Genomic DNA, 57,671 nt, shown 5'->3' with positions numbered 1-57,671 from the left:
CTCCAGGTTCGAGGAGTTCATGGACACCCTCACGTTCTCGATCATGGCGAAGGTGGTGCCCCTGGCCTTCGCCTCGGTGGTGCTGTGGCGGTATGACCCGCTGCTGGTGCTCGTCCTCGTGGGCCTCATCGTCGTCACCGGTGTTCTCGTCGCTCCGCTCATCCGCCATCGGCAGGCCCTGGTCGACGCGCGTGAGGCGGCCAAGGTGCTGGTGTCGGGTCACGTCGCCGACGTGCTGTCCAACATGGAGACGGTCCGCGCGTTCGCCGCCGAGACGCGCGAGGCCGTCGAGCATCGGGCCAGGATCGCCGAGCAGCGCCGGCTGTCCATCCGGTCCTGGGACTACAACAACCTCAGGGTGGACATGGTCGTCGCCCCGTTGTCGGTGCTCACCAGTGCCACGGGCCTGCTCCTCGCCGCGGCGCTCCGCGGCGGCCTCGGTGTGGAGGCCATCGTCGTGACGTTCACCTACTACACGAACGCGATCAACATCATGTTCGAGTTCAACCAGGTGTACCGGCGTATGGAGAGCACGCTCACCGAGGCCGCCCAGTTCACCGAGCTGCTCCTCACGCCGCCGACCGTGGTGGACCCGGCCGACCCGCAGCCCCTGCGCCCGGCCGACGCGAGCGTCCGCTTCGAGCGGGTGCGATTCGGGTACGCCGGCGGCGCGCCGCTGTTCGACGGCCTGAACCTGGACATCCCCGGCGGCACCAAGATCGGGCTGGTCGGGCGGTCCGGTGGCGGCAAGAGCACCCTCACCCGGTTGCTGCTGCGTCTCATGGACGTGGACGGAGGCAGGATCCTGATCGGCGGTCAGGACATCGCCCGGCTGCGGCAAGCAGACCTGCGCGGTCTCATCGCCTACGTCCCGCAGGAACCCGCCATGTTCCACCGGTCCGTGCGGGAGAACCTCGCGTTCGCCCGGCCGGGCGCGACCGACGCCGAGATCCTCCGGGCCGCGCGGGCGGCCCACGTCACGGAGTTCGTCGAGTCTCTGCCGCACGGCTTCGACACCCTGATCGGCGAGCGCGGCGTCAAGCTCTCCGGCGGCCAGCGGCAGCGCATCGCGCTCGCGCGCGCCATCCTGCGCGACGCCCCCGTCCTGCTGCTGGACGAGGCGACCAGTGCCCTGGACTCCGAGAGCGAGATCCTCATCCAGGAGGCCCTGTGGCGCCTGATGCAGGACCGTACGGCACTCGTGGTGGCGCACCGGCTCAGCACCGTCGTCCGCATGGACCGCCTGGTCGTGCTCGACCGGGGACGCGTCGTCGAGCAGGGCACCCACGGCGAGCTGCTCCAGGCCCAGGGGTCCTACGCCCGGCTCTGGCACCACCAGTCCGGGGGCTTCCTCGTCGAGGACGACGCCCCCGACGCGCTCCACCTGTGACACACCGGCTTCACGCGGGCGGCCCGCGGGGTGGTCCCGACCCGGTTCAGCGCGTCGCGGCGTGCCGGAGCCCGGCCTCCCGGGGGGTTCCCTGGCGCAGGGAGCGTTCGGTCAGGCCGCCGAACAGGAGGCCGATGGCTCCCCACAGGACGAACTGGATGCCGAACGACGCCACTCTGAACCACCACAGCGTGTCGGCGGAGAAGTCGTCGGGAACCTCGTCGATCGGAGGCATCACGGCGTACGCGACACCGACGAGGACGGCGTAGACGACGATGCCCGACAGGGCGGCGTTCCAGGCGCCCAGGCGGGACGACAGGGAACGGCCCGCGTACGCGGCGACCGCCGCCGCCAGGAGGGCGACGAGGATCATCGCGAAGTACAGCGCGGTCCGGCGGCCGATCGAATCGGGGTTGCCGACGGCCGGGGGATTGGCCGGGTACTTCAGGATGGGGGTCACGTACACGACGACGAACCCGGCGGCGGCGACGGTGAGCGCCGTGGCGCGGGCGCCGAGAGCGCCGAGGCGGCCGTGGGCGAAGGCGTACGCGATGGAGTAGAAGCCGCCGAGGGCGGCGCCGTAGACGAGCAGGGCGGTCAGCAGGCCGGCGGTCTCCTGGACGGTCCGGCTGACGAGTTCCGGTTCGGCGGCCTCTCCGCCGGCCGCCGCCCTGGCCTCCTCGATGGAGATGGCGGCGGCGACCTGGGGTTCTCCGGCGAACCAGGCGACGACGTACGCGAGCAGCGCGGCGGCGAGGCCGACGAGCATGCCGCGCACCAGCAGGGAGCGCATGGTGGGCATCGGGCGGGCCTCAGTGGCAGGGGAAGCCGAGGAGGTGCCGGCCGTCGTGCACGAACTCGTGCACGGTGTGCCCGCTGATGAGGTGGGTGGCGCCCTGCTCCGCGCCGACGAAGTAGAGCAGGACGAGCCCGGCCACGGCGGCGAAGACCGCCCAGGGCAGGATCTCGCGTACGGGGATGGTGACCGGCAGGGGCCGGGAGACGGGGACGGCCGGCTGAGCCATGTGATTCTCCTCACGGGGTCGCTCGCCCCGGTGATGGAGGACAACGGGTCAGTGTCCTGACTCCCGGGTCATCGTGTCGCCCGAACCTTCCAGCCGTCGCGGCCGTGGTGACGAGCGGGAGACACTCCCCGGTCACAGTGGCGGGACCGTCCTGGATTCACACCAGGTTCCTGCGCACCGTCGCCTCTGTCTTCTTTTGTCGCCTTGAGCGTGCACCGTCCGCATAAGTACGTCAAGCCGGGGTCCATACTCGTGACCTATGAAGCGAGTCCTGATCATCGGCATCGGCGCCGGGGACCCCGCCCACCTGACCTTCCAGGCCGCCGCGGCAATCGCGGAGACCGACGTGTTCTTCCTGCTCGACAAGGGAGCCGTGAAGGACGGCCTGGTGCGGCTGCGGCGCGAGCTGATCGCGGCCCACGCGCGGGAGCCGTACCGGACGGTCGAGGCGCGCGACCCGGAGCGCGACCGCACGAGCGGCGCGTACGTGGAGGCGGTGGCCGACTGGCGGGCCCGCCGGGCCGACGTCTACGCCCGGCTCATCGCCGAGGAGGTGCCGGAGGACGGCGTCGGCGCGTTCCTCGTCTGGGGCGACCCCGCCCTGTACGACAGCACGATCGCGATCGTCGAGGACGTCCTGGCCAGGGGCGCGGAGCCGTTCGGCTACGAGGTCATTCCGGGGATCAGCAGCGTGTCGGCGCTGGCCGCGCGGCACCGCGTCAGCCTGACCAGGGTCGCCAGCCCGGTGCACATCACGACCGGCCGCCGCCTGCCCACCGACGTCGAGGCCGCCGGCGACATCGTGGTGATGCTCGACGCGGGCTGCGCGTTCGCGGACCTGCCGGAGGCCGCCGACGCCGACGTCTACTGGGGCGCGTACGTCGGGACCGAGGACGAGATCCTCGTCGCCGGGCCGGTGCGCGAGGTCGCCGGCGAGATCCGGCGGCTCAGGGCGGAGGCGCGCGAGGCGCACGGCTGGGTCATGGACACCTACCTGCTCAGGAAGCCCTCCCGATGAGGCCCGTGTCGGTCGTCGGGATCGGCGCGGACGGCTGGGCCGGTCTCACCGACGCGGCGCGTGCCGAGCTGGTCGCCGCGGACGTCGTGGTCGGGTCGGCCAGGCAGCTCGCCCTGCTGCCCGCCTCGGTGGCCAGCGAGCGGGTGCCGTACCCGTCGCCGCTGGTCGCGGGGCTGCCGGGGCTGCTCGACGCGCACGCGGGACGCGCGGTCGCGGTGCTCGCCAGCGGCGACCCCATGTTCTTCGGCGTCGGCGCGACGCTCGCCCGGCTGCTCGGGCCGGACCGGCTGCGGGTGCTGCCGCACGTGTCGTCGGCCGCCCTGGCCTGCGCGCGGCTCGGCTGGGCCGCCGAGGAGGTCGAGACCGTCAGCCTGGTCGGACGGCCGCCCGCCACGCTGACCGCCGCGCTCGCGCCGGGCCGCCGCGTCCTCGTCCTCAGCGCGGGCGCGGACACGCCCGCGCTGGTCGCCGCCCTGCTGACCGAGCGGGGATACGGCGCGAGCCGCGTCACCGTCTTCGGCGATCTCGGCGCGGCGACCGAGTCCCGCCGCGACGGCACGGCCGCGGGCTGGCCGGTCGGCGAGACGCCGCCCGCGCTGAACGTCGTGGCGGTGGCCTGCGCAGACGTCCCGTCGGCGGTGCCACTGGGGAGGGTGCCTGGGCTGCCGGACGAGGCGTACGAGTCGGACGGGCAGCTCACCAAGCAGGAGGTGCGGGCGGTCACCCTGGCCAAGCTGGCGCCCCTGCCGGGCGAGCTGCTCTGGGACGTGGGGGCGGGCTCCGGGAGCGTGGCCGTCGAGTGGCTGCGCGCGCATCCGTCGTGCCGGGCCGTCGCCGTCGAGCGCGACCCCGTCCGCGCGGACCGCGTCAGGCACAACGCGGACGCGCTGGGCGTGCCGCGCCTGCGGGTCGTCACCGGAGCCGCCCCGGGCGCGCTCGGGGGGCTGCCCGCCCCGGCGGCCGTCTTCGTGGGCGGCGGCGTGACGGGGGCCGGCGTGGTCGAGACCTGCTGGGACGCCCTCGCCCCGGGCGGCAGGCTGGTCGCGAACGCCGTCACCGTGGAGTCGGAGGCGGTCCTCGCGGGGTGGCACGCGCGGCTCGGCGGGGACCTCGTGCGGTTGTCGGTGCAGCGCGCCTCGCCGGTGGGCGGCTTCACCGGGTGGCGTCCCCTGATGCCGGTGACCATCTGGACGGCGCGGAAGGAGCGCGAGCAGTGACGGTTCGATTCATCGGTGCGGGGCCCGGCGCGGCCGACCTCATCACGGTGCGCGGGCTGCGGGCCCTTCAGGCGGCCCCGGTCTGCCTGTACGCCGGGTCGCTCGTGCCGCGCGACCTGCTCGCCGACTGCCCGCCGGACGCGCGGCTCGTGGACACCGCGAACCTCACCCTCGACGAGATCGTCGCCGAGATGACGGCGGCGCACGAGGCGGGGCTCGACGTGGCGCGGCTGCACTCCGGCGACCCGTCGGTCTTCAGCGCGGTCGCCGAGCAGATGCGCAGGCTCGACGCGCACAGCGTGCCGTACGAGGTGATCCCGGGGGTGCCCGCCTTCGCGGCCGCCGCCGCGGCCCTGGGGCGGGAGCTGACGGTTCCGGGGGTGAGCCAGACGATCATCCTGACCAGGACGTCGGCGCGGGCCACCCCGATGCCGCCCGGCGAGGAACTCGCGACGCTGTCGGCGAGCCGCGCCACGATGGTGCTGCACCTGGCCGTGCAGCGGATCGCCGCCGTCGTGGCCGACCTGCTGCCCGCGTACGGCGCGGACTGCCCGGTGGCGGTGGTCGCCCGGGCCAGCCGGGACGACGAGGAGATCATCAGGGGCACCCTGGGCGACATCGCCGACCAGGTGGTCGCGGCGGGGATCAGGCGGACCGCTGTGATCGTGGTGGGCCGGGCGCTGACGGCGCACGAGTTCCCCGACAGCCACCTCTACTCGGCCGCGCGGGACCGCGCGTGCTCGTCCTGATCCTCGGCGGCACGGCCGAGGCACGGGCGCTGGCCGCCGAGCTGGCGCCGCTGCCGGGCCTGCGGGTGGTGTCGTCGCTGGCCGGCCGGGTCGCCGATCCCCGGCTGCCGGTGGGCGAGGTCAGGTCGGGCGGCTTCGGCGGCCCGGACGGGCTCGCCCGGTGGATCGCCGAGCACGGTCCGCGGGTCGTGGTGGACGCCACGCATCCCTTCGCCCAGCGGATGAGCGAGTCGGCGGCGCACGCGTGCGCGGCGACCGGGACGCCGCTGCTCGGGTTGCGGCGTCCCGGCTGGTCGGAGGGCCCGGAGGACGTCTGGCTGCGGGTGCCGTCGCTCCGGGCGGCGGCGGACGCGCTGCCCGGTCTCGGGAGCCGCGTGTTCCTGACGACGGGCCGCCGCAGCCTGCCGGTGTTCGCGCCGCTGACAGGGCTGTGGTTCCTGGCGAGGTCGGTCGACCCGCCGGAGCCGCCCGTTCCCCCGAACGTCCACGTGATCCTCGCCCGGGGGCCGTACACGGTGGCGGGAGAGCGCGCCCTGATCGGCGAGCACCGGCTCGACGTGCTGGTCACCAAGGACAGCGGCGGGGAGCAGACCCGCGCCAAGCTGGTCGCGGCGCGCGAGGCGGGGCTGCCGGTCGTCATGGTGGACCGGCCCGCGACGCCCGGCGGTGTCACCCGGGTGACGGACGTCGCCGACGCCGTCACCTGGGTACGCGATCACGCGGGATAGCGGCGCGGGGTGAAGACGACCGTCCCGTCCCCGCGCTCGACGACGCGGGTGGTGGACGAGCCGACGATCAGCAGGCAGCGCATGTCGATCGCGGCCGGGTCGAGCTCGCCCAGAGTGGTGATCACGACCGACTCCCGCTCGCCCCCGACGTCGCGGCCCACCACCACGGGCGTGCCCGGATCGCGGTGTTCGAGCAGCAGGTCGCGGGCCGCGGCGACCTGCCAGGTGCGGGTCTTCGACGCCGGGTTGTAGATCGCGAGGACGAGGTCGGCGCGGGCGGCGGCGGAGATCCGCCCGGCGACCACCTCCCACGGCTTGAGCTGGTCCGACAGCGACAGCACGCAGTAGTCGTGGCCGAGCGGCGCGCCCGCCCGGCCGGCCACGGCCTGCGCGGCGGTCAGACCGGGCACCACCCGCACCGGGACGTCCGCGTAACGCGGGTCGGCGGCGGCCTCCAGCACCGCGCTGGCCATCGCGAACACGCCCGGGTCGCCCGACGACACGACCGCGACCCGCGCCCCGGCGAGGGCCAGGTCGAGCGCGTGACGGGCGCGTTCGGCCTCGACGCGGTTGTCGGTACGGTGCCGGGTCTGGCGGGGGTTGGGCGCGACCCGGTCCACGTAGGGGCCGTATCCGACCAGGTCGGTGGCCTCGGCGAGGACCTCCTGGGCCTCCGGGGTCAGCCAGGGCCGCCCGGCGGGGCCGAGGCCGACGACCGCGACCTCGCCGGGACCGGTGCGTCCGGCGGTCTCCGGCACGAACGTGAGCTGCGCCGGGCTGGGGATCAGCGCCAGCGAGAAGTACGGCACCTGCCCCGGGTCGACGTCCTTGAGCGGGGCCACACGCTGGGCGTCGGTGGTGGCGCGTTCGACGTACCAGGCCTCGTCGAGGCGGCCTGCCTCGGCCAGCGCGTCACGCACCTTCTCGAACGTGCGGCCCAGCTTGAGCACCGCCGCCGAGTCCGTGCCGCGCAGCTTCTCGGCCAGCACGGCGGCGGGCAGCGTCCCGGGCAGGACCGTCAGCGTCTCGTCGCGTTCGACCAGCGGGCGGCCCAGCACGGCCGACGCCCCCGCGATCGAGGTGACCCCGGGGACGACCTCGGCCGGGTAGCGGTGCGCGAGCCGCTTGTGCATGTGCATGTACGACCCGTAGAAGAGGGGGTCTCCCTCGCACAGCACGACGACGTCGCGCCCGGCGTCCAGGTGCGCGGCGAGGCGGTCGGCGCATCCGGCGTAGAAGTCGTCGAGCGCGCCCTGGTAGCCGCCGGGGTGGTCGGTCGTCTCCGTCGTCAGCGGATACTGCAGGAGCTCCTCGATCTGCCCGTCGCGCATGTGGTGGGCCGCGATCGACCGGGCGATGCTGCGGCCGTGCCGCGCCGCGTGGTAGGCGATCACGTCGGCCTCGCCGATCAGGCGGGCGGCCTTCACGGTCATCAGTTCGGGGTCGCCGGGGCCGAGGCCGACGCCGTAGAGCGTTCCTGTCACGTCTCGTCACTCCTGCTCGCAGGCGATGGCGTTGACCGCCGCCGCCGTCATGGCACTGCCGCCCCGGCGGCCGTGGACAACCAGAAACTCCAGGCCGGACGCCGCGAGGGCGCGCTTCGACTCGGCCGCGCCGATGAAGCCGACCGGGACGCCCAGCACGGCGGCGGGCCGTCCCGCGCCTTCGGCGACCAGTTCGAGCAGCCGGAACAGCGCGGTCGGGGCGTTGCCGACGGCCACGACCGCGCCGTCGAGGCGGTCGAGCCACAGGTCGAGCGCGGCGGCGCTGCGGGTGGTGCCGAGCCGCTCCGCGAGGGCGGGCACGCGGGGGTCGCCGAGCGTGCAGACGACCTCGTTGCCGGCGGGCAGGCGCTTCCTGGTGATGCCGGAGGCGACCATCCGCGCGTCGCACAGCACGGGCGCACCCGCCAGCAGCGCGGTGCGCGCCTTCTCGGCCACGCCGGGGGAGTAGCCGAGGTCGCCGACGAGGTCGGTCATGCCGCACGCATGGATCATGCGGACCGCGACCCGGGCGACGTCGGCGGGCAGCCCCGACAGGTCGGCCTCGGCCCTGATGGTCGCGAACGACCGCCGGTAGATCTCCGCTCCGTCGCGGACGTAGTCGTGCTCGGGCACGGACACCTCTGTTCGTGGATGGCGGACGGTGGATGGAGCGGACGGTGGATGCACGGACTGGACGGACTGGACGGACGGTCAACGGCGGACGTCGTAGCCGCCGGTCGTGGCGACCACGTCGGTGACCCGGCCCTTCGGGCGGCCACAGCGGCGTTCGCAGCCCGCCCAGTGGATCAGGCCGGCGTCGGGCGGTTCGGCACCCGGTGGCCGGGGACCCGGAGGCCCGACAACCGGTGGTTCGGGCACGCCGGACTCCGCCCAGCGCACCGCGTCCGCCTGGACGTCGGCCAGCGCCTTCGCGCAGCCGGGCCGCCCGGTGCAGGCCGACAGTCTGGCGTACGGCGAGGCGGGATCGATCACCAGCCCCGCCCCGGCGAGCGCCTCGGTCACCGGCCCGACCGTCTCGGGCGCGAGGTCGGGCAGCACGACCGTACGCCACGGCGTCAGCCGCACCTCACCGGCGGCCAGATCGGCGAGCAGGCCGGCCTGGCCGGAGGTCAGCCTGCCGAGGGGGACGATCACGTCGAGCGCCACCCGGCCGTCCACCTGCGCGGACGGGCCGCCCCTGCGCGGCGTGGCGGGCGTCACCGGCACGGGGGGCAGGACAGCGAGCCGACGGGGGAGCCGGCCGGGGAGGCGGGCGGGGAGGCGGGCGGCGATCGTCGCTGGTCCGCCGGGGAGTTCGGCCACCCGCCAGGCGTCCCCGCGCACCTCCTGGAACTCCTCGGCCGCGGCGAGCGCGACGGAGACGGCGTCGTCGGCGGTCACCGACCCGACCGGCTCCCCCGCGAGCAGCAGGGTCAGGCCGCCGCCGGGGTGGGCGCCGGGCTGAGAGACGGGGTGCGCGGCGAGGGTCACGTCCGCCCCGAGCCCGAGGACGTCACCCGTTCCGTCGTCGAGCGCGAACAGGAACCGGCCGGGCAGCTGAGCCAGGGCGGCACGGCCGCACAGGGCCGCGTCGAGGTCCGCCACCAGGGGCCGCACGTCCAGGACGGCCGCCGCCGAACGGCCGCTGAGCGGCGAGGCGACGATGTTGCGCACGCGCTCGTGGGTAGCGGACGGCAGCAGTCCGGCGGCGGCCATCCGCGCGGCGAACGCCGGTGGGTCGGCCAGCCCGCGCACCTGCACGTTGGCCCGTGACGTCAGTTCGACGACCCCGGCGCCCAGTTCGCGGGCGCAGGCGGCCAGTTCGCGCAGGGCGCCGGCGGCCAGCCCGCCGCCGGGCACGCGGACGCGGGCCAGCGCCCCGTCCGCCGCCGCGTGCACCTGGAGCGCGCCGGGACACGCGTCCTGGGCGGCGCGCCCAGAAAAGCCACCCATGACCACGAACAGGATGCTAACGCCAGTTTTCTGACACGACCTCCGTCACGTAGGGTCTGCGGTGAGCGATGGCAAGCGGAGGAAGCCGGTGTGAATCCGGCGCGGTCCCGCCACTGTGACCGGGGAGCGAACCCCACCACACGGCCACTGTCGGAAGACGGGAAGGCCGGGGTGAGCGTCGATCCGGGAGCCAGGAGACTCCTGCCGTCGCGCCGCCACGACCCGGGGCGAGGACCCCGAGGGAGGACCTTGCCGTGCGCACAGACGCGTCCGCCGCGCAGCCCGTCGTCGTCCTGTTGTCCACGTCGGACACCGACCTGTTGAGCGCCCGCGCGAGCGGGGCCGCGTACCGGCTGGGCAACCCGGCGCGGCTGACCGTGGACGACCTGCCCGCGCTGGTCGAGGGCGCCGGCCTCGTGGTCGTCCGGCTGCTCGGCGGCCGGCGTGCCTGGGAGGACGGGCTGGACGCGCTGCTCGCGGGGCCGTGCCCGGTGGTGGTCCTCGGCGGCGAGCAGGCCCCGGACGCCGAACTGATGGAGCTGTCCACGGTGAGCGGCGGCGTCTGCGCCGAGGCCCACGCCTACCTCGCGTACGGAGGGCCCGCCAACCTGGCCGAGCTGCACGCGTTCCTGTCGGACACGGTCCTGCTGACCGGGCGCGGCTTCGCGGGCCCGGCGCCCACCCCGAGCTGGGGGGTCCTCGAACGCGAGGGCCGCCCCGGCGACGGACCGGTGATCGGGGTGCTCTACTACCGGGCGCACCACATGGCGGGCAACACGGGCTTCGTCGCCGCCCTCTGCGACGCGATCGAGGACGCGGGCGGCCGGGCGCTGCCGGTCTTCTGCTCCTCGCTGCGCACCGCGGAGCCGGATCTGCTCGACGTGCTGGGCGGCGCGGACGCCCTGGTGGTGACCGTGCTCGCGGCGGGCGGGGCACGGCCCGCGACGGCGTCGGCCGGCGGCGACGACGCGGCCTGGGACGTCGGCGCGCTCGCCGCACTCGACGTGCCGATCCTGCAGGGCCTGTGCCTGACGACGAGCCGCGCCGAGTGGGAGGACAACGACGACGGGCTGTCCCCGCTGGACGCCGCCTCGCAGGTCGCGATCCCCGAGTTCGACGGGCGGATCATCACGGTGCCGTTCTCGTTCAAGGAGATCGACGACGACGGCCTGACCGTCTACGTCGCCGACCCCGAACGCGCGGCGCGGGTCGCGGGCATCGCCGTACGCCACGGACTGCTGCGCCACGTGCCTCCGGCGGACAAGAGGCTCGTCGTGATGCTGTCGGCGTACCCGACGAAGAACTCCCGGGTCGGCAACGCCGTCGGCCTGGACACCCCGGCCAGCACGGTCGGGCTGCTGGCCCGGCTGGCCGAGGAGGGCTACGACCTCGGCGGCGGCTTCCCGGGCCAGGCCGAGCAGGACGGCGACGCGCTGATCCACGCCCTGATCGCCGCGGGCGGCCAGGACCAGGACTGGCTCACCGAGGAACAGCTCGCCGCCAACCCGGTGCGCATCCCCGCCGCCGCCTACCGCGCCTGGTACGACACCCTTCCCGCCGGCCTGCGCGCCGACATGGAACGCCACTGGGGCGCGCCGCCCGGCGAGCTGTTCGTCCACGAGGGCGACATCGTGCTCGCCGCGCTGCGGTCGGGCAACGTCGTGGTGATGGTCCAGCCTCCACGCGGCTTCGGGGAGAACCCGATCGCGATCTACCACGACCCCGACCTGCCGCCGAGCCACCACTACCTGGCGGCCTACCGGTGGTTGTCGGCCGAATTCGGCGCGCACGCCATGGTCCACGTCGGCAAGCACGGCAACCTGGAGTGGCTGCCCGGCAAGTCGGCCGGCATGTCGGCCTCCTGCGGCACCGACGCGGCGATCGGCGACCTGCCGCTGGTCTATCCGTTCCTGGTGAACGACCCCGGCGAGGGCACCCAGGCCAAGCGCCGCGCGCATGCGGTTCTCGTGGACCACCTGGTGCCGCCGATGGCGAGGGCCGAGACGTACGGCGACATCGCCCGCCTTGAGCAGCTGCTCGACGAGCACGCGACGATCGCGGCCATGGACCCGGCGAAGCTGCCCGCGATCCGCGCCCAGATCTGGACCCTCATCCAGGCCGCCCGCCTCGACCACGACCTCGGCCTGTCCGAGCGCCCGCACGACGCGGAGTTCGACGAGTTCATCCTGCACGTGGACGGCTGGCTGTGCGAGGTCAAGGACGCGCAGATCCGCGACGGCCTGCACGTCCTCGGCGCGGCCCCAACCGGTGAGGCCCGGGTGAACCTGGTGCTGGCCATGCTGCGCGCCCGCCAGATGTGGGCGGGCCGCGAGACCCTGCCCGGCCTGCGCGAGGCGCTCGGCCTGACCGAGGACGGCAGCGCCGCGACCGCGTCCGTGGACCGCGTCGAGGCCGAGGCCCGCGCCCTCGTCACCGCGATGGAGGAACGCGGCTGGGATCCGGCCGCGGTCGCCGGGGTGACGGCCGATCCGGAGGTCGGGCGGGTGCTGACGTTCGCGGCGACCGAGGTGGTGCCGCGGCTCGCGCGTACCACCGACGAGCTCGACCACGTGCTGCACGCGCTGGAAGGGGGCTACGTCCCCGCCGGGCCGTCGGGGTCGCCGCTGCGCGGGCTGATCAACGTGCTGCCGACCGGCCGCAACTTCTACTCCGTCGACCCGCGTGCCGTGCCGAGCCGCCTCGCCTGGGAGACCGGGCAGGCCATGGCCGACTCGCTGCTCGCCCGCTACCGCGCGGAGACCGGCGAGTGGCCGCGCTCGGTCGGGCTGTCGGTGTGGGGGACCAGCGCCATGCGCACCGCCGGCGACGACATCGCCGAGGTGCTCGCCCTGCTCGGCGTGCGGCCCGTCTGGGACGAGGCGTCGCGGCGCGTCACCACGCTCGAACCCGTGCCACTTGACGAGCTGGGCCGCCCGCGCGTGGACGTGACGGTGCGCATCAGCGGGTTCTTCCGGGACGCGTTCCCGCACGTGGTGGCGATGCTCGACGACGCCGTCCGGCTCGTCGCCGGGCTCGGCGAGAGCCCCGAGGACAACTACGTGCGCGCCCACGTGGACGCCGACCGGGCCGCGCACGGCGACGCCAGGCGTGCGACGCTGCGCGTGTTCGGGTCGCGTCCCGGCGCGTACGGCGCGGGCCTGCTGCCGCTCATCGACAGCGGCAACTGGCGTGACGACGCCGACCTCGCCGAGGTGTACGCCGTCTGGGGCGGCTACGCCTACGGCCGCGACCTCGACGGCGCGCCCGCCCGCGAGGACATGGAGAACGCCTACCGCCGCATCGCCGTCGCCGCCAAGAACGTGGACACCCGCGAACACGACATCGCCGACTCCGACGACTACTTCCAGTACCACGGCGGCATGATCGCGACCGTACGCGCGCTGACGGGCCGCGCACCCGCCGCGTACGTGGGCGACAGCACCCGCCCCGACGCCGTCCGCACCCGGACCCTGTCGGAGGAGACCGCGCGGATCTTCCGCGCCCGGGTCGTCAACCCCAACTGGCTCGCCGCCATGCGCCGCCACGGTTACAAGGGCGCGTTCGAGCTGGCGGCGACCGTGGACTACCTGTTCGGCTACGACGCCACGACCGGCGTCGTCGCCGACTGGATGTACGACACGCTCGCCTCGACGTACGTGCTCGACCCGGTCAACCGCGACTTCATGGCGAAGTCGAACCCGTGGGCGCTGCACGGCATCGCGCAGCGCCTGCTGGAGGCCGCGGAGCGGCGCATGTGGGAGCACCCGGACCCGGAGGTGCTCGCCGGGCTGCGCGACACCTATCTCGCGATCGAGGGCGACCTTGAGGAGGGCTCGGCGTAGGCGAGCAGCCGGCGGGCGAGTTGCGGGGCGCCCGCCCAGTGCAGGTGCAGGTACGACGCGGTGAGCCGGGCGTCGCCGGCCCCGTCGGCGCCGTCACGCCACCGGAAGACCGGCTGCCCGCCGCCGGTGACCGTGGTCCGGTGGAACTCGTGGCCCCTGAACCGCTCGCCCTGCCGGGTCAGCAGCGTGTCGCGCACGGCCACCGCGTCGCGGTAGCCCAGCGTCAGCCGGCCGGTCATGTGCGCGACGCCCGGCACCCGGCCGCACATCGGAAGGCCGTCCAGCTCCTCGCACAGGTAGAGCAGCCCCGCGCACTCGGCCGCCACCGCGCCCGGGAACGCGGCGACCTCGGCGCGCAGGGGCTCGTTGGCCGACAGTTCGGCCGCGTACATCTCGGGGAAGCCGCCCCCCACGACCAGCGCGGAGGCGCCCTCGGGCAGGGACTCGTCGCGTACCGGGTCGAACACCGCGACCTGCGCTCCGGCGGCGGTGAGCATCTCGGCGTGCTCGGCGTACCCGAACGTGAACGCGGCGCCGCCCGCGACCGCCACCACCCGCCGCGCCCCGGGCTCCCGGCCGTCCGACGGGTCCCACGGCTCGCCGGTCAGTGGCGCCGCGGTTCCGGCGAGCCGTACGAGACCGTCCAGGTCGCACGAGCCCGCCACGAGCGCGCCGAGCCGGTCCACCGCCGTCACGGCGGCGGGCAGCCGCTCGGCCGCCGGGACCAGCCCGAGATGGCGGGACGGCGTCACCACGTCGTCGTCACGGTGGACCGCCCCCAGCACCGGAACGCCGGTCTCCTCCAGCGCCGCCCGGCACAGCTCCTCGTGCCGCGCCGACCCGAGGCGGTTCAGCACCACGCCCGCCACCCGCACCCGCGAGTCGAACGTCGCGAAGCCGTGGACCAGCGCCGCCACCGACCTGCTCTGCCTGCCCGCGTCCACGACGAGCACCACGGGCGCGCCCAGCAGCCGCGCCACGTGCGCGGTCGAGGCGAAGTCGCCGTCGCCGCGCCCGTCGAACAGCCCCATCACGCCCTCGACGACCGCGATGTCGCAGCCCGCGGAGCCGTGCAGGAACAGCGGCGTCACCCGCTCCTCGCCGGTCAGCCACGGGTCGAGGTTGCGCCCGGGACGCCCGGAGGCGAGCGTGTGGTAGCCCGGGTCGATGTAGTCGGGCCCCACCTTGAACGGCGCGACACGCAGTCCACGCGCCGCGAGCGCCGCCATCAGGCCCGTGGCCACGGTCGTCTTGCCGCTCCCCGAGGCCGGGGCCGCGACCACCAGTCGCGGGACGCCGGTCACCACTCGATGCCCTTCTGGCCCTTCTGCCCGGCGTCCATGGGATGGCGGACCTTGCCCATCTCCGTCACGAGGTCCGCGGCCTCCACCAGCCGGGCGGGCGCGTCGCGTCCGGTGACGACGACGTGCTGGGCCCCCGGGCGTCCGGCCAGCGCCGAGATCACGTCGTCGAGGTCGATCCACCCCCACTTGAGCGGATAGGTGAACTCGTCCAGCACGTAGAACCGGTACGTCTCGGCCGCGAGGTCGCGTTTGATCTGCTCCCAGCCCTCGCGGGCGTCGGCGGCGTGGTCGGCCTCGGTGCCCGGCCGCTGGATCCACGACCAGCCCTCGCCCATCTTGTGCCAGGCGACGGTGCCGCCCTCGCCGCTCGCGCCCAGCACGGTCAGCGCGCGTTCCTCGCCGACCCGCCATTTGGCCGACTTCACGAACTGGAACACCCCGATCGGCCACCCCTGGTTCCAGGCGCGCAACGCCATCCCGAAGGCGGCCGTCGACTTCCCCTTGCCCGGCCCCGTGTGCACCATGAGCAGCGGCCTCGTCCGGCGCTGCCGGGTGGTCAGCCCGTCGTCCGGGACGTTCTCCGGCTTCCCCTGCGGCATCTCAGCCCGCCTTCCTTCGCGTGGACACGAGATCGCCCAGCGACTCCAGCGGGAGCACCCGTGCGCCCAGCCGGAGGGCCAGCGCGCCCGCCAGGCCCAGGCGGACCGGCCCGCTCTCGCAGTCGACGACGACCGAGGTCACCCCCGCGAGCGCGGTGGCCGCGCGGGTCACGTCCCCGCCGGAGGTCGCGCGGCCGTCCGTCACGACGACCAGGAGGGGGCGGCGGTCCGGGTCACGCATCCGTTCCACGCGGAGCACCTCCGCCGCCGTCGCGAGTCCCTCGGCCAGGGGGGTGCGTCCCCCCGTCGGGAGCGCGCGGAGCCGGGCCGCGCCCGCCTCCACCGAGGAGGTCGGGGGGAGCGCCACGGTCGCGCCCCGGCCGCGGAAGACGACCAGGCCCACCTTGTCCCTGCGCTGGTAGGCGTCCAGCAGCAGGCTCAGCACGGCCGTCTTGACGGCCGTCATCCGCCTGCGCGCCCCCATCGAGCCGCTGGCGTCGACGACGAACAGCACGAGGTTGCCTTCGCGGCCCTCGCGGACGGGCTCGCGGAGGTCGTCCCGCCTGAGGATCAGGCCGGGACCGCGTCTGCCCCGGAGGACCTGACGGGGGGCGGCCGCCAGGAGGGTGGCGGGGAGATCGATCGCGCGGGGACCGGCGCCGCCGGGGAGCCGTGCGCCGATCGTGCGGCCATGGCGTCCCCGGCCGCTGGACCGCCGGCCCGCCGCGCCCTCGCCCACTCCGGCGACCCTGAGGACGGGTACGCGGAACGGGGTCCCCACCGCCGCCACGTCTTCCGGGGCGGAGCCTTGCGCGTTTTCCGACCGGGAGGCGGGTTCCCCGTCACTGGGAGAAGCGTCGGACGCGGAACCACCACCACCTTCTCCCGAAATTTCGTGAGACGGGGCAGCGGGGCCGTCGGACCGTGAATCATCAGACTGCGAACCATCGGACTGTGAACCATCGGCTGGAGGGCCTCCGGGGCCGTCGGGGTCCTCCGGCCGCCCAGGCCCCTCACGGTCATCCGGGTCATCGGGGTCGTCGGGGTCGTAGGCGCCGTCGGGCTCGGTCTGGTCCAGCAGGTCGTCGAGAAGACGTTCGTCCAGGCCGGGCGCGTCGAACGGATCGCGGCGACGGCGGTGCGGCAACGCCAGCCGGGCCGCCACCCGGACGTCCTCCCGGGTCACCACGTCCCGCCCCTGCCAGGCGGCGTGCGCCACAGCGGCGTGAGCGGTGACGAGATCGGCCCGCAGACCGTCCACCTCGAAACCCGCGCAGACGGCCGTGATCTGCCGTAGCCGCGCGTCGGGCAGCCGTACCGCCGGAAGGGCGGCCCGGGCCCGCGCGATCCGCCCGGCGAGCGCGGCCTCCTCCGGAGCCCATCGAGCCGCGAAGCCCTCGGGATCGGCGTCGAACGCGAACCGCCGCCGGACGACCTCCGCCCGTTCGCCGGGCTCCCGGGTCGCCCGCACCTCGACGGTCAGCCCGAACCGGTCGAGCAACTGCGGGCGGAGCTCCCCTTCCTCCGGATTCATGGTTCCGACGAGCAGGAACCGCGCGGCATGCCGTACCGAGACGGTCTCGCGCTCCACGTAGCAGACCCCGAGCGCCGCCGCGTCGAGCAGCAGGTCGACCAGATGGTCGTGCAGGAGGTTCACCTCGTCCACGTACAGGACGCCCCGATGGGCCGCCGCGAGCAGCCCGGGTTCGAAGGCCTTGACCCCTTCGGTCAGCGCTCGCTCCAGGTCCAGCGACCCGGCCAGCCGATCCTCCGAGGCTCCCACCGGAAGCTCCACCAGCGACGCCGGCCGCCGGACCCACGCGGCGTCCGGCTCGTGCGGCCCGTCGGGACACCCCGGATCGGGCGCCGCCGGATCGCAGTGGAACCGGCACCCCGCGACCACGGCGACCGGGGGCAACTGCGCGGCCAGCGCGCGGACGATGGTGGACTTCGCGGTGCCCTTCTCCCCGCGTACCAGGACGCCGCCGGCCCGGGGCGAGACCGCGTTCAGCACCAGCGCCAGCTTCAGGTCGTCGAGCCCGACGACGGCGCTGAAGGGATAGGCAGGGTTCACGGTGCGGCCTTCCGGTTGACGTACGTGATCCGCCAGCCGCCGTTCCCGGCGGCCAGTCCGGTGTGGGACAACGGCGCGACGTCGAAGGCCGCGGCCCGTGTCGCGGTCAGGCCGAGCGCGTGCGCGAGCGCGGCCCGGATGGGCCCGGCGTCGCAGACGGCGACCACACGGGCGGCGTCCGCGCGGAGCGACTCCATCCACGCGGCCACCCGTTCGCCCATGCCGGCGAGGCTCTCCCCGCCATGGGGGACCGCCCAAGGGTCGGTCAGCCACGCGGCGAGCCCCGCGGGGTCCGCCGCGGCCACCTCCGCGAACTGCCGGCCCGCCCAGGCCCCGTAATCGGCCTCGGCGAGCGCGCCGGCCACGACGGGTTCCCGGCCCGACGCGGCCCGGGCGGTCGCCACGGCGGCGGGCCACGGCGCGGCGAAGACGAGCGCGTCGCCGGGCACGCCCGGCACGGCGGCCTGTGCCGTGGCCTGGGCGAGTCCCGACGGATCGGGTTCCTCGGGCATGGGGAAGCAGGCGCGCCGGGCACCGGGCGTACCCGCCTGACGGATGAACAGCACGGCTCAGCCGCGCGGCTGGTGCTCGACGGGGCGAAGGTCGCTCACAAGGGCCTCCTCAGGGATGACGCGTCCCGGCAGACGAGGTCACGGTGGCCAAGCGACCTGGCTCCCGGGGTCCATGCCCCGGATACAGTGGCGCGACCGCACCGGCATCTCACCGGATTTCCCTTGGTCACCGCGAAACCTTCCGGACGGTACCCGTTCCGGACAATCAGCGTCAACAACCTCAGGCCGCGCCGGGTGGCAGGACCCGGAGTCCTGAGGGCGGCCCGCCCGCGATGAGGGCGAGCAACGCGGCGGTGTCGACGTTCCGCTCGACGAGGTCCCCGAGCGCGTCCAGCCGTGCCTCCCGCAGCGCCGCGAAGGAGACGCCCGGGCCGGCGTGGAACTCGCGTCCCGCCGCCCGCGCCACCTCACCGAGGAACGCCCGCCGGAACCCGTCGTTCTCCAGCGCTCCGTGCCAGGTGGTGCCCCACACGTTCCCCACCCGGCAGCCGTCGAGGAACTCCTCGCCCGCGTCGCGCGTCACGATCCCGTGGTGGATCTCGTACGCCTCCACGGGATGGCCGTAGGCCTCGCCGCTCGGCCGCCCGAGCGTCTTCTCGGCGGCGAACACGACGTCGGCCGGGAGCAGTCCCAGCCCGGCGACCGTGCCGGCACCCGACTCGACCTGGTCGGTGATGGTACGGGCGAGCATCTGGTAGCCCCCGCAGACGCCGAGCACCGGTCCCGTTCTCCCCGCCACGACATCGGCGATCCCGGTCTCCCGCAACCAGGCGAGGTCGCTCACGGTGGCCCGCGAACCGGGCAGGACCAGCAGGTCGGCCTCCGCGCACTCGGCCGGGGACGTGGCGAACGTGACCGCGACCCCCGGCTCGGCGGCCAGCGCGTCCACGTCGGTGAAGTTCGAGATCCGCGGATACCGCACGACCGTCACCCGCAGCGCACCACCGGCCGCCGCCGCGCCCCGTGGCCGGGTGTCGAGCGGCCGGGTGTCGAGCGACAGGGAGTCCTCGACGTCCATCCAGAGCCCGTCGAGCCAGGGAAGCACGCCGTAGACGCGGCGCCCGGTCAGCCCCTCGATCATGTCCAGCCCGGGCGCGAGCAGCTCGCGCGCGCCCCGGAACTTGTTCACGATGAAGCCGGAGATGTGCGCCTGGTCGGCGGCGTCCAGCAGCGCGACCGTGCCGTACATGTGCGCGAAGACCCCGCCGCGGTCGATGTCCCCCACCACGACCACCGGCAGCCCGGCCGCCCGGGCCAGGCCCATGTTCGCGATGTCCCCGGCCCGGAGGTTGATCTCGGCCGGAGAGCCCGCGCCTTCGCAGACCACCACGTCGAACTCGCGGGCCAGCCGCCGGTACGACTCGACGGCGACGGCCCGCAGCTCGTCCCGCCGGGCCCCGTACTCCATGGCGTCGACGTCGGCGACGGCCCGGCCGCGTACGACGACCTGGCTACGCCGATCGCTGCCCGGCTTGAGCAGGATCGGGTTCATGTCGGCCGTCGGCTCCAGCCCGCAGGCGGCCGCCTGCACGGCCTGCGCCCGCCCGATCTCCGCGCCGTCGGCGGTCACGTAGGAGTTGAGCGACATGTTCTGCGCCTTGAACGGCGCGACCCGCACGCCCCGCCGGGCCAACCACCGGCAGATCCCGGCGGTGACCACGCTCTTCCCGGCATCCGACGTGGTCCCCGCGACCAGCAGTCCACCCTTCACAAGCCGGACAGCATACGGCCGGGGGACCGTACGGGAAATTCCGGTCAGGGCACGACGAGCGCGTTCGCCCCCAGGAGGACCTTGATGTCGCCGGCGAACGCGCCGTTGTTGATGTTCACCGCGTAGTCGGGCAGCTCAACGACGTTGATCTTCCGGTTGAGCCGCTCCACGCGCAGCCGGACGGGGGTCTCGCCGGGGTGGACGGTCAGGATCCGCTTGAGCTCGTGGACGAGCTCCCTGTTGACGCGCTCCTCACGGAGGGCGATCACGATGGGTTCGCGGCCGTCGTCCTGGATGCCGGAGATGTCGAGGAAGGTGATGTCGGTGGCGTTGAAGGAGATGGTCGCCTCGTCGCCGTCGCCGCGTGAGCGGATCCGGCCGGTGACGGCGACGACCAGGTCGGGGGCGAGGTTGGTGCCGTACAGCTGGTAGGTCTGCGGGAAGCAGGGCACCTCGATGGAGCCGTCGTGGTCCTCGATCTTGAGGATGGCCCAGACGTCGCCCTTCTTGGTCACCTTCTTGTCGACGCCGGAGATGATGCCGGCGATGCGCACGTTCCCCGCCCCGGCCTGGCCGTCCAGCACCTGGGCGATGGTCAGGTCCCGGTTGCGTTCGAGGATGCGTTCGGCGCCGTTGAGCGGGTGATCGGAGACGTAGAGGCCGAGCATCTCCCGTTCGAAGGACAGCTTCGTCTTCTTGTCCCACTCCCCTTCGGGAACGGAGATGTGGAAGACGCTGCCCGCCCCGCTGTCGTCGTCGAACGCGCCGAACAGCGAGTCCTGGCCGAGGGCCTCCTTGCGCTTGACGTCGATCACGGCGTCCACGGCCTGGTCGTGGATCTGGATCAGCCCCTGGCGGGTGTGCCCGAGGCCGTCGAACGCTCCGGCCTTGATCAGGGATTCAATGGTGCGCTTGTTGCAGACGACCTGGGGGACCTTGGTCAGGAAGTCGTTGAAGTCGGTGTAGGCGCCCTTCTCGCGGCGCGCGGAGATGATGCCCTTGATGGCGTTCTCCCCGACGTTCTGGATCGCGCCCAGTCCGAAGCGGACGTCCTCCCCGACGGCGGAGAAACGCAGGCCCGACTCGTTGACGTCGGGCGGCAGGACCTTGAGCTTCATCCGGCGGCACTCGGCCAGGTAGAGCGCCATGCGGTCCTTGTTCGTGCCGACCGAGGTCAGCAGGGCGGCCATGTACTCGGCCGGGTAGTTGGCCTTGAGGTAGGCCGTCCAGTAGGAGACGAGTCCGTAGCCGGCGGTGTGGGACTTGTTGAAGCCGTAGGAGCTGAACGGCTCCAGCACGTCCCAGACGGCCTTCGCCGCTTCCTCGGTGTAGCCCTTGGCGACCATGCCGGAGGAGAAGGTGGCCCATTGCTTGTCCATCTCCTCCTTCTTCTTCTTGCCCATCGCCCGACGCAGGATGTCGGCGCCACCGAGGGTGTAGCCGGCCAGCTGCTGGGCGATGGCCATGACCTGCTCCTGGTAGACCACCAGGTGGTAGGTGGTGCCGAGGATCGGGTCGAGCACTTCCTTGAGCGAGGGGTGGATCGGGGTGATCTCCTGCTGCCCGGCCTTGCGCAGCGCGTAGTTGACGTGCGCGTTCGCCCCCATCGGGCCGGGGCGGCCCAGGGCCAGGATGGACGAGATGTCCTCGAACCGGGTCGGGGCGATCAGCTTGGTGAGGTCCCGCATCATCGAGCTGTCGAGCTGGAACACGCCGAGCGTGTCGCCGCGCGCCAGCAGCTCGTAGGTCTTCTTGTCGTCCAGCGCGAGGCTGAGCATGTCCAGGTCGAGGCCGCGGTTGTCCTTCACGTTCTGCACCGCGTCGCCGATGACGGTCAGGTTCCGCAGGCCCAGGAAGTCCATCTTCAGGGCGCCCATGGACTCGGAGCTGGGCCCGTCGAAGCCGGTGATGCGGGCGCCGTCGTCGGGGCGCATGAAGATCGGCATTACGTCGATCAGCGGCTGCGACGACAGGATGACGCCCGCCGCGTGGACGCCGGTGCCCCGGGTCAGTCCTTCGAGGCCGAGCGCGGTGTCGATGACCTGCTTGACGTCGGAGTCTTCCTCGTAGAGCTTCCGCAGCTCGGTCGCCTCGGCGAACCGGGGGTGCTTCTCGTCGAAGATGCCGGTGAGCGGGATCTCCTTGCCCATGACGGCCGGCGGGAACGCCTTGGTGATCTTCTCGCCCACCGGGAAGGGGTAGCCCAGGACGCGAGCCGCGTCCTTGACCGCCGCCTTCGATTTGATCGTCATGTACGTGATGATCAGCGAGACGTTGTCCTCGCCATACTTCTCCGTGACATAACGGATCATGTCACCGCGCCTACGCTCGTCGAAGTCGAGGTCGACGTCGGGCATGGAGATGCGTTCGGGGTTCAGGAACCGCTCGAACAGCAGGGAGTGCTCGATGGGGTCGAGCTCGGTGATCCCGGTGACGTAGGCCACCATCGACCCGGTGGCCGATCCTCGGCCCGGGCCGAGCCAGATGCCGCTCTCCCGGGCGTAGCGGCAGATGTCCGCGACGACGAGGAAGTAGCCGGGAAAGCCCATGCCCTCGATGACGCCGAGCTCGTACTCGATGCGCTCCAGCACCTCGGCCGGCACGGGGTCGCCGTAGCGTCGCACCGCGCCGCTGTGGGCCTCCTTGCGCAGCCAGCTCATCTCGGTCTCCCCTTCGGGGACCGGGAACTTGGCCGCGAGGTCGCGGTGGGCGAAGACCTCGTCGTACGGCTCGACCCGCTCGGCGATCAGCAGCGTGTTCTTGCAGCCCTCGGCCCACAGGTCGGAGCCGGGGTCGAGCGCCCACATCTCCTCGGCGGTGCGCACGTAGTAGCCGTTGCCGGAGAAGCGGAACCGGCTGGGATCGCTGAGCAGGGAGTTCGTGCCGACGCAGAGCAGCGCGTCGTGGGCCTTGGACTGGTCCTCGGTGACGTAGTGGGAGTCGTTGGTGACCAGGGGCGGGATGCCGAGGGTCTTGCCGATCCGCAGCAGGTCCTCGCGGACCCCCGTCTCGATCGGGATCCCCCCGTGGTCCATGATCTCCAGGAAGTAGTTGTCCCGCCCGAAGATCTCCTGGTACTTGGCGGCGTGTTCCAGCGCCTTGTCGTACTGCCCGAGCCGGAGCCGCGTCTGCACCGCGCCGGACGGGCAGCCCGTGGTGGCGACGATCCCCTCGTGGTACTGCTCGAACAGGTCGTCGTCCATGCGGGGGTACTTCTTCATGTGGCCTTCGAGGGAGGCCAGCGACGAGATCCTGAACAGGTTCCGCAGACCCTGGGCGTTGACCGCCCACATCGTCTTGTGCAGATAGGTGCCGCTGGCCGACACGTCACCGCCGAGGCCGGTGCGCTCGTCGGACTTGCGCTGGTGGGGCTCTCCCCAGAACACCGGCTGCTTGTAGTGGCGGGATTCGGGGCTGACGTACCCCTCGATGCCGATGATCGGCTTGACCCCGGCCGACTTCATCTTCGACTGGAACTCGTAGGCGCCGAACATGTTGCCGTGGTCGCTCATCGCGATCGCGGGCATGCCCAGCTCCGCCGCCCGCTGGGCCAGCTTGCCGATCTTCGCCGCTCCGTCCAGCATGGAGTACTCGGTGTGAACATGCAGGTGAACGAACGAATTAGCCACTGGTGATCTCTGGCCTTTCGTGGAGGGGCGAGCAGAGTTCCAACTCTATCGAGAGCCCTAAGTGGCTGTCGTGGCTCATCTCCAAACGAGTGTTTCCTGGTGCTGGAGAACCGTCAGGAGCGTCGTGCGGGGGGTACCGAGCCTCCCTTGGCGGCGTGGCCGGGGACGGATCCGAGCTTGTCGGGGTTGCTGACCACGTAGATGTCGCGCACCTGCTCCCCGTCGGCTTCGAGATCGAGCACCATCACCGCGAGGGGCGCGTCCTCGGCGAAGACCACCACCGAGGGGTCGCCGTTGACCTGGTGATACCGGACGTCCACGCCGCCGCGCGCGTTGGCCACCACCACCCGGGCGACCTTGTCGCGGCCGCGGACCGGCCGCGGCCCACCCACCGCCGACCTGCCTCCGCCGTCGGGCCACAGGACGACGTCGGGCGCGAGCATCTCCATCAGCGCGGGCAGGTCACCGCCGAACGCCGCCGCGACGAAGCGCTCGGTCACCTCCCGGTGCGTACGCCGGTCGACCCGGGCGCGCGGGCGCCGTGCCTGCACGTGCTCGCGCGCCCGGTGGGCGATCTGCCGGATCGCGGCCGGGCCGCGATCGAGCATGGCGGCGATCTCGGTGTGCCGGTAGGCGAACACCTCGTGCAGGACGAACACGGCCCGCTCCAGCGGGGTGAGCGTCTCCAGGACCACCAGCAGCGCGATCGACACCGACTCCCCGCGTACGGCGGGCTCGGCGGCGTCGGGACCGGTGACCAGCGGTTCCGGCAGCCACGGGCCCAGGTAGGTCTCCTTGCGACGGCGCAGCGCGCTCTGGTGGGCGAGGGCCTGGTTGACCGCGACCCGCACCAGGTACGCCCGGGGGTTGGCGATGCCGGTCACGTCCCGTGCCGCCCACGCCAGCCAGGTCTCCTGGAGCACGTCCTCGGTGTCGCCGACCGTGCCGAGCATGTTGTAGACGATGGAGAACAGCAACTCGCGGTGGCCGGCGAACGCCTCGGCCGCGGGGGTTTCGCCCATCATGCGACTCCTCGCCGGGACAGGTGCAGCACGAGGGCGGGATCGAGCGCCAGTGTGGCGACCGCCAGGACGAGGAACACGACCGCCAGGAAGAACTGGGGGGAGAGGTCGCGGACGCGTAGATGGGTGTAGAGGGCGCAGACGAAGTAGAGGACGAGGCCCGCGGCGGCGGCCGTGCCGACGAGGGGCACGCCGAGCAGCCCGAGCGCGAGTCCCAGCGCGCCCAGGGCCTTGAGCGCGCCGATCGGCCAGACCAGCCACGACTCCGGCACGCCGGCTCGGGCGAGCGCGGGGCCGAGGGTACGCATGATCGGCGCGAGCCGGGTCATGGCCGCGACCCCGGAGAACGTGTTGAAGGCGATGGTCACCAGAGCGGTGACGACGTAGGCGGTCGGCATCGAAGGCTCATTCGTGGCGACGAGCCGCCGGACGACGGCTCGCCCACTGTACGCGTACGGGAACGGTCATGACTCCTGAGAGGACCGGCGGGGGGCAAGTGTGACGTCCCGGCCGGAACACGGGACAGTGCTGCCTGAAGGGCCGCGAGAACGGCCCGATCCAGGGATGCCGGAAGGGCCGCGGAGAAGGCCCGATCCGCGCCGTGAACGCGGGTCAGGAAAATCTTGAAAAATCCTCTGGACGCGTGTCGAAACCGGCCCGGCTCGTTCGCAGCGTATCCAGAGGGCCGGACGGGCCGGCCCCGCCGACACGAGGTGACGACCAGCATGACCCAGATCGCCTTCTTCCGACCGGTCTCCGCCCAGCGCCTGCTCCTCGGCTGCGGCGTCGTCGCCGGTCCTTCGTACGTGACCGTCGCCATGGCCCAGGCGCTCACCCGGGAGGGATTCGACCTGGCCCGCCATCCGTGGAGCTACCTCGCCAACGGCGATCTCGGCTGGATCCAGACGGCCAACTTCGTCCTCACCGGCCTGGCCACGATCACCGCCGCCGTCGGCCTGCGCCACGCCCTGGCGCCCGGACGGGCAGCCCGGTGGGCGCCGATCCTGGTCGGCGTCTTCGGCGCGAGCATGATCGGAGCGGCGGTCTTCCCCGCCGACCCCGCCATGGGCTTCCCCGCCGGCACCCCGGAGGGGCCGGGAGCCGTCACCCTCGCGGGGACCCTGCACATGGCGGTCGGGGGCGTCGGGTTCCTGTGCATGGCGGCGGCCTGCCACGTCGTCGCCTCGCGGCAGGCCCGTGAGGGTCGCGGCGGCAGCGCCCTGCACTCCCGTGTCACGGGCACCCTGTTCCTCGGCTCGTTCGCCGGCATCGCGGCCGGCGGCGGCGCCGCCTGGACGAACCTGATGTTCGTCGCCGGCATCGTGGCGGTCTGGACCTGGCTGTCGCTGGTGTCGCTGGACCTGTCCCGCGAAGCCGCCTGACCTTCCACCCTCGATCTTCTAGAGAAAGGCAGTTCACGATGCGATACCTGGTCACCCTCAAGGTCGCCGCCCAGCCCGACGGGCCGCCGCCGGCCGACCTCATGGAGGCCATCGTCAAGCTCGGCCAGGAGGCCACCGAGGCCGGGACCCTGCTTGACACCAGCGGCCTGGCGGGCAGCGCCGAGGGGGCGAGAGTCGAGGTCGCCGGCGGCCGGCTGGTCGTCAGCGACGGGCCGTTCGCCGAGGCCAAGGAGCTGATCAGCTATGCGCTGTACGAGGTGCGGAGCAAGGAGGAGGCGGTGGAATGGGCCACCCGCTTCCTGAAGCTGCACCGCGACCTGTGGCCTGGATGGGAGGGCGAGGCCGACGTACTGCGGCTGTTCGGGCCCGAGGACTTCGCCGCACCCGCCTGAACCGTCCCTGTCCCCGCACCTGTCTCCGTACCCGGCCACGGACGTCGCTCCGCGGCCGGATGCGGTATGCAGGACGCATGACGTCACCTGATCCGCACCGGGCGGTGGAGGCGGTGTGGCGGATCGAGTCCGCCCGCGTCATCGCCGCCCTGGCCCGCATGGTGAACGACATCGGGCTGGCCGAGGAGCTGGCGCAGGACGCGCTGGTGGCCGCGCTCGAAGAGTGGCCCCGTAAGGGAGTGCCGGACAATCCGGGGGCCTGGCTGACGCTCACCGCGAAGCACCGGGCCCTCGACCGGTTCCGCCGTCGCGACATCTACCAGCGCAAGCTGCGGGAGATCGGCCGGGACCTGGAGCTCCGCCAGGAGTCGGCGGAAGCCGAGCTCGACGACGCCCTCGACGACCACATCGGCGACGACCTGCTCCGCCTGATCTTCACCGCCTGCCATCCCGCGCTCCCCGCCGAAGGCCGGCTCGCGCTCACCCTCCGCCTGCTCGGCGGCCTGTCCACCGCCGAGATCGCCCGCGCCTTCCTCGTGCCCGAGCCCACCGTCGGGCAACGCATCTCACGCGCCAAGCGCACGCTCGCCGACAAGAAGATCCCGATCGAGCTGCCGCCGCCCGCGGAGCTCCCGGCGCGGCTGGCCTCCCTTCTGGAGGTCGTCTACCTGATCTTCAACGAGGGGTACGCCGCGACCTCCGGCGACGACTGGATCCGCCCGTCGCTGTGCCAGGAGGCCATGCGCCTCGGGCGTGTCCTGGCCGGCCTCATGCCCGCCGAACCCGAGGTGCACGGCCTCCTGGCGCTCATGGAACTCCAGGCGTCGCGCATCCCGGCCAGAACCGCCCCCGACGGCGCGCCCGTCCTCCTGCTCGACCAGGACCGCGGTCGCTGGGACCGGCTCCTGGTGCGCCGCGGCCTGGAGGCGCTGCGCCGCGCCGAGGAACTGGGCACGCTCGGGCCGTACGGGCTGCAGGCGGCCATCGCCGCGTGCCACGCCCGCGCGCTCACCCCGCGGGCCACCGACTGGGAACGCATCGCCGCCCTCTACCGGCTGCTGGCCCACCTCACCCCGTCGCCCGTCGTCGAGCTGAACCGGGCGGTCGCGGTCGGCATGGCGTACGGGCCCGCGCGCGGGCTGGAGATCGCCGACGGCCTCAGGGACGAGCACGCCCTGCGCGGGTACGCGCACCTGCCCGCCGTACGCGGAGACCTGCTGGCCAGGCTCGGCCGGTCCGAGGAGGCGGCCGCCGAGTTCCGCCGCGCCGCCGAGCTGACCCGGAACGCACGCGAGCGCGACCTGTTCCTCGGCCGCGCCACCGCCCTCTCGGCCTGACCCGCTCCACAGGGAAGTTCCGGGGCCCGGTCAAGACCTGCGACGTCGTGATGGGGGCGGACTCACAGGGCGCGGTGCATGATGTGCAGACCCACGTAGCCGCGCACGGGGTGGCGGAAACCCTCCGGCAAGGTGCCCAGCACCTCGAATCCGAGCGAACGGTACAGTCCCACCGCGCGCACGTTGGTCTCCACGACCGCGTTGAACTGCATGGCCCGGAAGCCGGCCGCCCGCGCCCATCCCACCGCGTATTCGCCGAGCGCACGGCCCACTCCCCGCCCCTCGTGAGCCGGGTCGACCATGAAACTGGCACTGGCGATGTGTCCGGCGTTGCCCATGTGGTTGCGGTTCATCTTGGCCGTGCCCAGAATCGTGCCGGAGTCGTCCACGGCGACCACCGTGCGGTTCGGCTCGGGCAACAGCCACCAGTCGCGCCCCTCTTCCCTCCCCAAATCCACGGGATAAGTGAAGGTTTCCCCGGCGGCCACGATGCGGTGGAAGAAGGGCCAAATGGCAGGCCAGTCGGACGCGTGGGCCTCTCTGATCAGCATTCTCCGTGATTCCCCCTGATCGCCCTGACTGGGCACACAGCCGGTGTAAAGCCCGGCACCTCTACCGCACGGCTTCGCGGTCGCCCGCTCCCCGCCGCCGGCCGCGCCGGTCAGGGCCGGTCGCCCTGAGGGGAGGAGCGCAGTTCGACGCAGCACTCTCCCGGCCGGGGCACCAGGACGGCCTGCACCTTCGGGGCCTCCAGGCCGGTGAGCACGCCGTCGAGGAAGGCGTGGTTGATCCCGCAGACCAGTTCGGGGGCCCGCGCCGCGAGCGGATGGAACGGGCAGTTGCGCAGCCGTACGCAGGTGGCGGACTCCCGGCTGGGCTCGAAGCCGTGCCGCGACAGCAGGGCTTCGAGCAGCGTGAGGGCGCGCTCCGCGCCGAGCCGGCCGGGCTTGGCCCGGGCGCGTTCCGAGGCGCCGAGCTCTTCGCCGCGCCGGCCGGCCACCCGGACCGCCGACTGACGGGCGCTCTCACCTTCGCCCTCCGCGAGGACGGCGTCCATGAGGATGCCGGCCAGCACCTCGTGCCGCCGTTCGGGGATCGTGACGCGGATGTCGGTCTCGGCCGGCTCGTAGACCTTCGGCGTGCGGCCGACCTTGCGGATGCCGCCCACCGGCTCGTAACGGGCGCGCAGCAGCCCGGCGTCCACCAGTTTGTCCAGGTGGAAGGCGGCCAGCTTGCGGGAGATCCCGACCGAGGCGGCGGCCTCGTCACGGGTCACCGGGCGGTGCGCCCTGCGGATGTAGGCGTACATGCCCCGGCGCAGCACGTCGTCGAGCGCGGCCACCGCCGTGATCGCGGGATCGGTCGTCACCCGGTCACGATAACGCCCGCGACTGCGGTCGGAAAACCTCAAGCCCTTCAGTTCGCGGAGTCCCTTGACCACCGGAGCGAATAAGACCAACATTTGTTGGCGTAACTAGCGGACGCATGCGGAGGTCGACGATGGCCGGTGGAGCACTGCACGAGGCGAAACGACCGGTCAGCGCGGTCCTGGCCGGGCCGTACGGTCATCCGTTCCATCCGATGCTGGTCACGGTGCCCATCGGGGCCTGGGTGGCGAGCATGGTCTTCGACCTCGCCTCCAGGTTCGCGCCCGATCCGGGCTTCCTCGCCGAGGGCTCGAAGTGGCTGATCGCCATCGGCGTGCTCGGCGCGCTGGCCGCGGCGTCGGTCGGCTTCCTCGACCTGTTCGCCATCCCGGCCGGCACGCCGGCGTTCCGCACGGGTCTGCTCCACATGGGCCTGAACCTCGTGATCACCGCCGCGTACGCCGCCGGGTTCCTCTGGCGCCGGGCCGGCGAGGCGGCGGGCCCGGTCGAGCTCGGCCCGCTGCTGCTCTCGGCGGGCGGCCTGGCGCTGCTCGCGATCTCCGGCTACCTGGGCGGCAAGCTCGCCTACCGCTACGGCGTACGGGTGGCCGACGAGGTCACCCAGGCCGGCGGTTTCCGGCGCTGACCCTCATCCACCATCACAGGAGGAGAACTCATCATGGCTATCGCGGCACTCGTCACCTGGCTGCTCACCGCAGTGGGCGGCTTCGTGATGCTGGGCGTCTGGATCGCCAGAGGCGGCCGGCGTACCAGCCGCTTCTCACCAGGGCTGATCTTCGGTCACTTCGCGCTGGCCGCCGCCGGGCTGGTGGTGTGGATCGTGTACCTGTTCGCCGGCATCGACGCTCTGGCGTGGGTCGCGCTGGTCCTGCTGGTGCCGGTCGCGCTGCTGGGCTTCGCGATGTTCGCCCGGTGGATCCCCGCCTACCGCTCCCGTACGGCGGTGGCCGGCGGGCCCGGCGCCACCGGTACGGCGGGACCGGCCGAGCGGCACTTCCCGGTCGTGATCGTGGCCGGACACGGCCTGCTGGCAGTGGTCACCGTGGTCCTGGTGCTGCTGACCGCGCTCGGCATGGGCGGCGGCTGACCGCGCTCGGGTACCCGGATGATCGACGAGCCGTGTGACGGTGTGGACCTGGCCGCCGCCGAGGGGCGGCGGACCGTCATCGGACCCGAGCGGTTCGACCCCAGCCGTGCCATGGCCCTGCTGAGGGGGAGCCCCCCGGAGGCTCAGTCTCGGACGAGCACGTGCTCTCCGTTCCCGTGCACGCGCATCAGTTCTTCGAGGAGGGATCCCTTCTCAAGGCCGTGCGGCCCGGCGATCGGGCCGAGATTCGGTCCGGCCGCGCGGATCGCGGCGAGCCACCGTGGGTCCGAAACGCCGGCGGCGCTCACGGCCTCGCACCACTGATCGAACTCCAGCACGTCGGCGGCGCCGATGCCGATCGCGTGGGCCAGTCGCTCAAGGTCGTAGATGTCATCGACGATGATCTGTTTCGTCGGTTCCGGGTGCGCGAGTCCGGTGACGACCCTGTCGACCACGGTCCGGACATCGCAGACCGGCAGGCCGCCGACGAGCCGGGGCAACGCGCCGATCTTCCGCGAGTGCCGGAGCAGCTGGAAGTACTTGTCGTTGCGGAGGAAGCCCCCTTCCTGGGGGCCGTGGCCGTACACCAGCGACATCCGGTGCACGTCGACCGCGCAACCTGCCCTGGTCAGCTCGTCCAGATACATCTCGCACAGCAGTTTCGACTGCGAATACGGCTCGGGGACCGCCGCGACACGCTCCACGGTCACGGGGTCGAACAGCGCTCCGCTCGAAGCGGCGGAGAGGAACGCGAACTTGCCGGCCCCCGCGGAGGACGCCGCGAGGGCCACCTGCTTCGTCGCGGCGACGTTCGTCGCGACCTGCCGTTCCAGCGGAAGGAGGTGGTTGACCTCGTATCCGCAGTGGATGACCGCGCCGAAGTCGAGTTCTCCGTTCTCCGCCGCTCTTCCGAGCTCCTCGAACGTGACGACGTGGACGTTCCGGTAGTCCTCGCTTCCGCGCCCCCACCGCTTGGCGTGTACCGCCGGCAGCGCTTCCGGAACGCCGGTGGTGGCGACGTAGACGTGGTCGAAGACATCGAGCGCGCGGTCGAGCACACGTCCGCCCACGAAACCGGACGCGCCGGTGATCAGTACGCGTCGCCGATCGCCTTCCGCTCCGGCCCGGCGCGTGACCAACGCCACGTGCCAGGCGTCGAGCTCCTTCTCGGCGGCACGCACCACGGACGCGACGGTGCCGCTCCCCGGATCCCGGCCTCCGTTGAGCGCCGCGACGAAACCGTTGACGGTGAAGTCGTAGTCAAGCGCTTCCAACGCCGTCTGGACGACCTCCTCGCCGTAGTGCTCGCCAAGCCGCACCTGAAGGGAGACGAGCGTCAGAGACCCGCCGCCCGCGTCGTAGACGGACGCGTCGGGATCCAGTGCCTGTCCGAGCAGCTCTTCGGCGATCCCTCGGACCCGATCGAAGTCGGTCATATCCGGTTCGGTGACCGCGTCCGGGGAGAGCCTCCGGCCGTGCTCGTCACCGATCAAGCAGGTTATGGCGTTCTTGTCTGCCTTTCCACCCACTGTCAGAGGCATGGCGTCAAGCCGCACGACGAGATCGGGGAGTTCCCACATGGGCGCGAGCCGGCGCAGACGCGCCATGATCTCCGCTTCGCCGGGTCCGTCGACATGGGCGAGGACGAGGCGCCCGCCCGCGACGAGTATCGCGACACGGAAGCCGAGTCCCTGGGAGAAACGGGTCTCAAGGCCGGTCAGGTTGACCCGGTGACCCAGACGTTTGATCTGGTCGTCCGTACGGCCGATGTAGGAAAGCCGCCCGTTCGCGTAGGAGACGAGGTCTCCGGTGTGGTACGCGGGAGCGTCGTCGATGGTGCGGAACCGGCTCGCCGTCGCTTCGCCGTCCCCGTGGTAGCCGAGGGCCACGCCTGGACCGACGATGACGAGCTCTCCCGTGCCGGCATCGGCGTACCGCCCGGTCTCCGCGTCGAAGATCCGCAGGCCGTACCCGTCGATCGGGGTACCGATGTCACCGACGTGCTCGATCACTTCGGCGATGGAGAAGCACACGGTCCCCTCGGTGGGGCCGTAGGCGTTCAACACCCTGGCGTGCTTGAGCGCCCTTTCGCACTCCGGTTCGGTCAGCGCCTCGCCGGCGAAGACGACGGTGGAGAGCGTGCGGACGGCCTCGGGGGCCAACCTGGCGTACACCGAAGGGGGCAGCGTGGCGAGGTCGCACTGGCGCGCGAGCAGGCAGTCGTTCACCGCGCCCAGCCAGGAGCGATCCGTACGGTCGGGGACGACGATCGTGGCCCCCGCGTAGAGCGTGGCCACCAGTTCCGAGATCGAGGCGTCGAACGCGAGAGAGGAGAACTGGAGGACCCGCAGACCGGGGCGCAGGCCGAACGCCGCGGTCTGGGCCCGGCAGAGCGGTTCGAGCCCGCGGTGGCCGACGTCGACCAGTTTCGGTTCTCCGGTCGAGCCCGAGGTGAAGATCGAGTAGGCGATCGGTTCCCGGGTGTCCTCAAGCGTCGGCGCCATAGGCGCGTCGGCCGCGATCCGCTCCAGCGGACCCGCGACGATCACCTCGGCGTCGGTCAGCCGGCGCAGGGTGCCGGCGAGCTCCTCGTCGAAGCACACGACGACGGCCGGCTTGGCGCAGCGGATCTCCTGGCTGAGCCGGTCGACGGGGGAAAGAGCATGAACCGGTGTGTATATCAGCCCGGATCTCAATGTGGCGATCGCCCAGACGACGCTGGCGAGGCTGTGGTCTCCCACGATGACGGCCCGCTGTCCCGGCCGGGCGCTGCGGCTCAACCGGGCGATGACGCGCTGGGACAGCAGGTGCAGATCCGTGTAGTCGTAGGTCACGTTCCCGCTGGTCAGAGCAGGAAGGCCAGGATGGCGGCACAGCGCTTGCTCGATGATCTCAGACATGCGCAACATCTACTTGGCAAGCCTTTCACATGTGTGTCCGGTGATCCGAGAGATTGAGTGGCCTCGGAAGCTCCCTGTTCGAGCCGCAACCTGAGCCGGCCGTCGCCGTTGAATCGATGCGTATTCGGGCCTCGCCTCGGCCTTTCGGCAAGACCACAGGAATTCGGTCACTTCACGTGCAGAAGGGCGGTGACCAGGTTCAGCCAGGAGGAGCCGGTCGGGGTGAAGTGGAGGCGGAAGCGCGGGTGGGCCGGCCTCCAACATTGTTCGCATGGCGGTGTTGAAAACGTAGCAGGATCGGCCGATACGCGTAAGAGCTGAACGACGGGGATCCCGCGTGCGTTGACAGCTCCGAAACCGGCTGCCTAGTGTCACGTGAAGTTGTCCGGCTGGAGAATGAGGGAAGGCCAGTGGAATACGCCCTGCGCGGCGGTGCGCCTCCCACCCTTCGGGAGATTCACCGATTTTCCTCTCAGTTGAACCTCGAATGCGACATCAATCATCGCGCGGCTTACCTGGGTGATGTCCGGGGCGATCCCATGGCGCTGCGGTTGGAATTCCTCGCCATGATCAGGAAAACGGGTGTCACCCGCGCCCTCGCGTATGCACTGGATATCCCCGAGGAATCGGTGACGACAGGGTTCGAGGTCGGCCGGCACCCTTTGCCGGACGATCCGGACCTGATCGCGGAAGCTGCGACGTCCTATCACAATGCGCATCCGCTGGCCCTCAACGAGGTGCTGCGTGTCCGGCTCCAGCTCGTCGAGGGCGGAAAGTCCCTGCTCTTCTGCAAGCTGAATCATCTCTCCACCGACGCACGGGACGCGGCGGAGCTCTTCGCCGGGATACGCGGTTACTTCGGCCGCCGGGCCGCGATGTCCTCCGGAGGCTTCTCGCAGACGCCGGAATACCACCGGCGCTTCGACGACCTGCCGCGCGCCGACCTCGATGCGGTCGAGAAGGCGCTGGGCGAGGTGGCGACACCCGGGATCCGCGGGATCCCACTGATCGCCAGGGCGCGGACCCGCCAATTCGCGCTCCGGGACGGCCTGACCTTCGACGAGGTCCTGGCGTCGGTCGCCCGGGCGCTGGCGCCGTGGGCCGGAAGCCAGGTGGTGCTCCACTATCCGTACACGCACAGGACGTTCCGCGCCGCGCCGGGGCCGTTCGTGGAGATCAAACCGCTCATCGTCGACGTGGCCGCACTGGAGAGCGACGGACCGCCCGGCCTGCGCCGCCGGCGGCAGGTTCTGGAGAGTTCCGGCCGCTTCGACGCCAGCGAGCTGACCGGATTCAACGCGGAACTCAAGCGGCGCAGGGTCCCACGCGTCATCGTGTCGGACACCACGCTTTTTCGTCCGGAGGGTACGGAATGGCAGTGGGTGCCCACAAGAAGCGCGCGCACGTATGACGACCTGAAATTCTACGTGGACCGCACCCGGGGCCACGGTCTGGCTCGGGTCCAGTACAAAGAGGGGTTTCTCGGATCCGGCGTACTGGAGGACGTCGTCGCGCGGGTCCAAGCGGGAATCGGATGTGCGTCAGGAAGCGATCGGCGTCCCTAGCTCTTCGGTGACAGGTCATGCAGGAGGTGGAGTCGTGAATATCTTCCTTTCCGGGCAGGGAGGGTTCGCCACCGCGATGGCGGAGGCGCTTCAGGCCGATCGGCATCAGATCGTCGGTGTCTCCTCGCCGCCCCTGAAGGCGCGCCACGGGGACGAGGACAACCCCCTGGCCTGGGACAGGCTGCGCTCCTGGGCGTGTCCCCGGCGTGTTCCGTGGGTCCCGGCCGCGTTACTCCGTGCGCATCAGATTCCGGAGCACACGGACGTCGTTCTCGCCGCGCACTCGCACGCGTTCATCGGGCGGGCGACCCGGGCCCGGGCGAGGGTGGCCAGTCTCGGGTACCACCCGAGCCTCCTGCCGCTGCACAGAGGCAGGGATGCGATCAGGTGGACCATACGGGACGGCGACCGGGTGAGCGGTGGCACGGTCTACCACCTCACGGAACGGACGGACGCGGGCCCCATCGCGGCTCAGGAGCACGTTCTGGTGCCGAGGGGCGTCGATGCGCAGTACCTGTGGCGGGAACTGCTCGCCCCGCTCGGCATCCGGCTGGTTCTGCGAACCCTGCGCGACCTCGAACGGGGGGTGCGCATCGAGGTTCCGCAGGACGAGGCGCTCGCCACCTGGGAGCCGGCGATGGACGCCCTGCCCTTGTTCAAACCCGAACTCGGCGCTCTCACCGCCGCGTCCTCCGCCCAGGTCATCAGTGATCGCTGGGCACTGGTCGACCACGGTGCCCGCCCTGCGGACTGACGAGACGCGGAGGACGCGTCCGATCGTGTCCCCGGCCCGCATCGCCTGGCAGCGCCGCGCGGCCGTGAGGCCAGCGTAATTCTTCGGCGGAGGACCGGGAAGCTCTGTGGACGCCCGCAGGGCCCGACCGGCGGCCTCTCGTACGCACGGTGGCGGCGGGAGGCGATGAAACCGCTCTCCCCTTCGTCAAACAGGTCACTTGACGGATGGTCAACGATCTTATTACGCTTTCGACGCGGCATGATCAATATGGGAAATCTCCATATTGCTCATGCGTGCATGCAAAGACAGTATCACGTCTTGCGCGGGGGTATATCTGCTCGTGGTCACTAAAAAACAGGAAGCCCAGCAGAAACAGAGCGCCTTGGCCCGGAATCTTCTTTCCGACGCTTGTTCGACCTTCGTGGTTCCCATCTCCGCGCTTCTCCCGGCCGATTCACCCAGATTAGCCGGAGAAAGCGCCGAACACACGCGTATGCTCGCTGAATCCGAGGCTGAATTCCCCCCGATCATCGTCCACCGGCCGAGCATGCGGGTGATCGACGGTATGCACCGGCTCCAGGCGGCCGTGCTGCGGGGCTCCGAGACCATCGAAGTGCGGTTCGTCGAGGACGGGGAGGGCCACGACCTGTTCGTCCTGGCGGTGGCGGCGAACATCAAGCACGGTCTGCCGCTCACCCGGGCCGACCGTCAAGCCGCTGCCGAACGCATCGTCTGCTCCCATCCGCAGTGGTCGGACCGCGCCATCGCGCGGGCGACCGGCATAGCCACCAAGACGGTGTCCGCGATCCGGGCACGTCTCGCGGACCGGATCCCCGAAACGCGGGGCAGGATCGGACGGGACGGCAGACTGAGACCACTCGACGGGACCGAGGGACGCATCCTGGCCGGCGAGATCCTGCGCGCGGATCCGGACGCCTCGATCAGGCGGGTGGCGAAAGAGGCGGGAATCTCCGTTGGCACCGCGTTCGACGTGCGCAGACGCCTCATGAGCGGAGAGGACCCCGCGCCGGCCGCCCTGGGCGGCGAGTGCGAGGAGCCACCGGCCGGCTCGCCGGTCCAGGAGGAGGCGGCGGAGCAGGACGTGTCCCGTGGCACGTCGTCATCGCCGGCGCGGCGCCGGGCCCAGGGCAGGCGGGCGGCTCAAGAGGCGTCGGACATCCTGAAGATGCTGATGAAAGACCCCTCTCTTCGGTACACCGATTCCGGCCGCGTCCTGCTGCGCCGGTTGTCCAGCCTCGGAATCGGCATTCTCGAGTGGGAGGACAAGGTCGAGGCGGTGCCCAAGCACTGCGCACACGCCGTCGCCGACTACGCACGCCAGGTCGCCGACTCCTGGATGCAGTTCGCGGAGCAGTTGGAGTCGAGCGCGCCAGGCGCCTGAGAGTCCGAAACTTTCGGCGTTCAACCGAAAGCTGTTGCCAGTTGAACGCTCTGCCCGAGGCGGCGACCATGGCCGCGCCGGGCGTGGAACGCGTCCAGGGTGACCCGGCGCCGGCCGCCTCCTGTCCAGGAGTCCGGCCGGCGGCGGTTCCGCTCGTAGCCGTGCCCGCCGCATATCGGGACCAGTATCAATCGCATGGCCGGACCAAACAAGCCCGGCGAATTCCGAGGCTCCGACTTCGCCGTCATGGCGCACCGCCGGATTGACATTTTGATCGGATATGCGTTCACCTGGACCGGTGAAGGTTCCTGCCGCTGTTCGATCCAGGGTGCCGTCCATGTCGCGTATTTCCCGTTCGATCTTCATATTGGGGGCAGACCGTGCATAACATCACCCGTGAGTACCAGCAGGAGATATGGGCGAAGGTCTCTTTTCCGGATGGTGAACTGGAGCACAGCCGGGACCTTTACCACCGCTTCGAGCGTGATTTGAAAGAGGCCAGAGAGCATCAGCGGCGGCTGTACGCGAATTGGGTGTCCAAGGGTTTGGATCCGCAGGTCTGCGACATCGAGGCGGAGCTGACGTACCTGCGCATCCGGCAGTCGCGCCCGGAGAACGTCGTCGAGATCTCCAGCGGCAGCGGCTGGTCGACCTCGTGGATACTGCGGGCGCTCGCCGACAACGGGACGGGCCGGTTGCACTCCTACGATCTGGTCGACGACAGCGTCCGGAACGTCCCGGCGGATCTCGCGGCGGATCGCTGGCACTTCCACCAGGGGGACGTTCGCGAGTCGACGGCGGCGTTGCCCGAGTCGGCCGACTATCTGTTTCTGGACTCGGATCATTCCGCGCAGTTCGCGGAATGGTATCTGGCGGAGATTCTGCCGCGGTTTCCGCGGGCCCAGGTGAGCGTGCACGACATCGTCAAGTGGCCCGACGAGTGGGGCTGGGGCGAGGAGAGCATCGTGCTGTGCCGCTGGCTGGCGGAGCAGGGGATTCCGTGCTTCACCGCGGCACGCGCACTGCCGGATGTGGGTTTCGCCGGCTTGACGGCACTTCGGGAGAGCCTCGGCATCAACTCGTTGCACTGGGAAGACTACAACTCGATGATCTTCTTCAGCCTGTGAGACGCCGATTCCCAGCCGGGGCTGTGGAAGACGGAGGTGATGAATTGTCCCTCGAGGCGAGGGTAGATTTCGGTACAAAGCATCAGGAGATCCACGGCTTCGGTTTCTGCCAGGCTTTTCAGCGCGCCGCCGTCATCCGGGAGTTGCCCAAGTCCTCCCGTCAGGAAGTGCTCGACCTGCTCCTCAGCCCGGCGACCGGGGCCGGCCTCAGCATTCTGCGACTGTGTATCGGTTCCTCCGCGGACGGCGTCTATCCCAACCACAGGTCCATCCAGCCCGCGGATCCAGGCGGTCCGGCGGCGCCGCCGCGGTACGTCTGGGACGGCGACGACAGCGGGCAGGTGTGGCTCGCCAAGCAGGCGCAGGCCTACGGAGTCAGCCGGTTCTACGCCTCCGCGTGGAGCGCCCCGGGATACATGAAGGACAACGGTTCGGACGCCGACGGCGGCACCCTGCGTGGCCTGCCGGGGGTCCTGCCTGCGGGCGACGACTGGCGCGAGGGCTACGCCGAGTACCTCCTGCAGTATGTCCGGTTCTATGCGAGTGAGGGGATCCGGATCACCGACCTCGGCTTCGCCAACGAACCGGAGATCGCCAGGCCGTACGCCACCATGCAGCTGAACACGGAGCAGATGGTCGACCTCGCCAAGGTCGTGGGTCGTGCTGTCAACGGCCAGGGGCTGCCGCTCAACGTCGTCTGCTGCGACTCGCTCGGCTGGAACTTCCAGGCGGAGTTCACCGCCGCGATCGAGGCCGACCCGCTGGCCGCCGCCAGCGTGGCCATCCACGGCGCCCATCAGTACGGCAGCCGGGCCAACGAGCACGAACGCATGGCGCGCAGCCCGTTGCCGACGCGGCGGCCGAACTGGATGACCGAGTGGTCCCCGGACGTCCTGGGCGACGGCTGGAACGCGCGGTGGGACAGCGGCGACCCGACCGACGGCATCGCCGTCGCGCGGAACATCCACGACTGCCTGACGATGGCCGACGTCAGCGCCTACATCTACTGGTTCGGAGCGTCACCGGACGCCGACACCCGCGCGTTGATCCGCATCGACGGGGAGCGGTTCCACGTCTCCAAGCGGCTGGGGGCGGTGGCCGCGTTCAGCAGGTTCATCCGTCCGGGCGCCAGGCGGGTCTCCGCCCACGTCAGCGATGGCGCCGTCAAGGTGTCCGCCTTCGAGAACCCCGACTCGTCCCGCGTCGTCGAGTTGCTCAACGACGGCCACGAGCCCTCCGACGTGGACGTCTCAGCCGGCCCGTACGCGTCGTGGGCGGGCGCCGCCGCCTACCTCACCGATTCCTCCCACTCGCTGGACCGGACGCACACGGCTCGCCCGGCCGCGTCCGGGATCTCCGTGCGCGTTCCGCCGCGGGCGCTGCTGACGATCGTGGTACCAGGGGGACCGGGGGTGGCGGGCGTCAGATGAAGGTTCCGTTCAACGATCTGGCTCGGTCGATGCCACGGGACGAGGTCTGGTCCCGCGTGCGCGAGGTGCTGGAAGACGGCAGGTACATCTCGGGCCCCGAGGTCGCGGCCTTCGAGCGGGAGTTCGCGCGATACTGCGGCGCCGGTCACTGTGTCGGCGTCAGTTCGGGTACGACCGCGTTGCAGGCGGCGTTGCTCGCGTTCGGGGTCGGACCCGGTGACGAGGTCATCACGGTGTCCGCCACCTTCATGGCGACCACCGCCGCCATCGTCCACGTCGGCGCCGTGCCCGTGTTCGTCGACATCGATCCCCGGCACCGGACCATGCGCGCCGACGCGGTGGAGCCCGCCGTCACCTCCCGGACCCGGGCCATCGTGGCCGTGGACCTGTACGGCCATCCGTCGGACATCGGCCCGATCACGGAGGTGGCCCGGCGGCACGGGTTGACCGTCATCTGCGACGCGGCCCAGGCGCATGGGGCGTCGTACCACGGCCGGCGGGTCGGATCCCTGGCCGACGCCACGACGTTCAGCTTCTACCCGTCCAAGAACCTCGGGGCGGTGGGCGACGCGGGCGCGGTGACCACCGACCGTGCCGACATCGCCGACCGGATAAGGGAGCTGCGCGACCACGGCCGGCGCGCCGACCGGGACGACCACGTGCGCGTGGGGTACAACTGGCGGCTCGACGCCATACAGGCCGCTGTGCTGCGGGTCAGGCTCCGCCACCTGGACGGGTGCATCCGGGCACGGCGCGAGGCGGCAGCCCGGTACGGCCGGCTCCTGGCGCGGTCACACCTGGATCTGCCCACCGAGGCCACCGGCGTCGAGCACGCGTACCACCTCTACGTCGTCTCCGGCGCCGATCGCACGAGGATGCGTGCGGCGCTGCGGGCTCGGGGAATCGACACGGCGGTGCACTATCCGACTCCCGTCCACCTGCTGTCGCCGATGCGCCCCTATGCGCCGGCGGACCACAGCCGGCGGCTGGCCGTCACCGAGGCACTGGCCCGGGAGTGTCTGTCCCTGCCCATGTTTCCCGGCATCACGGCCGCCGAGCAGGCGGCGGTGGCGGACGCGGTCCACGAGGCGGAGTCGAGCGCGAGGCGCGTCCATCGATAGACGCGTCGTCTTCGGGCGCGTCGTCAGGCGCGTCCGTCGTCAGGCGAAGGCACGGAGTCCGCGGCACCGCCGACCGCCGCGGACGGTCGATCGACGGCAGGAGCAGGAGCGGGCGTTGCACAACCGCGCATTCACGAGGATCAGCCCAGGAGGTGGACGGTGCAGGCCGGTGCACGAGTCGCGGTCGTCGGTGGTGGCATCTTCGGCGTCACGTCGGCTCTCCATCTTGACCGCGCAGGCTACGACGTCGTGTTGTTCGAACGCAACAGCGACCTGCTGCTGGGTGCCAGCAGCACCAATCAGCGGCGGCTGCATCGCGGCTACCACTATCCGCGCAGCATCGACACGGCACGCTCGGTGCTGGACGGCGTCGGGTCCTTCGCCGCCGAGTTCCCGGAGAGCGTCGTGTCGTCGTGCCGGCGGTACGTGGCGATCGCGCGGGAGAAGAGCCTGGTCGACGCGGAGACGTTCCTGGGCTTCCTGGACCACATGGGCCTGGAGTATTACGAGCAGTACCCTCCCTTCCTGCGCCGCGAATCCGTCGAGATCTCCCTGCGGGTCGAGGAATCCGGCATCGACGTCGAACGGCTCAGGGGGCTGTGCTGGCGCAAACTCCGGCGGAGTCTGGTCGAGGTGCGTCTGAGAGCTCCGGTCGAGCTGTCCGACCTGGAGGATTTCGACCACGTGGTGCTGGCGACGTACGCCGCGCTCAACCACATCGAGACCACGATCCCCGGCCGTGCCATGCAGTACAAGTTCGAGGTCTGCGAGAAGCCGGTGGTCAAGCTGCCGCCGGAGTACCGGGACACCAGCCTGATCATCCTCGACGGGCCGTTCATGTGCATCGACCCCATCGCGGGCACCGACACGTTCCTCTTCGGCAACGTCGCGCACGCCATCCACGCTTCGACGGTCGGTCTGCTGCCGCTGGTACCCGAGCCGTTGATCGGCCTGGTCGACAACGGGCTGCGGCGCAACCCGTCGCCGACCAACTTCCCCCTCTTCGTGGCCGGCGCGTCCGAGTTCCTCGTCGGAATCGAGGAGGCCGATCACATGGGATCGCTGTTCACGATCCGGGCGGTGCTCCCGCACGTCGAGGACACCGACGCCAGACCGACTCTGGTCCACAGAATCAACGAGCGGGTGACGTCCGTGTTCTCCGGAAAGATATCCACATGCGTCGACGCCGCCCGTGAAGTGGTGCGAATCGTCGGGGATCCCACCGCGGCGAGCCGCCCGTTGTAGGTAATTGCCCGATTGGCAGTCAAGGCGAATAGGATGTTGACTCGATCATGAAGATAATCACTGTAGCAACCGATTTAACGCATCCATTTCTCGTCCGCCTTCTCAATCCGTCCTGCGAGGCGGTCGACCTCGAACTCGTCGTCCTGCACCCCGAACAGTCGGCGTACCAATTCGCCGACAAGCGGCGGATGCTGGCCGAACAGCTCCTCCGCGTCGCCGCCCGCGACGAACTCGTCGTCGTCACGGACGCGTACGACGCCCTTTTCATCCGTGGCCAGCGGCACATCGAAGCCGGCTACGAGCGGTACGACCAGCCCGTCGTCTTCAGCGGCGAACTGAACAGCTGGCCGCTGGGCCCGGTCGGCATGGCGCTGCACCCGGGCCCGCCGGCCGGCCGGTATCCGTACATCAACACCGGCGGACTCATCGGACCCGCCGGGGACATCCACGACCTGTGCGTCAAGTACGCGAAGGCCCCGACGGACCAGTTCGAGCTGCTCGTGCACCTGCAGGCGCACGGTTACCGGTACCACGAGCAGTTCAGCTGGAGCGACCAGTACCACTGGACCCTGGTGAGCCTCCTCGAACGGGAGATGGTCGGCATCGACCACGACGCGGCGATGTTCGAGTGCTTCGGACCGGTGATCCCCGACGTGGTCTACAGCGAAGTGATGCGTGACGTGCACGACTTCGCGGAGCGGGGGGTCGAGAGCGACGCCTACCAGAGGGAACGCGACGAGCTGCTCGCCCGTCTCGAAGTGCCGAGCGGCGCGGCGCACCTGCATTTCGCCGGCTCCATCACCAAGGCCGCGACGCTGGAGTTCCTGGACACGGAGCAGCTGCCCGAATGGCTGAGTGTCGCGCACGCGGCCGGGCCCACGCCGGTGCGCCCCGGCCAGATCGTGCGTATCTGAGCCGGTGGCCTTCGACGGCCGGACATCGTCCCGGCCGCGCACGGGAAGGCGTGGACCACGGACCTGCCCACCGTCTGACGATTTCCACTATTCCCAAGGGATTGACTGATGGACCGCGACCTGAGCTGGAAGCCGGGTGAGCCGTTGGACCCGGCCTTCGTCGACCGCGAGCTCGGCGCCAGAGCCGACCTGATGCGGGGCGATTTCTCCCGATGGCAGGGCCCCGGCGGCTGCCAGCTGCGGGAGAAATTAACCGGATATCCTGAGCGGCTTTTCCTTTTCCGGCTCGAAGGCCGCGGATGGTATGCGGGCTACAAGACCATCTCCGATTACGTCGTCGACGCGAACATGCCGGGCGTGTTCTGCAGCCGGATCTACTGGTTCAACGTGGTCGGGCTGGTCGACTCCGTGCGGGTGTCCGACGAGGACGCGCGGGTCGTCTTCCGGCCGCTCGACGTCGCCGCGCGCCGGACCGCGTTCGACCTGATCACCCCGTTGACCGAAATCGTGCATCCGTTCGGCAAGCAGCGAGATCCGGGCCGCGAGAAGACCAGCCCGCCGGACGGCTGGCTGGTCAGCGACGAACGCGCCGCGTTTCTCGCTCTGGGCGAGCAGCACATCCGGCGGTACACCAGGGAGGTCTTCGAGCCGCGGTTCGCCTGTCTGGACGCGGACGTCCTCGCCTACGACCCGGCGTGCTCCACCGGCCGGTTCCTGCGCGACTTCGCGGCCCTGAACCCGGCCCGCATCCGCACCGTCGGCCAGGATCTGAGCAGGCAGATGGTCGACTTCGCCGGCAAGCACATCGAGCGCGTGTTCCACGAGGACGCGATGCGGCCCGCGGTCGCCCCTGCCAGCGTGGACATCCTGTTCAGCCGATTCCTCAACTCCGAGGTCGTCTCCACCGCCCGGGCCCGGGAGATCCTGCCGGGACTGGTCCGCACCCTCCGGCCGGGCGGGCTGATGGTCCTGCTCGGCCACAGTCCTCTTCTGGTGGACGCCGCCGACCTGGCGGACGCCGGGCTACGGGTGACGCAGACCGTCGCGCGGGCCGACGACTACCTGTTCCAGTACTACATCTGCGAGCGCGGAGACTGACATGACGCTGTCCTTGAAGGGGAACGTGATCGCGGAGCCCGCGGTCGCCGGGTGGTACGCCTGGTCGTACCTGCTGCCGCCGCACACGCTCGCCAAGTACTGGCAGAACCACTACCGGCCGCTGGTGGAGTCGTACCTGGCCAATCCGCAGGCACACCGGACGGCGCTGAAGCAGGCCCGCTTCCGAGGCGGTCCGTTCGTCCACGAACGGGACGGCTCGTACGAGGCCATCAAGCGGTGGTACGACGCCGCGGCCGAGCGGTACGCGCCGCTGACGGAACTCGCCGCCGCCATCGACGAATTCGAGAAGACGATCCTCCCCGCGCAGACCGGTGCCTCGATGGAGGACGCCTACCAGCGGTTGCCGGAGCCGCTGGCCGGCCGTGTGGAGATGTTCTACGGACGGGACAACCGCACCCCGGACTACCGGTTCATCGAACCTCTCCTGTATTCGTCCCGCTACTTCGACAGCGGCTACCAGCAGGTCAGGTTCTCCGTCGTCCACCAGGACACCCGGGAGTTCGCGCTGACGACCCCCGTGCTGGAGTACGGCCCGGAGCAGGTGCTGGTCACCGTCCCGCTGGACTCCGAGCTGCTCGACGCGGTGTTCCGGGGCGGGCTCACCACCGAGGAGCTGGACCGGGTCGTCGCCGGGCTCGGCCTGGCAGGCGAGCGCGCCGAGGTCTTCCGCACGTTCTTCGAGCAGGACGGGGAGCCGCCGGTCCGTCCGACCGGCGACGTCATCGAGTACGTCGGCCACGCGTGCGTGTACGTCCGTCATCGAGGTGTCTCGTTCCTGGTCGACCCCGTGATCAGCTACGGCGGCTACTCGGGGGGCGCGCCGGGCCGGTTCACCTTCGACGACCTTCCCGAGCACATCGACCACGTGCTGATCACGCACAACCACCAGGACCACATGCTGCTCGAGACCCTGCTGAGGATCAGGAACCGGGTGGGCCGGGTGGTCATCGCGAAATCCTCCCATTCGAGCCTCGTCGACCCGGACCTGCGGCGGATACTGCGCGTGCTGGGTTTCCACGACGTCGTCGAGCTGGACGACCTCGAAACGCTGGAGACGCCCGGTGGGACGATCACCGCTCTGCCGTTCCTCGGCGAGCACGGCGACATCAGGATCCGCACCAAGTCCGGCTGGCTGCTGGACCTCGACGGCAGCCGGGTCCTGTTCGCCGCGGACTCCACCAACATCTCGCCGCAGCTCTATCCGCAGGTCGCCGCGGCGGTGGGCAAGGTGGACACGGTGTTCATCGGGATGGAGAGCGTCGGCGCCCCGGTCAGCTGGCTCTACGGGCCGCTGTTCCCCGAGCGGCTGGAACGCAGGATCGACGCGGGGCGGCGGTTGCGGGGCAGCAACTTCGAACAGGCGGCGGCGATAGTCGACGCGCTGGGGGCGTCCAGGGTCTACGTGTACGCCATGGGCCAGGAGCCCTGGCTGGGCGCGGTGATGTGCGTGGACTACGACGAGAGCCACCCCGCGATGGTCGACAGCGGCAAACTCGTCGACTACGTCAACGCGCTCGGTGGCACGGCCAAGCACCTCTACCTGCGCGAGTCGCTCAGGTTGCGGTCATGACCACCGGAGGACACGTCATCTGCGTCGGGTTCCACGCCGCCGAGGCGCACGCGGTGGACTTCGACCTCCACACCGTGACGGCGGTGATGTCGAGGGGGAGCGCGGCCCGCCTCCCCGCGGAGGTGGCAGGCCGGTTCGCGCGGATCGCACCGCTGGACCTGGACTCCCGGGACCTGGACGCGTACGACCGCGCCTCCGGCCGCATCTGCGAGCTCGCCCGCGAACTGGCCGGCGAGTTCGGCCCGCCCGCCGGCGTCATCGGGCTCTACGAACACACCACGCTGCCCGCGGCGCGCCTGCGCGAGCACCTCGGCGTCGGCGGCACGAGCCCGCGAACCGCGCGGCTGTGCCGGGACAAGGTGGGGATGAAGCGGGTGCTGGCCCAGGCCGGGGTGCGGGTGCCGCGCTTCCTGCCGCTCGGTCCGGACACCCCCCGCGAGGACCTCGCGCGCTTCGCCCGCCAGGTGCCCGGCCGGATCGTGGTGAAGCCGCGGAGCCAGGCCGCGAGCCTCGGCGTACGGATTCTTGAGGGCGCCGGGGAACTGCTCGCGCTCGCCGAGGCCGGCGGCATCGGCGAGCGGTACGAGGCCGAGGAGTTCGTCGAGGGCTCGGTGTTCCACCTCGACGGTGTCGTCCGCGACGGCGTGGTCCGCTGGTTGTGCCCGTCCAGGTACGTCACCACCGCCTTCGCGTTCCAGCACGAGCGCAAGCCGATGATCTCGGTGGTGCTGGACGACCGGGCGCTGGCGACGCGGATGTTCACTTTCGCCGAGACGGTCCTCCGGACCCTCGGGCTCACCGACAGCGTCTTCCATCTGGAGCTGTTCCACACCCCCGACGACGAGATCGTGTTCCTGGAGATCGGCAACCGGTTCGGCGGCGCCGGCGTCCCGGTCCACCACCGCACCAGCTACGGCGTGGACCTGCCCCGGGAGGCCGTGCTGGCGTGCACCGGCGGGCCGTCGGAGCTGGCGGGACCGGCGGAGACGCACCGCCACCCAGGCCTGCCGGCGTCCGGATGGATGTTCGTGCCGCTGGACGAGGCCCGGAGATGCCGGGTCGTCGAGGTCCGCGGACTCGGCGACCTGCCCGGCTCGGTGGCGTGGTCCGCCGTCCCCGCGGTGGGCGACGTGCTCGACGGGTCCTCGGACGTGTGGAACACCGCCGGCAGGTTCGTCGTACTCGGCGAGTCGGCCGCGGCGGTGGAGAACGACATGAAGAAGATCGCCGCGACCTACTCGGTCAGCGTGACGGGAGACTGACATGAACACCAGGCGGTTGGGAACCTATCTGGGCGTCGCCGTCGACGGGTACCGGCTGGATCCGGCCGATCCGGAACTCGGCGCCTTTGTGGACGAGCTGCTCCGGCGGCACAAGGTCGTGGTTTTCAAGCAGCAGCACCTCGACCGGCACGCCTTCGCGAAAGTGGCCAGGCGGATCGGCCGGCCGGAGGCGCATCCGTTCATCTCCGAGGACGATCCGGTGGTCCATGGGATCTCACCGTTTCAGCCCTATCACGAATATCCGGAGATCACCGGCATCTACCACGACGAGAAGCACACGGGAAATCTCAACGTCTGGCACAGCGACCTGTACTGGCGCAGGGTGCCTCCGGGCCGCCTGATCCTGCGGGCGGTGCAGATCCCGCCGTGGGGTGGCGACACCTGCTGGGCGGACATGGGCGCGGCCTACCGATCGTTGTCCGACGAGTTGCGCTCGGAACTGGACGAGTTGCGGGTGGTCCACGACTGGATGCGGATCTATTCCTCCGCCTTCGCCGACGACGAGACACGCGGCCGGATACGCCAGAAATATCCACCGCAGACGCACCCGCTCGTGTTCACGGATCCGTCCTCGGGGGAGAAGGTGCTGTTCTCCAACAAATCCTCCGCGATCCGCATCGAGGGCCTGGAGGAGCAGGAGAGCCGGCGCATTCTCGACATGGTGCATCTGCTGGCCTGGCGGCCGGAATTCCAGTGCCGCGTCCAGTGGGAGGCAGGAGACGTCGCGATCTGGGACAATCTTCGCGCCCAGCACTATGCTGTATCCGATTACCGCCCGCACATTCGAAAGATGGAGCGCATTCTCTTGGAAGGCGAACCCATCCAGTGACGACCCAGGTCATCGTGCTCAACGGTGGATCCAGCGCGGGTAAATCCACGATGGTGCGCCGCCTCAAGGAGATCCTGCCGGACCCGTGGATCAGCTTCGGCGTCGACGACCTGATCGAGCGGCTGCCGCCTTCGATGCTGGAGTCGGAGTCGGGACTGACCTTCGGGCCCAACGGCGAGGTCAACGTCGGCGACGAGTTCATGCGGCTCCAGGACGCCTGGATGCGCGGCATCGCCGCGATGGCCAAAGCCGGGGCACGGATCATCCTCGACGAGGTGTTCCTCGGGGGCGGTGTCTCCCAGGAGCGCACCCGGCGGTACCTCGAAGGCCTCGACGTGCTGTGGGTCGGCGTGCGCTGCGCCCCGGAGATCGCGGCGGAGAGGGAGATCGCACGCGGAGACCGGGTGATCGGAATGGCGGTGTCGCAGGCCGAGGTCGTACACGAGGGAGTCGTCTACGACGTGGAGGTCGACACCGGCCGTGCAGAGTCGCTGGAGTGCGCGCGGGCCGTCATGGCGTACCTGTCCGAGGCCGCGCGCGCCGGCACCGTCCGCGCATGAGACGTCACGACGAGAACGACCGCGGATTCGCCAGTGACAACTGCGCGGGCGTGCCCCCCGAGGTGATCGCCGCCGTCGTGGAGGCGAACGGAGGCCACCAGAGGGCCTACGGCAAGGACGTCTACACCGCGCACCTGATCGAGGTGATGCGTGCGCATTTCGGCGAGCAGGCCGAGGTCTTCCCGGTCTTCAACGGCACGGGCGCGAACATCACGGCTCTGACCGGCATGCTTCCCCGATGGGGAGCCGTCATCGCCGCGGACAGCGCACACCTGCACAACAGCGAGAGCGGCGCGCCGGAACGGGTCGGCGGGTTCAAGCTGCTGACCGTCGACGCGCCCGGCGGAAAGCTCACCGTCGAGGCGATCGACCGCGAGGCGTGGGGCTGGGGCAACGAACACCGTGCGCAGCCCCTGGCCGTGAGCATCGCTCAGAGCACCGAACTCGGCACGCTGTACAGCGTCGAGGAGATCCGGGAGATCGCCGACCACGCCCATGCCAAGGGCATGACCGTGCACATGGACGGTGCGCGCGTGTCCAATGCGGCGGCCGCCCTGGGTGTCCCGTTGCGGGATTTCACCACGGATGCGGGGGTCGATGTCCTCAGCTTCGGGGGCACCAAGAACGGCATGCTCTTCGGCGAGGCGGTCGTCGTGCTCAGGCCGGGGGCCGTGAGCGGGCTCGCTCACCTGCGCAAACAGCACATGCAACTGGCCTCGAAGATGCGTTTCGTCAGCGCGCAGTTCATCGCGCTGCTCGACGGCGATCTGCACCTGCGCCTGGCGAGCCGGGCCAACGAGATGGCGGCGCGGCTGCGGGCGGCGCTGGAGGAGCGCCTGGCCGCCGGCGAGATCAGCGGACTCCGCTTCAGCCAGCCGACGCAGACCAACGCCGTGTTCGCCGTCCTCCCCCGGGAGGCGGCGGACCGCATCCGTAAGAGGGTGCGTTTCTACGACTCGGGCCGCCTCCCGGGTGAGGCGCGCTGGATGACCGCGTTCGACACGACCGAGGCCGACGTGGACGCGTTCGTCGAAGTGATCCGCGAGGAGCTGGCCGGCTAGTCACCCTGTCGGGGATCTCGGTCGTGGCCCGCGGTGTCGCCGAGAGGATTGATTGACATGCCTGTGACATGGGTGTCCGCGCGGCGGCAGGTGCTGGTACGCCTGCGTCTGCTGAAGATGCTGCGAGCCGCCGGCCCGTTGCCGGTCGGGGGCCTCGTGGTGGTCACGATCGTCGAGAGCCTGTCGCCCGCGGCCGCCGCCGCGGCTCTCGGGCTCCTGGTCGGCCGCCTCGTGGCGGCCCTGGGCGAGGGTGCCGCCGGCCTCGGCGCGCTGACGCTCCCGGCCGCGGCGCTGGTCGGGGTCATGCTCGTCGGCAACCTGATCGACTCCGCGAAGGAGCCGCTGCACTACCTCGTGGCGTTTCGGCTGGACGGTGCCTACCGGTCCGAGTTGAGCCGCCGCGTCTCGACCGGCCGCACCATCGCCGCGCTGGAACGGCCGTCCGTGCAGGGCCACGTCGAACTCGCCCGTGCCGATCCGCGCAACTGGACGGAACGGACCCCAGGCGCGGGTGCCGTCGCGCTCGTGGTCATGGTCGGCCGCGCCCTCACGCTGGCCAGCACGTCCGTCGTTCTCGCCGTCTGCGCGTGGTGGCTCGTCCCGCTGCTCGTGCTTCCGGCGATCGCGGTGCAGTGGCTGAGCAGCCGTGACATCGACCGATGGTTCGTCCTGTGGCGGGGTGGTCAGACCGAGTACCACCGCCGCCGGGTGTGGAGTGACGCGAACCTCGACGCCGGGCCGGCGAAGGAAGTGCGCATCTTCGGCCTCGGCGAGCACGTCGTGCGGCGCCAGCTGCACCACACGCGCGAGCAGTACGCGCCGGTCTGGGCTCATCAGCGGGCATCGCTGACCCGGCACCGGCTGCTGGCGCCGATGGTCGTCGGTCCGCTGGCGGCCGCGATGGTCTCGGCGGCGTACCTGGCCGCGACCGGGCGTGTGTCGCTGGCGGCCGGCACCGCGGCGATATCGGCGAGCGCGGTGATCTACCGCACCTTCTGGGGTGACCCGCGGGACGTGCTCGGCGCCGTCAGCGCGCTCGACGCCTCCGACCGCCTGCGCGAGGCGCTTGACGTGCCGCCGGCCTCCGTACCCCTGGAGGCTTCCGACGCTGCAGATGCTTCGGGCGCTTCGGACGCGGGAGCGCCGGGGCGGACGGCGCAGCGGGTGGACACGGCGCCGCGGGTGGACACGGAGCCGCGGGTGGGCACGGAGGCGCAGGCTCGCACGGTGCGGTTCGAGGAGGTCAGCTTCACCTATCCCGGCAGCGACCGCGCCGTCATCGACAGGCTGGACCTGGAGATCCGGCCGGGGGAGCTGCTCGCGGTGGTCGGCCTCAACGGCGCCGGGAAGTCGACGCTCGTCAAACTCCTGGCCGGTCTCTACGAGCCGACCGGCGGCCGGATCACCTATGACGGCGCCGACATCCGCGACATCGGCCTCGACAGGTGGCGGCGACATCTGTCGGTCGTCTTCCAGGACTTCGTCCGCTACCACCTGTCGGTCGCGGACAACGTGGCGCTGGGCAGTTCGCGGGTTCCGCCGGACCGCCACGCCGTGGAGGCCGCCGGCCTGGCCGCGGGGCTGGACGCGGTGGTGGACCGCCTCCCCCTCGGGTGGGACACCCCGCTCGCCCGGACCCGCCGGGGCGGAGTGGACCTGTCAGGCGGGCAGTGGCAGCAGGTGGGGCTCGCCCGCGCCCTCTACGCCATGCGTACGGGAGCGCGCGTACTGGTTCTGGACGAGCCGACCGCCCACCTCGACGTGCAGACCGAGTTCGAGGTCTTCGACCGGTTGGCCACGTACCGGGGTGACGCCGCCGTGGTGCTCATCTCGCACCGCCTCTCCACGGTGCGGCAGGCGGACCGGATCGTGCTGATAGACCGCGGACGGGTTACCGAGTCCGGCAGCCACGCGCAGTTGATGGCGGCCGACGGGGTCTACGCGAACCTGTTCAACATCCAGGCGGAGCGATTCCGGCAGGGCTACAGCGACTGCGTCGAGGACGGTGAGATCTCGTGAGCTCGCGCCGATGGAGTTCCGTACGGCTGTGGGGTGAGTTGTTCGCCCTCTCGTGGCGAGCCGACCGACCGCAGGTCGTCATGCTGCTGGGCCTCAAACTCGTCTCGGCGTGCACCACCGCCGCGCTGGCGCTGTCCACCCGCGCGGTCATCGACCAGGCTCTCGCCGGGCACTCGACGGAGGCCATGGTCATGGCCGGCTGCGCCGCCCTCGCGGCCGCGGCGACGGTGCTCGGCCCGAGCCTGGAGACCCACCTGTCCGTGATCGTCGCGGATTCCGTGGCGCAGCTGCACCTGGAACCGAGGATCCAGCGCTTCCTGGCGTCGGTGGAGACGCTCGAGCACCTGGAGCACAGCGACTTCCTCGACCGGGTGACCGTGCTCGACCACGCGTCGTGGAAGCTCACGCACGGGCTGTGGAGCGTGATCGACGTCGTGTTCGCCGGGCTGCGCCTGCTCCTTCTCATGCTGCTGCTCGGTACGGTCAGCCCTGTCCTGCTGCCGCTGCTCGTCGCGGCAGGGGTCGCGTTGGCGCTCGACCAGCACGGTCAGCGTGGCGTGGCCCGGGCGGAGACCGATACCGCCGAGTCGTTCCGGCTGCAGCGGCACCTCTTCACGCTGGCCACGCAGGCCGCCACGAGCAAGGAGATCTGGGTGGCCGGCGTCGGCGGAGAGCTCTCCCGGCGGCAGCGAGCCGCGTGGGACGAGGCGGTGGTCCGCCGTACGGCGGCACGGCTGCGTTCGGCCGGATGGCGGCTGGGCGGCTGGCTCATGTTCAGCCTCTGCTTCACCGCCGGACTCGTGCTCGTCCTGCGTCTCGCCGCGACCGGGCGCGCGAGCGCGGGCGACGTGGTGCTCACCCTCACCGTCGCCGTGGCCCTGCGCGACTCGGTCCAGTCGGCCCTGGTCCGGGCCGGCGTCGCACTCAACGCCGGCACCTACGTCGAGCCGTACCTGTGGCTGCGCGACTACGTCGCGCGGCACCGGCAGACCGGGCAGCGGCTGCCGGCGCCCGCCGTTCTGCGCGACGGCATCGCCTTCGAGGGCGTGACCTTCACCTACCCGGGCACGGCCCGCCCGGTGCTGGACGACGTGAGCTTCCACCTCGCGGCCGGTTCGGTGGTGGCGATCGTCGGCGAGTTCGGCTCCGGCAAGACGTCGCTGGTGAAGCTGCTGACCAAGTTCTACACCCCGGACGCCGGCACGATCCGGGTCGACGGCACCGATCTGTCCGACCTGGACACCGAGGCGTGGCGGTCGCGGTGCAGTGCGGCCTTCCAGGACTTCGGGAGGTTCCGCATCCGGTTCGCCGAGACGGTCGGGCTCGGCGACCTGCCCCACGCCGATGCCGCCGGACGCCTCGCCGACGCCGTTGCGGCCGCGGACGCGGACGGGCTCGTCAGGCGCCTGCCGAACGGGATGGACACGCAGCTCGGCCGGCTCTTCGGAGGCGTCGAACTCTCCGGGGGCCAATGGCAGAAGACCGCGCTCGCGCGCGCGTCGATGCGTCAAGGCCCCCTGCTGTTCGTCCTCGACGAGCCGACCGCCTCGCTGGACGCGCCGAGCGAGGGCGCCATCCTGGAGCGGTACATGGTCCGCGCGCGGGAGCTGGCCGCGCGGACGGGAGCCGTCACCATGATCGTCTCGCACCGGTTCTCCACGATCGCCGGAGCGGACCAGATCCTGGTCTTCGGCGCAGGCCGGATCATGGAGGCCGGTACGCACGCCGAACTCCTCGCGCTCGGCGGGCGCTACGCCGATCTCTACGGCATCCAGGCCAGGGCGTACACGGCGAACTGAGCGGTTCTGCCGCGTCGACGGTCCCGTACCGCACCCCGGGAGCGGCCCACGACGGCGCGGCGTGCGCAGGTGCGGTGCTCACCTGGCACGGCCCGAGCTCCGCGTCAGGCGTTACCCGCGACGTTCTGGATCGCACTGGCGAGGCGCGCGAGATCGACGCCTTCGAGGTGGTCGAGAAAGTGCCGGCGCACGCTGGCCAGGTTGCTCGGCCACGCCTGTTCCAGGCGGGCGAGGCCGGCGTCGGTGAGGACGGCGTTGAACCCGCGGGCGTCGTCGTCGCACCTGACCCGTTCGACCAGGCCCTGCCGCTCCAGGACGGTGACGATGCGGGTCATCCCGCTCAGGGAGAGCTCGCAGGCGACCGCGAGCTCGCCCATCCTCATCCGCCGCTGCGGCGCCTCCGACAACCGCATCAGGGCGGTCCACTCGATGAGCGGCAACTGCTGTTCGCGCACCATGTCGGCGTCGATGGCGCGGGGCAGCGCGTAGATCAGGCGGGGGAGCGCGCGGACCAACGCGTCCTCGTCGGCGCTCAGCGGCCGCACCGGCCGTGATGTCGTCATAGTCACATCCTACTTGCTTCACGAACGAAGTACTCATACTCTTCCTTCGCGAAGCAAGTATTTCCCCGACGGAAGTGGAGATCGTCATGACCAGAATCGGGATCATCCTCGGCAGCACCCGCCCCGGACGCAACGGGGAGGCCGTCGCCCGCTGGGTGCACCAGGTCGCCGCGCAGCGGACCGACGCGGAGTTCGAGCTCGTCGACCTGCTCGACTACAAACTCCCGCACCTCGACGAGGCGCTGCCGCCGTCGCTGGGCCAGTACACGCAGCCGCACACGATCGCATGGGCCGGCAAGATCGCCTCGTTCGACGGGTTCGTCATGGTGACGCCGGAATACAACCACTCGACGTCGGGTGCGCTGAAGAACGCCATCGACTTCCTGTACGGCGAGTGGAACAACAAAGCCGTCGGTTTCGTCAGCTACGGCTCGGTCGGCGGCACCCGCGCGGTGGAACACCTGCGCCTGATCGCCGGTGAGCTCCAGATGGCCGACGTACGGGCCCAGGTGGCGCTGTCGCTCTTCACCGACTTCAAGGATTTCAGTGTGTTCACGCCCAACGAGTTCCAGCTTCAGTCGCTCACCGCGATGTTGGACCAGGTCGTGGCGTGGAGCACGGCGCTCGCGCCGATGCGCGCCCGCTGAGCTCGTGCGCGACACAGGGATCAGGAGGAACCCCATGGGAACGCTTGACGGCAAGGTGGTGCTGATCACCGGCACCGCCGGAGGTCAGGGCCGGGCCGCGTCGCTGGTCTTCGCGCGAGAAGGCGCGAAGGTCGTCGGGTGCGACATCCAGGTCGACGCCAACAACGAGACGGTGGAACTCGTCCGTCGCGCCGGAGGCGACATGACGGGCGTCGCGCCCGTCGACCTCACCGATCCGGAACAGGCGCGGCGGCTGGTCGACGAGGCCGTGGCGGCCTATGGCGGGCTCGACGTCGTCTACAACAACGCGGCCATGCCCCGCTTCGGGCCGCTGCCCGGTTTCTCGGTCGAGGACTGGCGGGCGACCATCGCCGGCGAACTCGACATTCCTTTCTTCGTGTCGAAGTTCGCCTGGCCGTACCTGGTCCGGCGGGGCGGCGGCGTCATCATCAACGTCGCGTCCATGGCCGGCACGATCGCCGGCGAGGTCCCCCCGATGGTCGCGCACAGCGCGGCGAACGCCGGGGTCATCGGCATGACCCGGCAGTTCGCGCTCGAAGGCGCGCGCCACGGGATCCGCGCGGTGGCGATCAGCCCTGGGCCGGTCCTCACCCCGGCGAGCGACCGCGATCTCGGCGACGACCAGGCGGCCAGGGACGCGATAACCCGCAAGACGCTCCTCAAGCGCTTCGCCCGGCCGGAGGAGATCGTCGAGCTGGCGGCCTTCCTCGCCTCCGACCGGGCGGCGTACATCACGGGCGCCAACTACGCGGCCGACGGCGGCGCGACCGCCTGGTAGCCGGTATGGCTAGCCGGGCGTCCCGTCGCGCTCGTTTCTTCTGGCGAGACGCCCGGCCTGCCCGTCGTGCACATCGCTCACCCACTCCCAGCCGGGCTTGGCCGACGGGCCGACCCGAGGGTCGCCGGGAACATGGGAGTCACGCAAGGCGTGCACGTACGCCCGATCCTGGTCGATCCGTGCGCGTACCTCATCGCCGACCGACCCGTGGCCGGGGACGAGGACGTCGACGTCGCCCGCCACGCCGTCGAGCAGCCGCAGCGCTGCGAGGTAGTCCTCGATCGGGTCGGCGGTGTCGGCGAAGTCGAGCATCGGAATCAGGACATCAGAGAGCATGTCGCCGGCGACGAGAACCCCGCGTTCTTCGACGAACAGCGCCGCATGGCCCGGTGCGTGCGCTTGATGCTCGATGATCCGGACCTGAGGGCCGTCCCATGGAATCCGCGCCGTCCCGGCGGGCAGGGCGGTGATCTGGCCGAGCAGGTCCAGCGGCACCCGCTCGGCGATGCCCGTCGGGAGCAGGTGGGCGGTGATGCGGGCCTTGGCATCCGGGTCGGACAGCTGATCCCGGACGGTGGCCGCGCAGCGGGCCGTGCCGTAACGAGGGGCCGCGCCGAACTGGGCGTGCCAGAGCAGGTGATCCCAGTGAGGATGCGTCGAGAAGCCCGCCACAACGGTCTGGCCCGAACGGGACAGGTCGTTCGCGAGGCAGGCCAGTTCGTGGTCCTGCACCCCGGGGTCGATGAGCAGCACTCCGGTGCGGCCTTGCACGACAACGGCGTTGCTCTGGAGGAACTCGCTCTCGTGGACCAGCACACCGTCCGCGACCTGCCTCAGCACGGTGGCCCCTTCCGCTTGTGATTTGCAACCGCTTGTCGCGACGGTAGTACCGGGTGATAGCAAATTGCAAGCAGTAGGAGCGAAGCGAGCGAGCCGCGGTATGGGTGCCCGATCAGCCAGGCCATCGAGGTGTTCGGCGAGGGGGCCGCACGTATGGGGCTACTCCTACGGCCGAAAATCTCCTTCACGAACAGCGCGGTGGGCAGGTCGGAATGGATCCGCACCTAATCGAGTGCCGGCGGGTGGACGGCTGGGCGGCGTCCCCAGGCTGAGATCAGCGGCGCGAGTGTCAGGTCGAGTTCGCCCGCGTGGATGGCGGCCAAGTGCGCGTCGATCTCGGCGTCGTCGGCCAGGCCGGCCGCGAGCAGCTCGCCGCGCACGTGCCGGATGGTCGCCGCCTCCAGCCGGTCGCAGGCCGGCCCGCCGACCGGGAAAGAGCCCGCCGCGGCGACATCCACCAGGCCGGCCTCACGCAGTGCCCGCGGCAGTGTCCGGCCGTAACGCAGGTTCGCGCGGCGGCGCGTCAGCAGCTCCCGGACCGCGTCGCGCAGCCGGTTGGCCCGCCGCTGCGCCGGGCCGCTGTCGTCCAGGCATGCCAGTGGCTGCAGAGCGGTGTCGGCGTCCTCGACCAGCAGCCAGCCGCCGGGCCGCAGCGCCGCCGCCATGTTGGCCAACGCCCGAGCCCGGTCGGGTACGTGGACCAGCACGAGCCGGGCGTGCACCAGATCGAACGTCCCCGGCTCCGGGGGCGGATCAGCGGCGACGTCGTGCCGGCGCACCTCGTACCCGTCGCCTGCCTCCAGCCACGACGGGTCGATGTCCGTGGCCAGCACGTGCCCGGTCGGACCGACGGCCGCCGCGAGCGCCTCCGGGATGCTGCGGCCACCGGCCCCCACCTCCCAGCAGCGCGAGCCGGCCCCGACCCCCAGCCGATCGAAGTGCCCCCGCGTCACACCGTCGAACAGCTCGGCCAGCCAAACGAATCGCTCGCCCGCCTCGGCGCGCGCGTTGTCCAGCAGGTACCCGCGGGCGGGCTCTCCGCCGAGCGCGGGAGTCCCGCCTGTCGGATCCGGTCGGCCACCGACGTGCGGCGGGCGGGGCGAGGAGGTCATCACCACATGGTCACCTCCCCAGGCCACCAGCGCCACGACGCCGGGAGAGGGATATCTCACACAGCCGGCGAACCCCGCACGTCCTGCAGCACGGTTCTGCACCGCGACGCGCCGCAAGGGGTACTGAGCCCCCAGAGCACAACGATCCGTTCTGTGTCACAGAGCGCCGCAGGACGGTGTGGATCATGTCGTCAGTGATGAGGCGGGGCGGCCGCCGTTGTTGCCTTACGCCTTTTGAACACCCGCAGCGTTAGGGATAGTCCGCATGACGAACCGAACATCGTTGGCGGCACTGACGCTGGCCCTGACGGCGCTGGGGGCGCAGCCTTCCGCGGCGGGCGCCACCACCGTCTCCAGCCCAAGCGTGTCGTGGAAGTCCTGCCCCACCTACTCCGACGAGGTGATCCGGAGCCTGGGCGTGACGCAGGATCACGTCGCGAACTTCCGTACCCTGATGAAACGCCTGGAGTGCGGGACGGTCAGCGCGCCGCTGAACCACGATGACCCCGGTGGGCCGAAGATCGACATCGCTGTGACCCGGCTGGCCGCCACGGACGAGGACCACCGGCTGGGCACTGTCGCCATCCTGCCGGGAGGGCCGGGCGGCAGTGGATATCTGGACCCGATCCTGCGGGCCGCGCTCAGAAACGATGAGATGGCCGAGCTGAACGAGCGGTACGACATCATCGGCTTCGACCCCCGCGGGGTCGGGTACAGCACCAAGGTCGTCTGCGAGCCCGGCCCGAGAGGCCCGGACAAGCCGGGCCCGCTGACCAAGGAGTCGGCCAGGAAGATCTACGACGCCCAGGTCGCGGCCAACCTGAAGTGCGCGAACTCCGACCCGGACTTCCTCCGGCAGCTCACCACCGACACCGTGGCCAGGGACCTGGACCGGGTACGGACCGCACTGGGCGACCGCACGCTCAACCTGCTCGGTTTCTCCTGGGGCACCTATCTGGGCGCTGCGTACCGGAGCCTGTTCCCCATGCACACCGGACGGGTCTTCCTGGACAGCCCAGCGCCGCCGTGGACCCGTTTCGACAGGCACATCGAGGAGAGCGCGGCGGCGGTCGAGCGCAACTTCGGCCGCATGGCCACCTGGCTGG

At 71.2% G+C, this 57,671-nt stretch carries 49 protein-coding genes and 3 riboswitches (2 of these 52 running past the window's edge); of the genes, 30 read left to right on the top strand and 19 right to left on the bottom strand.

All coding sequences use genetic code 11. The features are described from left to right. Positions 1-1,390, top strand: partial view of an ABC transporter ATP-binding protein gene (locus tag HHX33_RS14625; protein ID WP_259402453.1) — the 3' portion only. Its footprint begins 377 nt before the window's first position; 1,390 of the gene's 1,767 nt are visible here — the last part of the coding sequence; its start codon lies beyond the left edge, outside the window; the stop codon is at positions 1,388-1,390. A 46-nt stretch (positions 1,391-1,436) separates the two neighbouring features. On the opposite strand, the gene HHX33_RS14620 is transcribed toward HHX33_RS14625, so the two are convergent. Together HHX33_RS14620 and HHX33_RS14615 are read right to left on the bottom strand one after the other, a co-directional pair. Next, the gene (locus tag HHX33_RS14620; protein ID WP_259402452.1) at positions 1,437-2,192 is read right to left on the bottom strand and encodes a CbtA family protein; all 756 of its coding nucleotides are present in this window, start codon (positions 2,190-2,192) and stop codon (positions 1,437-1,439) included. 10 nt (positions 2,193-2,202) lie between these two features. After that, entirely contained in the window at positions 2,203-2,415 is a 213-nt protein-coding gene (locus HHX33_RS14615; RefSeq protein WP_182875068.1) for a CbtB domain-containing protein, read from the bottom strand. 28 nt (positions 2,416-2,443) lie between these two features. Further along, a riboswitch (cobalamin riboswitch) is annotated at positions 2,444-2,650 on the bottom strand. A 24-nt stretch (positions 2,651-2,674) separates the two neighbouring features. Here HHX33_RS14615 and cobF point away from each other — a divergent pair. The 4 genes from cobF to HHX33_RS14595 are packed head-to-tail and all read left to right on the top strand — an operon-like array spanning position 2,675 to position 6,127. Then, complete coding sequence (gene cobF, locus HHX33_RS14610) at positions 2,675-3,433, top strand: precorrin-6A synthase (deacetylating) (protein ID WP_182875067.1); 759 nt, start codon at positions 2,675-2,677, stop codon at positions 3,431-3,433. Continuing rightward, a complete protein-coding gene (gene cbiE, locus HHX33_RS14605; RefSeq protein WP_182875066.1) occupies positions 3,430-4,650 on the top strand; it encodes a precorrin-6y C5,15-methyltransferase (decarboxylating) subunit CbiE in 1,221 nt (406 codons plus the stop codon). Before cobF ends, cbiE begins: the two co-directional genes overlap by 4 nt. Further along, on the top strand, positions 4,647-5,399 hold the full coding sequence (cobM, locus tag HHX33_RS14600) for a precorrin-4 C(11)-methyltransferase (RefSeq protein WP_182875065.1): 753 nt from the start codon (positions 4,647-4,649) through the stop codon (positions 5,397-5,399). The genes cbiE and cobM overlap by 4 nt, the downstream gene beginning before the upstream one ends. Continuing rightward, positions 5,387-6,127, top strand: a complete 741-nt coding sequence (locus HHX33_RS14595) for a cobalt-precorrin-6A reductase (RefSeq protein ID WP_111698203.1) — start codon at positions 5,387-5,389, stop codon at positions 6,125-6,127. Before cobM ends, HHX33_RS14595 begins: the two co-directional genes overlap by 13 nt. Here the strand turns inward: HHX33_RS14595 and HHX33_RS14590 are convergent. The 3 genes from HHX33_RS14590 to cobG form a co-directional block, all read right to left on the bottom strand. After that, positions 6,115-7,611: a precorrin-2 C(20)-methyltransferase gene (locus tag HHX33_RS14590; protein WP_182875064.1), complete on the bottom strand. Its 1,497-nt coding sequence runs from the start codon at positions 7,609-7,611 to the stop codon at positions 6,115-6,117. The genes HHX33_RS14595 and HHX33_RS14590 overlap by 13 nt on opposite strands. Positions 7,612-7,617: 6 nt before the next feature. Then, entirely contained in the window at positions 7,618-8,244 is a 627-nt protein-coding gene (locus tag HHX33_RS14585) for a precorrin-8X methylmutase (RefSeq protein WP_310741375.1), read from the bottom strand. A gap of 78 nt (positions 8,245-8,322) precedes the next feature. Beyond that, positions 8,323-9,564, bottom strand: a complete 1,242-nt coding sequence (gene cobG / locus HHX33_RS14580; protein ID WP_182875062.1) for a precorrin-3B synthase — start codon at positions 9,562-9,564, stop codon at positions 8,323-8,325. A gap of 78 nt (positions 9,565-9,642) precedes the next feature. After that, positions 9,643-9,765: riboswitch (cobalamin riboswitch) on the top strand. A gap of 53 nt (positions 9,766-9,818) precedes the next feature. Between cobG and cobN the strand changes: the two genes are divergently transcribed. Then, complete coding sequence (gene cobN, locus HHX33_RS14575) at positions 9,819-13,406, top strand: cobaltochelatase subunit CobN (RefSeq protein ID WP_182875061.1); 3,588 nt, start codon at positions 9,819-9,821, stop codon at positions 13,404-13,406. Here cobN and HHX33_RS14570 read toward each other — a convergent pair. From HHX33_RS14570 to HHX33_RS14540, 8 genes are all read right to left on the bottom strand, one after another. Beyond that, positions 13,364-14,692, bottom strand: coding sequence for a cobyrinate a,c-diamide synthase (locus HHX33_RS14570; protein WP_220501830.1), 1,329 nt, complete (start codon positions 14,690-14,692; stop codon positions 13,364-13,366). The genes cobN and HHX33_RS14570 overlap by 43 nt on opposite strands. A gap of 14 nt (positions 14,693-14,706) precedes the next feature. Beyond that, on the bottom strand, positions 14,707-15,309 hold the full coding sequence (gene cobO / locus HHX33_RS34995; RefSeq protein WP_220499489.1) for a cob(I)yrinic acid a,c-diamide adenosyltransferase: 603 nt from the start codon (positions 15,307-15,309) through the stop codon (positions 14,707-14,709). A gap of 1 nt (position 15,310) precedes the next feature. Next, positions 15,311-17,383, bottom strand: coding sequence for a VWA domain-containing protein (locus HHX33_RS14565; protein ID WP_182875059.1), 2,073 nt, complete (start codon positions 17,381-17,383; stop codon positions 15,311-15,313). Then, on the bottom strand, positions 17,380-17,895 hold the full coding sequence (locus HHX33_RS14560; RefSeq protein ID WP_182875058.1) for a histidine phosphatase family protein: 516 nt from the start codon (positions 17,893-17,895) through the stop codon (positions 17,380-17,382). The genes HHX33_RS14565 and HHX33_RS14560 overlap by 4 nt, the downstream gene beginning before the upstream one ends. A 100-nt stretch (positions 17,896-17,995) precedes the next feature. Then, positions 17,996-18,143, bottom strand: a riboswitch (adenosylcobalamin (AdoCbl) riboswitch). A 32-nt stretch (positions 18,144-18,175) separates the two neighbouring features. Beyond that, on the bottom strand, positions 18,176-19,666 hold the full coding sequence (locus HHX33_RS14555; protein WP_182875057.1) for a cobyric acid synthase: 1,491 nt from the start codon (positions 19,664-19,666) through the stop codon (positions 18,176-18,178). A gap of 44 nt (positions 19,667-19,710) precedes the next feature. Next, the gene (dnaE, locus tag HHX33_RS14550) at positions 19,711-23,295 is read right to left on the bottom strand and encodes a DNA polymerase III subunit alpha (protein WP_182875056.1); all 3,585 of its coding nucleotides are present in this window, start codon (positions 23,293-23,295) and stop codon (positions 19,711-19,713) included. A gap of 113 nt (positions 23,296-23,408) precedes the next feature. Next, entirely contained in the window at positions 23,409-24,320 is a 912-nt protein-coding gene (sigJ, locus tag HHX33_RS14545) for an RNA polymerase sigma factor SigJ (RefSeq protein ID WP_182875055.1), read from the bottom strand. Next, on the bottom strand, positions 24,317-24,715 hold the full coding sequence (locus HHX33_RS14540) for a DoxX family protein (protein WP_182875054.1): 399 nt from the start codon (positions 24,713-24,715) through the stop codon (positions 24,317-24,319). Before HHX33_RS14540 ends, sigJ begins: the two co-directional genes overlap by 4 nt. A gap of 327 nt (positions 24,716-25,042) precedes the next feature. On the opposite strand from HHX33_RS14540, the gene HHX33_RS14535 reads away from it, so the two are divergent. The 3 genes from HHX33_RS14535 (at position 25,043) to HHX33_RS14525 (ending at position 27,449) form a co-directional block, all read left to right on the top strand. Beyond that, positions 25,043-25,699 (top strand): DUF998 domain-containing protein, encoded by a 657-nt coding sequence (locus tag HHX33_RS14535; RefSeq protein WP_182875053.1) that lies wholly within the window; start codon positions 25,043-25,045, stop codon positions 25,697-25,699. A 38-nt stretch (positions 25,700-25,737) separates the two neighbouring features. Beyond that, a complete protein-coding gene (locus HHX33_RS14530; RefSeq protein WP_182875052.1) occupies positions 25,738-26,112 on the top strand; it encodes a YciI family protein in 375 nt (124 codons plus the stop codon). A 77-nt stretch (positions 26,113-26,189) separates the two neighbouring features. Beyond that, positions 26,190-27,449, top strand: a complete 1,260-nt coding sequence (locus HHX33_RS14525) for an RNA polymerase sigma factor (protein WP_182875051.1) — start codon at positions 26,190-26,192, stop codon at positions 27,447-27,449. A 62-nt stretch (positions 27,450-27,511) separates the two neighbouring features. Here the strand turns inward: HHX33_RS14525 and HHX33_RS14520 are convergent, their stop codons facing one another. Both HHX33_RS14520 and HHX33_RS14515 read right to left on the bottom strand, forming a co-directional pair. Beyond that, positions 27,512-28,000, bottom strand: a complete 489-nt coding sequence (locus HHX33_RS14520) for a GNAT family N-acetyltransferase (protein ID WP_182875050.1) — start codon at positions 27,998-28,000, stop codon at positions 27,512-27,514. A 110-nt stretch (positions 28,001-28,110) separates the two neighbouring features. Next, positions 28,111-28,818, bottom strand: a complete 708-nt coding sequence (locus HHX33_RS14515) for a helix-turn-helix transcriptional regulator (protein ID WP_220501819.1) — start codon at positions 28,816-28,818, stop codon at positions 28,111-28,113. 131 nt (positions 28,819-28,949) lie between these two features. Here HHX33_RS14515 and HHX33_RS14510 point away from each other — a divergent pair, with 131 nt between their 5' ends. Beyond that, positions 28,950-29,462, top strand: a complete 513-nt coding sequence (locus HHX33_RS14510) for a DUF2231 domain-containing protein (protein WP_138461598.1) — start codon at positions 28,950-28,952, stop codon at positions 29,460-29,462. A 33-nt stretch (positions 29,463-29,495) separates the two neighbouring features. Then, positions 29,496-29,924 carry a hypothetical protein gene (locus HHX33_RS14505; RefSeq protein ID WP_182875048.1) on the top strand — a complete coding sequence of 143 codons (429 nt, stop codon included), beginning with the start codon at positions 29,496-29,498 and terminating at the stop codon, positions 29,922-29,924. A 143-nt stretch (positions 29,925-30,067) separates the two neighbouring features. On the opposite strand, the gene HHX33_RS14500 is transcribed toward HHX33_RS14505, so the two are convergent. After that, a complete protein-coding gene (locus tag HHX33_RS14500) occupies positions 30,068-32,824 on the bottom strand; it encodes an AMP-binding protein (protein WP_182875047.1) in 2,757 nt (918 codons plus the stop codon). A gap of 410 nt (positions 32,825-33,234) precedes the next feature. Here HHX33_RS14500 and HHX33_RS14495 point away from each other — a divergent pair, with 410 nt between their 5' ends. The 16 genes from HHX33_RS14495 (at position 33,235) to HHX33_RS14420 (ending at position 52,604) form a co-directional block, all read left to right on the top strand. Next, positions 33,235-34,389: a hypothetical protein gene (locus HHX33_RS14495; RefSeq protein ID WP_182875046.1), complete on the top strand. Its 1,155-nt coding sequence runs from the start codon at positions 33,235-33,237 to the stop codon at positions 34,387-34,389. A 34-nt stretch (positions 34,390-34,423) separates the two neighbouring features. Next, positions 34,424-35,143 (top strand): formyltransferase family protein, encoded by a 720-nt coding sequence (locus HHX33_RS14490; RefSeq protein ID WP_220501818.1) that lies wholly within the window; start codon positions 34,424-34,426, stop codon positions 35,141-35,143. 322 nt (positions 35,144-35,465) lie between these two features. After that, positions 35,466-36,527 carry a ParB N-terminal domain-containing protein gene (locus HHX33_RS14485; RefSeq protein WP_220501817.1) on the top strand — a complete coding sequence of 354 codons (1,062 nt, stop codon included), beginning with the start codon at positions 35,466-35,468 and terminating at the stop codon, positions 36,525-36,527. 380 nt (positions 36,528-36,907) lie between these two features. Then, positions 36,908-37,654, top strand: a complete 747-nt coding sequence (locus HHX33_RS14480) for a class I SAM-dependent methyltransferase (RefSeq protein WP_182875044.1) — start codon at positions 36,908-36,910, stop codon at positions 37,652-37,654. Between the two features lie 167 nt (positions 37,655-37,821). Next, the gene (locus tag HHX33_RS14475) at positions 37,822-39,084 is read left to right on the top strand and encodes a glycoside hydrolase family 30 beta sandwich domain-containing protein (RefSeq protein WP_220501816.1); all 1,263 of its coding nucleotides are present in this window, start codon (positions 37,822-37,824) and stop codon (positions 39,082-39,084) included. 29 nt (positions 39,085-39,113) lie between these two features. Continuing rightward, positions 39,114-40,205: a DegT/DnrJ/EryC1/StrS family aminotransferase gene (locus HHX33_RS14470; RefSeq protein WP_220501815.1), complete on the top strand. Its 1,092-nt coding sequence runs from the start codon at positions 39,114-39,116 to the stop codon at positions 40,203-40,205. 159 nt (positions 40,206-40,364) lie between these two features. After that, entirely contained in the window at positions 40,365-41,450 is a 1,086-nt protein-coding gene (locus HHX33_RS14465; protein ID WP_165900518.1) for an FAD-dependent oxidoreductase, read from the top strand. 47 nt (positions 41,451-41,497) lie between these two features. Further along, positions 41,498-42,364, top strand: a complete 867-nt coding sequence (locus HHX33_RS14460) for a glycosyltransferase domain-containing protein (RefSeq protein ID WP_182875041.1) — start codon at positions 41,498-41,500, stop codon at positions 42,362-42,364. A 108-nt stretch (positions 42,365-42,472) separates the two neighbouring features. Next, positions 42,473-43,462 carry a class I SAM-dependent methyltransferase gene (locus tag HHX33_RS14455; RefSeq protein WP_182875040.1) on the top strand — a complete coding sequence of 330 codons (990 nt, stop codon included), beginning with the start codon at positions 42,473-42,475 and terminating at the stop codon, positions 43,460-43,462. 1 nt (position 43,463) lies between these two features. Then, positions 43,464-45,053 (top strand): MBL fold metallo-hydrolase, encoded by a 1,590-nt coding sequence (locus HHX33_RS14450; protein WP_111698967.1) that lies wholly within the window; start codon positions 43,464-43,466, stop codon positions 45,051-45,053. Beyond that, positions 45,050-46,315 carry an ATP-grasp domain-containing protein gene (locus HHX33_RS14445; RefSeq protein WP_182875039.1) on the top strand — a complete coding sequence of 422 codons (1,266 nt, stop codon included), beginning with the start codon at positions 45,050-45,052 and terminating at the stop codon, positions 46,313-46,315. Before HHX33_RS14450 ends, HHX33_RS14445 begins: the two co-directional genes overlap by 4 nt. 1 nt (position 46,316) lies before the next feature. Then, positions 46,317-47,165 (top strand): TauD/TfdA dioxygenase family protein, encoded by an 849-nt coding sequence (locus tag HHX33_RS14440; protein ID WP_182875038.1) that lies wholly within the window; start codon positions 46,317-46,319, stop codon positions 47,163-47,165. Continuing rightward, positions 47,162-47,725, top strand: a complete 564-nt coding sequence (gene cpt / locus HHX33_RS14435; protein ID WP_182875037.1) for a chloramphenicol phosphotransferase CPT — start codon at positions 47,162-47,164, stop codon at positions 47,723-47,725. Before HHX33_RS14440 ends, cpt begins: the two co-directional genes overlap by 4 nt. Beyond that, positions 47,722-48,786 carry a threonine aldolase family protein gene (locus HHX33_RS14430; protein ID WP_182875036.1) on the top strand — a complete coding sequence of 355 codons (1,065 nt, stop codon included), beginning with the start codon at positions 47,722-47,724 and terminating at the stop codon, positions 48,784-48,786. Before cpt ends, HHX33_RS14430 begins: the two co-directional genes overlap by 4 nt. Positions 48,787-48,843: 57 nt before the next feature. Continuing rightward, the gene (locus tag HHX33_RS14425) at positions 48,844-50,805 is read left to right on the top strand and encodes an ABC transporter ATP-binding protein (protein WP_182875035.1); all 1,962 of its coding nucleotides are present in this window, start codon (positions 48,844-48,846) and stop codon (positions 50,803-50,805) included. Beyond that, on the top strand, positions 50,802-52,604 hold the full coding sequence (locus tag HHX33_RS14420) for an ABC transporter ATP-binding protein (RefSeq protein ID WP_310741373.1): 1,803 nt from the start codon (positions 50,802-50,804) through the stop codon (positions 52,602-52,604). Before HHX33_RS14425 ends, HHX33_RS14420 begins: the two co-directional genes overlap by 4 nt. A gap of 104 nt (positions 52,605-52,708) precedes the next feature. Here HHX33_RS14420 and HHX33_RS14415 read toward each other — a convergent pair whose 3' ends face one another. After that, positions 52,709-53,167: a MarR family winged helix-turn-helix transcriptional regulator gene (locus HHX33_RS14415; RefSeq protein WP_182875034.1), complete on the bottom strand. Its 459-nt coding sequence runs from the start codon at positions 53,165-53,167 to the stop codon at positions 52,709-52,711. Positions 53,168-53,253: 86 nt separating this feature from the next. Between HHX33_RS14415 and HHX33_RS14410 the strand changes: the two genes are divergently transcribed. Continuing rightward, positions 53,254-53,814 (top strand): NADPH-dependent FMN reductase, encoded by a 561-nt coding sequence (locus tag HHX33_RS14410; RefSeq protein WP_182875033.1) that lies wholly within the window; start codon positions 53,254-53,256, stop codon positions 53,812-53,814. 34 nt (positions 53,815-53,848) lie between these two features. Further along, a complete protein-coding gene (locus tag HHX33_RS14405) occupies positions 53,849-54,613 on the top strand; it encodes an SDR family NAD(P)-dependent oxidoreductase (RefSeq protein ID WP_182875032.1) in 765 nt (254 codons plus the stop codon). A 9-nt stretch (positions 54,614-54,622) separates the two neighbouring features. On the opposite strand, the gene HHX33_RS14400 is transcribed toward HHX33_RS14405, so the two are convergent. After that, a complete protein-coding gene (locus HHX33_RS14400; RefSeq protein ID WP_182875031.1) occupies positions 54,623-55,453 on the bottom strand; it encodes an MBL fold metallo-hydrolase in 831 nt (276 codons plus the stop codon). 224 nt (positions 55,454-55,677) lie between these two features. Beyond that, entirely contained in the window at positions 55,678-56,625 is a 948-nt protein-coding gene (locus tag HHX33_RS14395) for a methyltransferase domain-containing protein (protein WP_220501813.1), read from the bottom strand. Between the two features lie 205 nt (positions 56,626-56,830). Between HHX33_RS14395 and HHX33_RS14390 the strand changes: the two genes are divergently transcribed. Next, positions 56,831-57,671, top strand: the 5' portion of a protein-coding gene (locus tag HHX33_RS14390) for an alpha/beta fold hydrolase (RefSeq protein WP_182875030.1). It continues 695 nt past the right edge of the window; only the first 841 of its 1,536 coding nucleotides appear in the window; the start codon lies at positions 56,831-56,833; the stop codon falls past the right edge of the window.

The sequence above is a fragment of the Microbispora sp. H10670 genome, from assembly GCF_014161385.1.
Lineage (GTDB): Bacteria > Actinomycetota > Actinomycetes > Streptosporangiales > Streptosporangiaceae > Microbispora > Microbispora triticiradicis.
This window is presented reverse-complemented; position numbering and strand designations above follow the sequence as displayed.

Excerpts from the sequence above, each read along its gene's own strand:
- HHX33_RS14620 (WP_259402452.1), bottom strand. The coding sequence starts at position 2,192 with ATGCCCACCATGCGCTCCCTGCTGGTGCGCGGCATGCTCGTCGGCCTC.
- HHX33_RS14615 (WP_182875068.1), bottom strand. The coding sequence starts at position 2,415 with ATGGCTCAGCCGGCCGTCCCCGTCTCCCGGCCCCTGCCGGTCACCATC.
- cobF (WP_182875067.1), top strand. The coding sequence starts at position 2,675 with ATGAAGCGAGTCCTGATCATCGGCATCGGCGCCGGGGACCCCGCCCAC.
- cbiE (WP_182875066.1), top strand. The coding sequence starts at position 3,430 with ATGAGGCCCGTGTCGGTCGTCGGGATCGGCGCGGACGGCTGGGCCGGT.
- cobG (WP_182875062.1), bottom strand. The coding sequence starts at position 9,564 with ATGGGTGGCTTTTCTGGGCGCGCCGCCCAGGACGCGTGTCCCGGCGCG.
- cobO (WP_220499489.1), bottom strand. The coding sequence starts at position 15,309 with ATGCCGCAGGGGAAGCCGGAGAACGTCCCGGACGACGGGCTGACCACC.
- HHX33_RS14560 (WP_182875058.1), bottom strand. The coding sequence starts at position 17,895 with ATGCCCGAGGAACCCGATCCGTCGGGACTCGCCCAGGCCACGGCACAG.
- sigJ (WP_182875055.1), bottom strand. The coding sequence starts at position 24,320 with ATGATGGGCGAAACCCCCGCGGCCGAGGCGTTCGCCGGCCACCGCGAG.
- HHX33_RS14540 (WP_182875054.1), bottom strand. The coding sequence starts at position 24,715 with ATGCCGACCGCCTACGTCGTCACCGCTCTGGTGACCATCGCCTTCAAC.
- HHX33_RS14535 (WP_182875053.1), top strand. The coding sequence starts at position 25,043 with ATGACCCAGATCGCCTTCTTCCGACCGGTCTCCGCCCAGCGCCTGCTC.
- HHX33_RS14530 (WP_182875052.1), top strand. The coding sequence starts at position 25,738 with ATGCGATACCTGGTCACCCTCAAGGTCGCCGCCCAGCCCGACGGGCCG.
- HHX33_RS14525 (WP_182875051.1), top strand. The coding sequence starts at position 26,190 with ATGACGTCACCTGATCCGCACCGGGCGGTGGAGGCGGTGTGGCGGATC.
- HHX33_RS14520 (WP_182875050.1), bottom strand. The coding sequence starts at position 28,000 with ATGCTGATCAGAGAGGCCCACGCGTCCGACTGGCCTGCCATTTGGCCC.
- HHX33_RS14510 (WP_138461598.1), top strand. The coding sequence starts at position 28,950 with ATGGCCGGTGGAGCACTGCACGAGGCGAAACGACCGGTCAGCGCGGTC.
- HHX33_RS14505 (WP_182875048.1), top strand. The coding sequence starts at position 29,496 with ATGGCTATCGCGGCACTCGTCACCTGGCTGCTCACCGCAGTGGGCGGC.
- HHX33_RS14500 (WP_182875047.1), bottom strand. The coding sequence starts at position 32,824 with ATGTCTGAGATCATCGAGCAAGCGCTGTGCCGCCATCCTGGCCTTCCT.
- HHX33_RS14470 (WP_220501815.1), top strand. The coding sequence starts at position 39,114 with ATGCCACGGGACGAGGTCTGGTCCCGCGTGCGCGAGGTGCTGGAAGAC.
- HHX33_RS14460 (WP_182875041.1), top strand. The coding sequence starts at position 41,498 with ATGAAGATAATCACTGTAGCAACCGATTTAACGCATCCATTTCTCGTC.
- HHX33_RS14455 (WP_182875040.1), top strand. The coding sequence starts at position 42,473 with ATGGACCGCGACCTGAGCTGGAAGCCGGGTGAGCCGTTGGACCCGGCC.
- HHX33_RS14450 (WP_111698967.1), top strand. The coding sequence starts at position 43,464 with ATGACGCTGTCCTTGAAGGGGAACGTGATCGCGGAGCCCGCGGTCGCC.
- HHX33_RS14445 (WP_182875039.1), top strand. The coding sequence starts at position 45,050 with ATGACCACCGGAGGACACGTCATCTGCGTCGGGTTCCACGCCGCCGAG.
- HHX33_RS14440 (WP_182875038.1), top strand. The coding sequence starts at position 46,317 with ATGAACACCAGGCGGTTGGGAACCTATCTGGGCGTCGCCGTCGACGGG.
- HHX33_RS14430 (WP_182875036.1), top strand. The coding sequence starts at position 47,722 with ATGAGACGTCACGACGAGAACGACCGCGGATTCGCCAGTGACAACTGC.
- HHX33_RS14425 (WP_182875035.1), top strand. The coding sequence starts at position 48,844 with ATGCCTGTGACATGGGTGTCCGCGCGGCGGCAGGTGCTGGTACGCCTG.
- HHX33_RS14415 (WP_182875034.1), bottom strand. The coding sequence starts at position 53,167 with ATGACGACATCACGGCCGGTGCGGCCGCTGAGCGCCGACGAGGACGCG.
- HHX33_RS14410 (WP_182875033.1), top strand. The coding sequence starts at position 53,254 with ATGACCAGAATCGGGATCATCCTCGGCAGCACCCGCCCCGGACGCAAC.
- HHX33_RS14405 (WP_182875032.1), top strand. The coding sequence starts at position 53,849 with ATGGGAACGCTTGACGGCAAGGTGGTGCTGATCACCGGCACCGCCGGA.